60 protein-coding genes, 1 tRNA gene and 1 pseudogene (1 of these 62 running past the window's edge) are annotated in these 55,526 nt (G+C 64.1%); 21 read left to right on the top strand and 41 right to left on the bottom strand.

Annotated features, from left to right (window positions below; all coding sequences use genetic code 11):
* On the top strand, positions 1–183 hold a 183-nt coding region (locus E3O11_RS17925; protein ID WP_206750974.1), incomplete at its 5' end, for a hypothetical protein.
* 84 nt (positions 184–267) lie between these two features.
* On the opposite strand, the gene E3O11_RS03160 is transcribed toward E3O11_RS17925, so the two are convergent.
* Both E3O11_RS03160 and E3O11_RS17995 read right to left on the bottom strand, forming a co-directional pair.
* Positions 268–999: an MFS transporter gene (locus E3O11_RS03160; RefSeq protein ID WP_241994622.1), complete on the bottom strand. Its 732-nt coding sequence runs from the start codon at positions 997–999 to the stop codon at positions 268–270.
* Between the two features lie 17 nt (positions 1,000–1,016).
* The gene (locus E3O11_RS17995; protein WP_241991068.1) at positions 1,017–1,253 is read right to left on the bottom strand and encodes a hypothetical protein; all 237 of its coding nucleotides are present in this window, start codon (positions 1,251–1,253) and stop codon (positions 1,017–1,019) included.
* Between the two features lie 29 nt (positions 1,254–1,282).
* Here E3O11_RS17995 and E3O11_RS03165 point away from each other — a divergent pair, with 29 nt between their 5' ends.
* Positions 1,283–2,143 (top strand): 3-methyladenine DNA glycosylase, encoded by an 861-nt coding sequence (locus tag E3O11_RS03165; RefSeq protein WP_092451539.1) that lies wholly within the window; start codon positions 1,283–1,285, stop codon positions 2,141–2,143.
* A gap of 30 nt (positions 2,144–2,173) precedes the next feature.
* Here E3O11_RS03165 and E3O11_RS03170 read toward each other — a convergent pair whose 3' ends face one another.
* The 3 genes from E3O11_RS03170 to E3O11_RS03180 are packed head-to-tail and all read right to left on the bottom strand — an operon-like array spanning position 2,174 to position 3,572.
* On the bottom strand, positions 2,174–2,365 hold the full coding sequence (locus tag E3O11_RS03170) for a hypothetical protein (protein ID WP_134477934.1): 192 nt from the start codon (positions 2,363–2,365) through the stop codon (positions 2,174–2,176).
* On the bottom strand, positions 2,335–2,892 hold the full coding sequence (locus E3O11_RS03175) for a cupin domain-containing protein (RefSeq protein WP_092451537.1): 558 nt from the start codon (positions 2,890–2,892) through the stop codon (positions 2,335–2,337). Before E3O11_RS03175 ends, E3O11_RS03170 begins: the two co-directional genes overlap by 31 nt.
* Positions 2,889–3,572: a zinc-binding dehydrogenase gene (locus E3O11_RS03180; RefSeq protein WP_241991080.1), complete on the bottom strand. Its 684-nt coding sequence runs from the start codon at positions 3,570–3,572 to the stop codon at positions 2,889–2,891. The genes E3O11_RS03175 and E3O11_RS03180 overlap by 4 nt, the downstream gene beginning before the upstream one ends.
* Between E3O11_RS03180 and E3O11_RS18000 the strand changes: the two genes are divergently transcribed.
* Both E3O11_RS18000 and E3O11_RS03190 read left to right on the top strand, forming a co-directional pair.
* Positions 3,483–4,013, top strand: a complete 531-nt coding sequence (locus tag E3O11_RS18000) for a FadR/GntR family transcriptional regulator (protein ID WP_241991067.1) — start codon at positions 3,483–3,485, stop codon at positions 4,011–4,013. The genes E3O11_RS03180 and E3O11_RS18000 overlap by 90 nt on opposite strands.
* Before the next feature lie 269 nt (positions 4,014–4,282).
* Complete coding sequence (locus E3O11_RS03190) at positions 4,283–4,831, top strand: hypothetical protein (RefSeq protein ID WP_092451531.1); 549 nt, start codon at positions 4,283–4,285, stop codon at positions 4,829–4,831.
* A 55-nt stretch (positions 4,832–4,886) separates the two neighbouring features.
* Here the strand turns inward: E3O11_RS03190 and E3O11_RS03195 are convergent, their stop codons facing one another.
* From E3O11_RS03195 to E3O11_RS03210, 5 genes are all read right to left on the bottom strand, one after another.
* On the bottom strand, positions 4,887–5,288 hold the full coding sequence (locus tag E3O11_RS03195) for an ankyrin repeat domain-containing protein (RefSeq protein ID WP_198415535.1): 402 nt from the start codon (positions 5,286–5,288) through the stop codon (positions 4,887–4,889).
* Between the two features lie 16 nt (positions 5,289–5,304).
* A complete protein-coding gene (locus E3O11_RS18535) occupies positions 5,305–5,541 on the bottom strand; it encodes a hypothetical protein (protein WP_307725699.1) in 237 nt (78 codons plus the stop codon).
* 6 nt (positions 5,542–5,547) lie between these two features.
* Positions 5,548–5,799 carry a phosphoribosyltransferase family protein gene (locus tag E3O11_RS18540; RefSeq protein ID WP_307725698.1) on the bottom strand — a complete coding sequence of 84 codons (252 nt, stop codon included), beginning with the start codon at positions 5,797–5,799 and terminating at the stop codon, positions 5,548–5,550.
* A gap of 6 nt (positions 5,800–5,805) precedes the next feature.
* Complete coding sequence (locus E3O11_RS03205) at positions 5,806–6,180, bottom strand: cupin domain-containing protein (RefSeq protein WP_307725697.1); 375 nt, start codon at positions 6,178–6,180, stop codon at positions 5,806–5,808.
* A 165-nt stretch (positions 6,181–6,345) separates the two neighbouring features.
* Positions 6,346–7,530, bottom strand: coding sequence for an ATP-binding protein (locus E3O11_RS03210; protein ID WP_092451525.1), 1,185 nt, complete (start codon positions 7,528–7,530; stop codon positions 6,346–6,348).
* A 171-nt stretch (positions 7,531–7,701) separates the two neighbouring features.
* On the opposite strand from E3O11_RS03210, the gene E3O11_RS03215 reads away from it, so the two are divergent.
* Positions 7,702–8,478: an alpha/beta fold hydrolase gene (locus E3O11_RS03215; RefSeq protein WP_092451523.1), complete on the top strand. Its 777-nt coding sequence runs from the start codon at positions 7,702–7,704 to the stop codon at positions 8,476–8,478.
* 3 nt (positions 8,479–8,481) lie between these two features.
* Here E3O11_RS03215 and E3O11_RS03220 read toward each other — a convergent pair whose 3' ends face one another.
* Positions 8,482–8,913 (bottom strand): VOC family protein, encoded by a 432-nt coding sequence (locus E3O11_RS03220; protein WP_092451521.1) that lies wholly within the window; start codon positions 8,911–8,913, stop codon positions 8,482–8,484.
* Positions 8,914–9,138: 225 nt separating this feature from the next.
* Here E3O11_RS03220 and E3O11_RS03225 point away from each other — a divergent pair, with 225 nt between their 5' ends.
* Entirely contained in the window at positions 9,139–11,013 is a 1,875-nt protein-coding gene (locus E3O11_RS03225) for a DEAD/DEAH box helicase (RefSeq protein ID WP_092451518.1), read from the top strand.
* 53 nt (positions 11,014–11,066) lie between these two features.
* Here E3O11_RS03225 and E3O11_RS03230 read toward each other — a convergent pair whose 3' ends face one another.
* Positions 11,067–12,098, bottom strand: a complete 1,032-nt coding sequence (locus E3O11_RS03230) for an NADPH:quinone reductase (RefSeq protein WP_092451516.1) — start codon at positions 12,096–12,098, stop codon at positions 11,067–11,069.
* A 35-nt stretch (positions 12,099–12,133) separates the two neighbouring features.
* Positions 12,134–12,514: a nucleoside triphosphate pyrophosphohydrolase family protein gene (locus E3O11_RS03235; RefSeq protein ID WP_241994623.1), complete on the bottom strand. Its 381-nt coding sequence runs from the start codon at positions 12,512–12,514 to the stop codon at positions 12,134–12,136.
* Positions 12,515–13,022: 508 nt separating this feature from the next.
* On the opposite strand from E3O11_RS03235, the gene E3O11_RS03240 reads away from it, so the two are divergent.
* Together E3O11_RS03240 and E3O11_RS03245 are read left to right on the top strand one after the other, a co-directional pair.
* A complete protein-coding gene (locus E3O11_RS03240) occupies positions 13,023–14,300 on the top strand; it encodes a sensor histidine kinase (protein ID WP_092451514.1) in 1,278 nt (425 codons plus the stop codon).
* Positions 14,282–14,947: a response regulator gene (locus E3O11_RS03245; RefSeq protein WP_241994624.1), complete on the top strand. Its 666-nt coding sequence runs from the start codon at positions 14,282–14,284 to the stop codon at positions 14,945–14,947. The genes E3O11_RS03240 and E3O11_RS03245 overlap by 19 nt, the downstream gene beginning before the upstream one ends.
* Positions 14,948–14,987: 40 nt before the next feature.
* Here E3O11_RS03245 and E3O11_RS03250 read toward each other — a convergent pair whose 3' ends face one another.
* Together E3O11_RS03250 and E3O11_RS03255 are read right to left on the bottom strand one after the other, a co-directional pair.
* A complete protein-coding gene (locus tag E3O11_RS03250) occupies positions 14,988–15,641 on the bottom strand; it encodes an IMPACT family protein (protein ID WP_092451512.1) in 654 nt (217 codons plus the stop codon).
* A 67-nt stretch (positions 15,642–15,708) separates the two neighbouring features.
* A complete protein-coding gene (locus tag E3O11_RS03255; protein WP_092451510.1) occupies positions 15,709–16,698 on the bottom strand; it encodes an EamA family transporter in 990 nt (329 codons plus the stop codon).
* 73 nt (positions 16,699–16,771) lie between these two features.
* On the opposite strand from E3O11_RS03255, the gene E3O11_RS03260 reads away from it, so the two are divergent.
* Positions 16,772–17,326, top strand: a complete 555-nt coding sequence (locus E3O11_RS03260) for a CGNR zinc finger domain-containing protein (protein WP_170851583.1) — start codon at positions 16,772–16,774, stop codon at positions 17,324–17,326.
* Positions 17,327–17,377: 51 nt separating this feature from the next.
* On the top strand, positions 17,378–17,875 hold the full coding sequence (locus E3O11_RS03265; protein WP_092451508.1) for a nucleoside deaminase: 498 nt from the start codon (positions 17,378–17,380) through the stop codon (positions 17,873–17,875).
* Positions 17,876–17,935: 60 nt separating this feature from the next.
* On the opposite strand, the gene E3O11_RS18650 is transcribed toward E3O11_RS03265, so the two are convergent.
* Positions 17,936–18,193 carry an alcohol dehydrogenase catalytic domain-containing protein gene (locus E3O11_RS18650; protein WP_422386448.1) on the bottom strand — a complete coding sequence of 86 codons (258 nt, stop codon included), beginning with the start codon at positions 18,191–18,193 and terminating at the stop codon, positions 17,936–17,938.
* Here E3O11_RS18650 and E3O11_RS17490 point away from each other — a divergent pair.
* On the top strand, positions 18,074–18,559 hold the full coding sequence (locus E3O11_RS17490; RefSeq protein WP_166787472.1) for a hypothetical protein: 486 nt from the start codon (positions 18,074–18,076) through the stop codon (positions 18,557–18,559). The two genes, E3O11_RS18650 and E3O11_RS17490, sit on opposite strands and share 120 nt — an antisense overlap.
* Before the next feature lie 78 nt (positions 18,560–18,637).
* Here the strand turns inward: E3O11_RS17490 and E3O11_RS03280 are convergent, their stop codons facing one another.
* Positions 18,638–18,958, bottom strand: coding sequence for a pirin-like C-terminal cupin domain-containing protein (locus E3O11_RS03280; RefSeq protein ID WP_241994625.1), 321 nt, complete (start codon positions 18,956–18,958; stop codon positions 18,638–18,640).
* Between the two features lie 35 nt (positions 18,959–18,993).
* Entirely contained in the window at positions 18,994–20,262 is a 1,269-nt protein-coding gene (locus E3O11_RS03285; protein ID WP_092451500.1) for an MFS transporter, read from the bottom strand.
* A 517-nt stretch (positions 20,263–20,779) separates the two neighbouring features.
* Between E3O11_RS03285 and E3O11_RS03290 the strand changes: the two genes are divergently transcribed.
* A complete protein-coding gene (locus E3O11_RS03290; protein ID WP_092451498.1) occupies positions 20,780–22,651 on the top strand; it encodes an FAD-binding monooxygenase in 1,872 nt (623 codons plus the stop codon).
* Positions 22,652–22,737: 86 nt separating this feature from the next.
* On the opposite strand, the gene arfB is transcribed toward E3O11_RS03290, so the two are convergent.
* From arfB to E3O11_RS03315, 5 genes are all read right to left on the bottom strand, one after another.
* Entirely contained in the window at positions 22,738–23,160 is a 423-nt protein-coding gene (arfB, locus tag E3O11_RS03295) for an alternative ribosome rescue aminoacyl-tRNA hydrolase ArfB (RefSeq protein ID WP_092451496.1), read from the bottom strand.
* A gap of 23 nt (positions 23,161–23,183) precedes the next feature.
* Positions 23,184–23,951, bottom strand: coding sequence for an SCO1664 family protein (locus E3O11_RS03300; protein ID WP_092451494.1), 768 nt, complete (start codon positions 23,949–23,951; stop codon positions 23,184–23,186).
* Complete coding sequence (locus tag E3O11_RS03305; RefSeq protein ID WP_092451492.1) at positions 23,951–24,490, bottom strand: DUF3090 domain-containing protein; 540 nt, start codon at positions 24,488–24,490, stop codon at positions 23,951–23,953. The genes E3O11_RS03300 and E3O11_RS03305 overlap by 1 nt, the downstream gene beginning before the upstream one ends.
* Positions 24,491–24,499: 9 nt before the next feature.
* Positions 24,500–25,207, bottom strand: a complete 708-nt coding sequence (locus E3O11_RS03310; protein ID WP_092451490.1) for a histidine phosphatase family protein — start codon at positions 25,205–25,207, stop codon at positions 24,500–24,502.
* Between the two features lie 136 nt (positions 25,208–25,343).
* Complete coding sequence (locus E3O11_RS03315; protein WP_092451488.1) at positions 25,344–26,264, bottom strand: pseudouridine synthase; 921 nt, start codon at positions 26,262–26,264, stop codon at positions 25,344–25,346.
* 289 nt (positions 26,265–26,553) lie between these two features.
* Here E3O11_RS03315 and E3O11_RS17495 point away from each other — a divergent pair, with 289 nt between their 5' ends.
* Positions 26,554–26,691, top strand: coding sequence for a hypothetical protein (locus E3O11_RS17495; protein ID WP_166787473.1), 138 nt, complete (start codon positions 26,554–26,556; stop codon positions 26,689–26,691).
* Between the two features lie 134 nt (positions 26,692–26,825).
* Here E3O11_RS17495 and E3O11_RS03320 read toward each other — a convergent pair whose 3' ends face one another.
* From E3O11_RS03320 to E3O11_RS03330, 3 genes and pseudogenes are all read right to left on the bottom strand, one after another.
* Complete coding sequence (locus tag E3O11_RS03320) at positions 26,826–27,068, bottom strand: helix-turn-helix domain-containing protein (protein WP_134495398.1); 243 nt, start codon at positions 27,066–27,068, stop codon at positions 26,826–26,828.
* 400 nt (positions 27,069–27,468) lie between these two features.
* On the bottom strand, positions 27,469–28,014 hold the full coding sequence (locus E3O11_RS03325) for a helix-turn-helix domain-containing protein (protein ID WP_092451484.1): 546 nt from the start codon (positions 28,012–28,014) through the stop codon (positions 27,469–27,471).
* A gap of 241 nt (positions 28,015–28,255) precedes the next feature.
* Positions 28,256–29,083, bottom strand: a pseudogene (locus E3O11_RS03330) (DUF3387 domain-containing protein); the annotation flags it as partial.
* A 5-nt stretch (positions 29,084–29,088) separates the two neighbouring features.
* Between E3O11_RS03330 and E3O11_RS03335 the strand changes: the two are divergent.
* On the top strand, positions 29,089–29,553 hold the full coding sequence (locus E3O11_RS03335; protein ID WP_241994626.1) for a TM2 domain-containing protein: 465 nt from the start codon (positions 29,089–29,091) through the stop codon (positions 29,551–29,553).
* Positions 29,554–29,704: 151 nt separating this feature from the next.
* Here the strand turns inward: E3O11_RS03335 and rbsD are convergent, their stop codons facing one another.
* The 7 genes from rbsD to E3O11_RS03370 all read right to left on the bottom strand — a co-directional run bounded on the left by rbsD (position 29,705) and on the right by E3O11_RS03370 (position 35,966).
* Positions 29,705–30,088 carry a D-ribose pyranase gene (gene rbsD, locus E3O11_RS03340; RefSeq protein WP_092451482.1) on the bottom strand — a complete coding sequence of 128 codons (384 nt, stop codon included), beginning with the start codon at positions 30,086–30,088 and terminating at the stop codon, positions 29,705–29,707.
* Entirely contained in the window at positions 30,085–31,059 is a 975-nt protein-coding gene (locus E3O11_RS03345) for a ribokinase (RefSeq protein WP_233195356.1), read from the bottom strand. The genes rbsD and E3O11_RS03345 overlap by 4 nt, the downstream gene beginning before the upstream one ends.
* Positions 31,056–31,997: a substrate-binding domain-containing protein gene (locus tag E3O11_RS03350; RefSeq protein ID WP_092451480.1), complete on the bottom strand. Its 942-nt coding sequence runs from the start codon at positions 31,995–31,997 to the stop codon at positions 31,056–31,058. Before E3O11_RS03350 ends, E3O11_RS03345 begins: the two co-directional genes overlap by 4 nt.
* Positions 31,998–32,068: 71 nt before the next feature.
* Complete coding sequence (locus E3O11_RS03355; protein ID WP_092451478.1) at positions 32,069–33,040, bottom strand: ABC transporter permease; 972 nt, start codon at positions 33,038–33,040, stop codon at positions 32,069–32,071.
* 11 nt (positions 33,041–33,051) lie between these two features.
* Positions 33,052–34,566 carry a sugar ABC transporter ATP-binding protein gene (locus E3O11_RS03360; RefSeq protein ID WP_092451476.1) on the bottom strand — a complete coding sequence of 505 codons (1,515 nt, stop codon included), beginning with the start codon at positions 34,564–34,566 and terminating at the stop codon, positions 33,052–33,054.
* 1 nt (position 34,567) lies between these two features.
* Positions 34,568–35,596 carry a LacI family DNA-binding transcriptional regulator gene (locus tag E3O11_RS03365; protein ID WP_092451474.1) on the bottom strand — a complete coding sequence of 343 codons (1,029 nt, stop codon included), beginning with the start codon at positions 35,594–35,596 and terminating at the stop codon, positions 34,568–34,570.
* A gap of 169 nt (positions 35,597–35,765) precedes the next feature.
* Positions 35,766–35,966 (bottom strand): hypothetical protein, encoded by a 201-nt coding sequence (locus E3O11_RS03370; RefSeq protein WP_092451472.1) that lies wholly within the window; start codon positions 35,964–35,966, stop codon positions 35,766–35,768.
* 121 nt (positions 35,967–36,087) lie between these two features.
* On the opposite strand from E3O11_RS03370, the gene E3O11_RS03375 reads away from it, so the two are divergent.
* The gene (locus E3O11_RS03375) at positions 36,088–37,155 is read left to right on the top strand and encodes an NAD(P)-dependent alcohol dehydrogenase (RefSeq protein ID WP_092451470.1); all 1,068 of its coding nucleotides are present in this window, start codon (positions 36,088–36,090) and stop codon (positions 37,153–37,155) included.
* Between the two features lie 179 nt (positions 37,156–37,334).
* Here E3O11_RS03375 and E3O11_RS03380 read toward each other — a convergent pair whose 3' ends face one another.
* Positions 37,335–38,213 carry a helix-turn-helix transcriptional regulator gene (locus tag E3O11_RS03380; RefSeq protein WP_092451468.1) on the bottom strand — a complete coding sequence of 293 codons (879 nt, stop codon included), beginning with the start codon at positions 38,211–38,213 and terminating at the stop codon, positions 37,335–37,337.
* A gap of 101 nt (positions 38,214–38,314) precedes the next feature.
* Between E3O11_RS03380 and E3O11_RS03385 the strand changes: the two genes are divergently transcribed.
* Entirely contained in the window at positions 38,315–39,334 is a 1,020-nt protein-coding gene (locus tag E3O11_RS03385; RefSeq protein ID WP_233195355.1) for an NYN domain-containing protein, read from the top strand.
* Positions 39,335–39,425: 91 nt separating this feature from the next.
* Here E3O11_RS03385 and E3O11_RS03390 read toward each other — a convergent pair whose 3' ends face one another.
* A complete protein-coding gene (locus tag E3O11_RS03390) occupies positions 39,426–40,187 on the bottom strand; it encodes an MOSC domain-containing protein (RefSeq protein ID WP_092451466.1) in 762 nt (253 codons plus the stop codon).
* A 300-nt stretch (positions 40,188–40,487) separates the two neighbouring features.
* Here E3O11_RS03390 and E3O11_RS03395 point away from each other — a divergent pair.
* Positions 40,488–40,561: transfer RNA gene (locus tag E3O11_RS03395), tRNA-Pro, on the top strand.
* A gap of 238 nt (positions 40,562–40,799) precedes the next feature.
* Here the strand turns inward: E3O11_RS03395 and E3O11_RS03400 are convergent.
* From E3O11_RS03400 to E3O11_RS17500, 4 genes are all read right to left on the bottom strand, one after another.
* On the bottom strand, positions 40,800–42,734 hold the full coding sequence (locus E3O11_RS03400; RefSeq protein ID WP_092451464.1) for a hypothetical protein: 1,935 nt from the start codon (positions 42,732–42,734) through the stop codon (positions 40,800–40,802).
* Positions 42,731–43,732 carry a site-specific integrase gene (locus E3O11_RS03405; protein WP_166787474.1) on the bottom strand — a complete coding sequence of 334 codons (1,002 nt, stop codon included), beginning with the start codon at positions 43,730–43,732 and terminating at the stop codon, positions 42,731–42,733. The genes E3O11_RS03400 and E3O11_RS03405 overlap by 4 nt, the downstream gene beginning before the upstream one ends.
* A gap of 92 nt (positions 43,733–43,824) precedes the next feature.
* On the bottom strand, positions 43,825–44,430 hold the full coding sequence (locus tag E3O11_RS03410; RefSeq protein ID WP_166787475.1) for a tyrosine-type recombinase/integrase: 606 nt from the start codon (positions 44,428–44,430) through the stop codon (positions 43,825–43,827).
* Positions 44,431–45,131: 701 nt separating this feature from the next.
* Positions 45,132–45,422: a hypothetical protein gene (locus E3O11_RS17500; protein WP_146812664.1), complete on the bottom strand. Its 291-nt coding sequence runs from the start codon at positions 45,420–45,422 to the stop codon at positions 45,132–45,134.
* A gap of 188 nt (positions 45,423–45,610) precedes the next feature.
* Between E3O11_RS17500 and E3O11_RS03415 the strand changes: the two genes are divergently transcribed.
* From E3O11_RS03415 to E3O11_RS03430, 4 genes are all read left to right on the top strand, one after another.
* Positions 45,611–46,219 carry a hypothetical protein gene (locus E3O11_RS03415; RefSeq protein WP_092451457.1) on the top strand — a complete coding sequence of 203 codons (609 nt, stop codon included), beginning with the start codon at positions 45,611–45,613 and terminating at the stop codon, positions 46,217–46,219.
* Positions 46,220–46,377: 158 nt separating this feature from the next.
* Positions 46,378–46,737: a hypothetical protein gene (locus E3O11_RS03420; RefSeq protein WP_092451455.1), complete on the top strand. Its 360-nt coding sequence runs from the start codon at positions 46,378–46,380 to the stop codon at positions 46,735–46,737.
* A 135-nt stretch (positions 46,738–46,872) separates the two neighbouring features.
* The gene (locus E3O11_RS03425) at positions 46,873–47,814 is read left to right on the top strand and encodes a metallophosphoesterase (protein ID WP_166787476.1); all 942 of its coding nucleotides are present in this window, start codon (positions 46,873–46,875) and stop codon (positions 47,812–47,814) included.
* 246 nt (positions 47,815–48,060) lie between these two features.
* A complete protein-coding gene (locus E3O11_RS03430; RefSeq protein ID WP_092451450.1) occupies positions 48,061–48,438 on the top strand; it encodes a hypothetical protein in 378 nt (125 codons plus the stop codon).
* A gap of 31 nt (positions 48,439–48,469) precedes the next feature.
* On the opposite strand, the gene E3O11_RS03435 is transcribed toward E3O11_RS03430, so the two are convergent.
* Positions 48,470–50,698: a UvrD-helicase domain-containing protein gene (locus E3O11_RS03435; RefSeq protein ID WP_092451448.1), complete on the bottom strand. Its 2,229-nt coding sequence runs from the start codon at positions 50,696–50,698 to the stop codon at positions 48,470–48,472.
* Positions 50,698–55,526, bottom strand: the 3' portion of a protein-coding gene (locus E3O11_RS03440; RefSeq protein WP_092451446.1) for a DEAD/DEAH box helicase. 1,621 nt of this gene lie beyond the right edge of the window; 4,829 of the gene's 6,450 nt are visible here — the last part of the coding sequence; its start codon lies beyond the right edge, outside the window; it ends in the stop codon at positions 50,698–50,700. Before E3O11_RS03440 ends, E3O11_RS03435 begins: the two co-directional genes overlap by 1 nt.

The raw sequence follows: 55,526 nt of genomic DNA on the forward strand, positions 1-55,526 counted from the left end.
AACGCCGTTCTCATCTGCAACGCCGCGCATGCCAGCATCGAAACATCCGGATGGAACATCGACATGCGACACGGACGCCCCTGGGTCCGCGGACCCCTCATCTTCGACCCCACCCAAACCTGGCGCCCCGCCGGCCAAAACCGCGCCGCCACCCCAGCCGAGAAACCCCACTGGGAAAAGTAAGCCTACCGCTGATCGAGATTCCTGACGTGGGTCTCGATCACTCGTTCTTCGCGCCTCGACAGAGGCATCCGCTTTCTACAAAGGTCAGTGGCGGAGCGAGATGCCGTGCCCGATGCGACGAAACAGCAAGGCCGCGATGATCGCACCGTCCAAGAAGAACCCTGCACCCCACCAGTCAGCCACGGCATAGCCGTCAACAGCAGCCTGGGCGGCAACCGCGGCCGTTGCGGGCAGGTGATCGGCGACGTAGTTGGTGGCCGCAGTGGCGGCGAGGGTATTAGGCAACGCCGTTCCGAGGGAACCGCCGATCTGCTGGCTGGTGTTGACCATCGCCGAGGCGACCCCCGCGAATTGGCCGTCGACGCCGAGCGTCGCGGTCTGCATGGAGGCGGGCATGATCGTTCCCATCGCAAGCCCGATGATCATCAGCGGCGGCAGCACATCGACCGCGTAGACGCTGTTCAAATCGAGGTGTGTGAGATACACCATGCCGATCGCGCCGCGGGCCATGCCGATCGGCACCAGTACCTTGGGCCCGAATCGAGGCACGAAAATGTTCGTCGACAGCTGCGCGGCCAGCACGAGCATGGCGATCATCGGCAGGAACGACAGACCGGTCTGCATCGGCGAATACTGCAGTGAGGTCTGCAGAAAGTAGGTCACGAACAGGAAGACGCCGAATATACCCGCACCAGAGATGAGAATCGAAATGTAGGCGGCCGCGCGGTTGCGTTCCAGCACGATGGCCATTGGCAGAAGAGGATGCGCCGCCTTGCGTTGCCGAAGCACGAACGCGACCAGCAGAATCCCGGCCACCACAAGCGTGCCCCAGGTCAGGATGAAGTCCCACCGTCGGTCTCCGCATTGGAGAATCCGTAGACCAGACCGAATAGGCCTCCGGAGACCAGCAGGGTTCCGGGAATATCGAGCTTCGGTCGCGGGCCCGTGCGCGTGACGTGGCTGACGAAGACCGCCGCGCCGACAATAGCGACCACGGTGATGACGACGTTGATGTAGAAGTTCCAACGCCAGTCGTCCTGCTGCCCGCCGTCGGCCTGGGCAGCCAGCATCTTCAGGGTTGACGGCGTAGTGTCGACGGGTGCGACGTACTGACCAGACCCAGGAGCTCGAGACCGACGAGTGGCGGGGCCGCGAGCAGGTTCACGAGGAACGCGCCGACGCCTTCACTCGCGGCCGCCGAGAGCGCGCGGCAACCGGCCAGACACATCCGGTCGACGATTTTCTGTTCACGTACTATCCATTTCGCCCGGGCCTGCTGCGCCGCTGGCATCCCGGCGCCGGCGTGCTGCTCCAGGGCGCGGCCGATCTGCCCCGCGCAACGTGGAAGTGGTACCGCAGCACGGGCAGCGCCAGCCAGGTGGATGCCGCCGCCTTCTCCGCAAAAAATGAGCGCGTCATCCGCTTCATCGGAACACTCCTCACCGCGACCCGGCAGCGGCCAGCCCACTTCGGCTGTTTCGGACTGCACGAGTGGGCGATGGTCTACCGCCAGGGTGAGCACCGGCACGTCGCGCCGCTGCGCCTCAGCCAGAGCGACACCGACGCCGTCGTCGACGGCAACCGCGTGGCCTGCAGCCACTTCGACGCGTTTCGGTTCTTCACCCCGGCGGCCCTGCCACTTAATCAGCTGCAACCGTCGCGGGAGAACCAGCCGGTGCTGGAGCAGCCGGGCTGCCTGCACGCCGGCATGGACATCTACAAGTGGGTGATCAAGCTCGGCCCCCTGGTTCCCGGCGAGGTCCTGCTGGACGCCTTCGAGCTTGCGCGCGACATCCGCCAGCTCGACATGGAGGCCTCCCCCTACGACCTGAGCGCCTGGGGCTATGAGCCGGTAGCGGTCGAAACTGCCGCGGGCAAGGCCGAGTACGTGCGCCGGCAGCGCAGCTTCACCGAGCGCAGCAACCTGCTGCGCGACCGCGTGGTCGACCTACTCGGCTGACGCCGCCGCTGCTCCTCGGATGAGATCTGATTATCGCGCCTGATCGGGCATCGGCGGATGACACCGCAGCAGCGTCAGCTCACCGGTTATGGTGAGCTCACCGATGTTGTGCGGCGTGAGAATCGTGAGCCCCGGCGCGAGAACGGCGTGGGACCCGTTCGCCGCGGTGAGCTGCCCGCTCCCCGAGAGGATCACGAGAATGCTGACGCCTGCCTCCAGCACGGTCTCCCCGCTACCGACCTGTATTCCGCACGAAAGTAGGATCCGGCCTGCGGCACCAGGGTGTGCGCGCCGGTGCCAGCGTGCACGAGGAGCGTTTCGAGCTCCGCCAACGACCACCCCTGACGGTCGGTCGCCTCCAAAGCTTTCTCGACGCCAATCCCGAGCTGACCGTGCCGCGGCCCATCGAACGCAAAGCCTTTCCACTCCAGCAGCACGGACATGTCTTCGGGCTCCTGCACCTCAACGATAAAGACACCGGCACCGAACTGTGTATGGTGGTCACGGCCCAACCAACCGACCGGGTCACCGAGAACAGCGTCGCGGAGTCGTTCCCCGGTTGGAAGCTCGGTCAGCCCAATGTCCTTTTCACCGAAAATCGTCGTGGTCGATGCAACCCAATCTTCGGGAACATGATCGATGCTTCCTTCCTCGTGCCGGAAGGCGCGAATTTTTGGCCCACCGGCGTAGAACCGGTTCGCTGGCTGGTTGCTCGGCAGGAGCACCGGTCGCTCAGGTGCCGCCGTCATCGCGCGGTCGGGTTGGGGGTCACGATGGATTTCAGAACACCCGGTTGTGTCGTCGAACGTAGGGCGGCGTCAACCTGGTCGAGGTCGAAATGGCCGGTGACGAGGGAATCCAGATCAACGAGGCCTCGACTCACCAAGTCGATGGCCGTCGGCCAGGTGTTGGCGTACCGAAAGATGCCCGTGACGATGAGTTCACGGTTCTGGATGACGGAAATCGGCAGGGCAATTTCCCCCGCGCCCATTCTGACGAGCACGACGATTCCCCCGGCGCGAACGGCTCGCAGGCCCGATTGTACGGCGCTCGCTGCACCCGAGGCATCCACAAATACGTCCACCGCGAGTCCAAGCGTCGCGATGTCTTCGACAAGTGGATCGATTGCTCGGGTCGCACCAACGAGCAGCGCTTGCGCTCGGCGTGCGGGGCTCACATCCGAGATGATGATCTCGCTGGTCCCATAGGCACGAGCGACCTGCGCGGTGATGATGCGGATCGGACCGGCACCGGTGATGAGAACACGGGTACCGATGGTTATGCGGCCCTTTTGGGCGGTGGCGATCGCTACCGACAGGGGCTCGAGAATGGACACACGTTGACCCACCCGTTCCGGGTCGATGGCTCGCCCGACGGCAACAATTCGACCGCCCGATTCGTGTCCGAGGACGAGGGGCTCATCAACGATCCAGTCGCCAAGACGACCATCATGCCAGAAATGAACGTCGGATCCGCAGACGCCGACCGCGCCACCGAACGGATGCCCCCCGCTGCGATCGCGCGTCTGCACGGCCATCTGGAGAAAATGCGACTGTCCGCATCCGACCTCTCGGCGTTCGTCGAGGCTGATCTCCAGTTTCATCTGGAACTGGCGCAGAGCACCGACAACACGGCACTTCTGGATCTGCTGCAGAACATCCGCTCGCTCCTGCGTGTCTGGTCGGACCGGTCTGTTCAAGACAACGAGCACGCAAGATTGGCCATTGTGGAACACACCGCCGTCTATGAGACTATCGCCGCGGGTGATTCCGAAGCGGCCGCCACCGCAATGGTGACGCATATGCGTACCGCAGGTGCTCGCCTGGCTGGACCGACCGAACCGCCTGCCACCGGGCCACTTGGGAGTTGAGCCACCGCAGGTGCTGCCATCCTGCCTGCTGCCGCTTCCGACACTTCCTCTCTTTCAGAGTGCGGCTGCCAGCGTCTTCTCAGGTTTTGCCGCGACGGCGAGTGGATGCCGCTCGTCGCGGCGATCTGCGGTCGCAACATGAGTGTGCCGTACGGTTCACGGCCCCCGTTGTGGGGGAGTCAACCAAACCCGGATCGCCGGGGCTCCGGACCATCTGTGCGGCCCGAAAACAACTCGAGGCTGGAACAGAACAACGATTAGGAGCTCTCATGAACACGATCACGAAGCACACGAACGTTCGCAAGATCACGGCGCTGGGAATCACCGGCGCCGCGGCATCCGCTCTCATCATCGGTGGTTTCGTCGCTCCCGCGCAGGCCTTCACCGGCGACAGCACGAGCACCACGACGAGCACGAGCACCGACAACTCCTCCGAACAGAACCGCCTGGACATCATCGGTGGCCTGTTCAACCTCTCCGGCAACGAGGCAACGGGCAACGGTGTGCTCGGCAACGACACCTCCGTCGGCGGCGTCGGCAACGGTGGCACCTTGAACGGTGGCGTCGTCAACGGCCCGCTCATTGACGACTCGCTCACGAACGACATCGGCGATGTCGCCTCGGGCAACGAGGTCGGCAATGACGCATCCGTCGGGAACGGCACCGACGTGGTAGCACCGATCGAGGCTCCGGTCGACGCCGGTAACGGCACCGACATCGATGGCGTTGATGGCGGCGACATCGACAGCGGTGACATCGACGGCTCGGTCGACTCGATCGTCAACGACGTTCTCGGCGATCTCGGACTCGGCCGCTAACCAAACCGCTTAGCAGCCAGGGCGTCTCCCCTTCGGGAGGCGCCCTTCCTGGCTTTCAGTCGCGCGGGTACGACTCGATGATCTCGCGCATGCGCGGCAGCCCGAACTGGTCGGCGATGGCGACGCCACTGTGTGTGCCGAGGCGAGGGTCGGCATCCGCTTCCAGGAGCAATCGCAGAATCGCCTCATTGTTGCGAAAGACCGCGCACGAGATGGCGGTTTGGCCCATCGCATTAATTGCGGATGCGTCCGCCCCGCGGCGAAGCAGGTCAGCGACGGTCTCGGGGTGCTGCTGATAGGCCGCGACGATCAACAGCGTGTCTCCGCGCGGGTTGACCATATTGATGGGCACCCCGGCGTCGAGCATTTCACCCAGCGGACCGGTCAGGCCGTCGCGGGCGAGGTCGAAAACGCCCTCGATGACCTGCGGGCTGGGCCCGGATGTGTTCTCGTTCACTGAGTGCTCCCGCTCGCTAAAATGTGTCTCCAGCATAACCGGGGGCTGCCACCACCACCCGGAAAGCGCCGAGCCGTCGAGCCACCTGACAGGCGACTCGCGCGGTGGCACCCGTTGCGATGCCGTCATCCACGATGATCACCACCCGACCCTGGAGCGCGACCCGCTCCCGACCGCCACGAAACAGGGTTTCCCTGGCTTCGAGTTGTGCCCGTTCCCGCTGTTCGACCGTGCTCAGGGCTGCCGCCCTCACGCCAACCTACAGGAGGACGTCGTCGTTGAGCACCCGCACACCGTCCTCGCCGATGGCGCCCATGGCCACCTCAGGATCCATCGGGGCGCCGAGCTTGCGCACCACGATGACGTCCAACGGAGCGTGCAGCGCCCCCGCCACTTCGAACGCCACTGGCACTCCCCCGCGCGGCAAGCCGACGACGACGGGGTCGCTGGGTCGCAGGTACTCGAGCCGGGCGGCCAGCTGGCGCCCGGCATCCGCTCGATCGGTGAACACGCTGGGTCAGCTCGTTGGCACGCCAAACACCCCGGCGCACTCAAACTCGATGCCAATGAACGGCTCGTCACCGACTACCCGCGCGTTGTGTCCCGACGGGATCGGATAGGCGTCACCGGCCGTGATGGTGGCCGTGGTGCCGTCATCGAGCACGGTCTCGAGCGTTCCCGAAATGGCATAGCCGACGTGGACCAGCTGGCAGGAATCGGTGTGCACCACGGGTTGGATGCACTCGGACCAACTCCAGCCAGGCTGCATCGTCATGCGGCCGATCGTATACGGCCTGAAGTGGTTCACTCCCAGAACGGTCTTCTCCGGCGCGCGCCGTTCGTCCGGGGTATCGAACGACTTGATTTGCAGCGCATTCATGGTCATAGACATGGGCTTGTCCTTGATGCTGGAGGGCCAGTGGCAGGGCGTTCCGCAGCACGCGACCCACCGGGCGTGGACGGCCTGTTTGTCGCCCAGAATAGTCTTCGCGCACCACTGCGAATAGGGCAGTCCGAGCGAATCCGGGGAATCGGCGCGCCGGCATCAACGAAACGGTTAGTCGCTTTGTCGGACGATGAAACCGGACATGCCGGGCACTGTAAAGGCGACATAACCCCGTTCGGGCGTGTAAATGTGCCCACTTCGGATCAGGTCTCGACGGTTGACGGAAAGATCGGTGGTGCGCTTTTTTTGAAGCCTGGTGACGAGTTCGGCCATGGACGAGGGGGCATCGTCATCGGCTGCCATCGCCGACATAAAGGCACGCTGGGTGGGGGTCGCTCGTCCCCATCTCGATTGGTAGAGCCCCTGTTCAACCTCAATTCGTGCCGCCTCAATGCCGATTCGGGCATCGTCCAGGCTGATAATGTCTGTTGCCCGAACGGACCACACATGACTTCCGCACGCTTGGATGAAATAGGGGTACCCACCGGTGGCTGTCACCGCGGAGTCCAGGGCATCGACATCCCACGCGACTCCGTGAGCGCGTGCGGGGCCAGTGAGCGCGTCCATGGTTGCGGCCGTGTCCAGCAGTCCGATCTGTCGGTAATCGTAGAGCCGCTCCGCGTAGCTCGTCGCATCGGCGAGCACCGCGGGGAGGGAAGGTAGCCCGGCTCCGACAAAGACGACCGGGACGGGAAATACATCCTGCCCGAGGTTGTGCAGGGCAACATTCAGCGCGGCGAGGTCCTCGGTTGATGCTTCTTGAAGTTCATCGACTGCCAAAAGGAGAACCGAGTTTGCTTCACGGGCGGCCAGTCCGACAGTTTCCAACAGCTCCTGCAGGTCAACGGCCAAATCTCCGCTGTCGGCAACACCGCGCTCGGGTTCGATGTCGAATGCGAAGGAGTAGGTGCCAGACGGGTCAACCCGCACTTGGAACGAACGCAGAACACTTGCAGCTCTCGACCACAGCGCCCGAGCACGGTCTGAAGTCAAGAGGAGACGGCGCAGAGCCAAGTACAGTTCCTTGGCCAATGCGGCGGCCAAGGGTTGACTCCTCGAGGCTTCAACCTTAACGAAGATGAGCTTGAGATCGGCCGCATCACGTCCCAGCTGATTGAGCAAAACGGTCTTACCCACTCCGCGGAGCCCGGAGAGAATCCAAGGTCGTTCCCCCTCGCCGGATTCTCGCGCCTGGTAGAGCCGGGTTCGGAATTCGCTTAGGAGGGCGGCCCGACCAGCAAGTACCGGCGGAAATCTTCCAGCACCAGGCCTAAAGGGATTCGCAGAAAGATCCATAACTAAAACAATATATTTTTGAGTAAACGTATTGTTTACTTATCTATATTATTTATTAGAATATGCGTGACGCGCGGGTACGAGTCTGGATCGATGGGACGTCGGCGAGAACTCACTAGTCCGGGCGGCTCTGGGGAACCAGGGCCGCGGCATCCGTGGTGAAATGGGGGAATGTCGCACCGAACCGCCCCCGAGCACCTTTTCGTTCTGTCGCCGGACGGCGTGCAGCTCGCCACCTACGAGCTCGGCGACCCGGAGCACCCGACCGTGTTCGTCGTGCACGGCTTCGCCTCGAGTGCGATCGCCAACTGGCACGCCACGGGATGGACCCGTGACCTGACCCGGGCTGGCTTTCACGTGATCGGCATCGACCAGCGCGGCCACGGCGCCAGCGACAAGCCGCACTCCCCCGACGCGTACACGATGGAGCTGCTCGTCGCCGACGTCGAAGCCGTACTCGACGCGTACCTGCTCACCGAGGTGCGCTACGTCGGCTACTCACTCGGTGCACGGGTCGGCTGGCAGGCCGCCCGCGATCTCGGCGGCCGCATCACGCACGCCGTTCTTGGCGGCATCCCCGACGGTGACCCGCTCAAACGCTTTCAGATAGCGGATGCCCGCGCCCACCTCGAACACGGAGTCGACGTCACCGACCGGCTCACCGGCGCCTACCTCACGATGGCGAAGGCGTTGCCGGGCAACGATCTCGCGGCCCTCGTCGCCCTCGTCGAGGGTATGCGCGGCGGCCCGCAGCCCGGAGCCGCGAACGCCCCAGAGCAGTCACTGCTGTTTGCGACCGGAAGCGAAGACAGCATTCTCGATGCGTCGCGCGCGCTGGCCGAGGTAACGCCGAACGGTGGCTTCTTTGAGATTCCGGGCCGCAATCACTTCAACGCGCCAACGTCACGCGCCTTCCGCGAGGCGGCAATCGCGTTCCTGAAGGCTTAGGCCCTAGCCGAACGAGACGGTTCCATCGTCGTCGACGTGCCAGCCGGGGTTGTGCGCGATCTCCCAGATGACGCCGTTCGGGTCGGCGACGTGGCCGTGGAAGATGCCGCCGAACGCGCCGTCCTGAGCGGGTTTCAGTACGGTACCGCCGGCGGCCGCCATCGCCGCAACCGTTGTGGTGACTTCGTCCCGGCTGTCGAGGTTGTGCGAGAGGGTGACGCCGGTCGCGCCGGTGGTCGTGTGTTCGCGTTGCAGGTCTGCGTCGAATTTCTCGGCATCGAAGAGCCCAAGCATCAGGCCGGGTCCGACCTGGAAGAACACGATCTCACCGGGAACGTCCACGAGCGGCGTCCAGCCGAGGCCGTCGCGATAAAACGTGCGAACGGCCTCGAGGTCGCTCGTGGCCAGGGTAATGAAGTTCACGCGTTGTTCCATGGGTCCAGTCTCACAGAGGCGCCCGTGCTGTGAACTCGCCCCGGGGTGACCGCCGTCGACCGTTTCCAGACCGGTCCGATACCGACCCCGTTGGCCGCGGTCCGGATGGCCCAGACGAGCAGACGTCGGCGGAAGAAAGCGGATGGTGCGGCCCCGGGCATCCGCTTTAGGGGTCGTCGACGAGCCTTTACACCGGGGGCCCTGTCTTCGACTACCGTTGGTAGTATGACCGCACCAGACACCACAGCGCAGAACGAGGCAGAAACTGCCACTGCAACCAAGACATTTGCCGATCTCGGACTCAATGACGCCATGCTCAAGGCGCTCAAAGCCGTCGGCTACGAAACCCCCTCGGCCATTCAGGCCGCCACTATTCCCCCGCTGCTGGAGGGCCGCGACGTTGTCGGACTCGCCCAGACCGGCACCGGTAAGACGGCCGCGTTCGCGCTGCCGATTCTGAACCGGCTCGACCTGTCCCAAAAGAACCCGCAGGCCCTCGTGCTTGCGCCCACGCGTGAGCTCGCGCTGCAGGTCTGTGAGGCGTTCGAGAAGTACGCCGCCCACATGCGCGGCGTGCACGTGCTGCCGGTCTACGGCGGACAGGGCTACGGCCAGCAGCTGTCGGCCCTGCGCCGTGGGGTGCACATCGTCGTCGGTACTCCCGGTCGCATCATGGACCACCTCGCCAAGGGCACCCTCGACCTCTCAGAGCTGAAGTTCTTGGTGCTCGATGAGGCCGACGAGATGCTGAACATGGGCTTCGTCGAGGACATCGAGACGATTCTCGCCGATACCCCCGACGACAAGCAGGTCGCACTGTTCTCGGCCACGATGCCGGCTCAGATTCGCCGCATTTCCAAGAAGTACCTGCACGATCCCGAAGAGATCACGGTCAAGAGCAAGACCACGACCAGCGCGAACACCACCCAGCGCTACCTGATGGTGTCGTACCCGCAGAAGCTCGATGCGCTCACCCGCATTCTCGAGGTTGAGAACTTCGAGGGCATGATCATCTTCGCCCGCACCAAGAACGAGACCGAGTTGCTGGCCGAGAAGCTGCGTGCGCGCGGTTATTCCGCCATGGCGATCAACGGTGACGTGCAGCAGGTGCAGCGCGAACGCACCATCAACCAGCTCAAGAGCGGCAAGCTCGACATTCTCGTCGCAACGGATGTCGCCGCTCGCGGCCTCGACGTCGAGCGCATCAGCCACGTGGTCAACTACGACATTCCGATTGACACCGAGTCGTATGTGCACCGCATCGGCCGTACCGGCCGTGCTGGCCGCTCGGGCGCAGCGATCAGCTTCGTCACGCCGCGCGAACGTCGCCTGCTCTCCGCGATCGAGAAGGCCACCCGCCAGCCGCTGACCCAGATGCAGCTGCCGAGCGTTGAGGACGTCAACGTGACGCGCCTGACGCGCTTCGACGACGCCATCACCGCGGCGCTCGACGAGACCGACCGGATCAGCAAGTTCCGCGACATCATCGCGCACTACGTGTCGCACCACGACGTGCCCGAGGTCGATGTGGCTGCGGCCCTCGCCGTCGTCGGACAGGGCGAGACGCCCCTGCTGCTCTCAGCCGAGGATGTTCGCGCCCAGCAGCGCCTCGAACGCGACGAGCGGGTCGAACGCTCCGAGCAGCGCGGCGATCGTCCCGAGCGTGGCGGTCGGTCGGACCGACCCGACCGCTCAGACCGTTTTGGTCGCGACGACCGTGGCGGCCGGGACGATCGGGGCAGCTACGGCGCCCGCGACGATCGTCCGGTGCGCAGCGAACGCCCGATTCGCTCCAGCGGCAAGCCGATGGCCCAGTACCGCATCGAGGTCGGCAAGCGTCACAAGGTGGAGCCGCGTCAGATCGTCGGCGCCCTCGCCAACGAGGGTGGCCTGAGCCGCGACGACTTCGGCCACATCAAGATTCTGCCGGAGTTCTCCCTGGTCGAGCTTCCCGCTGACCTCGCGGGCGACGTGTTCTCCAAGCTGGAGAACACCCGCATCAGCGGCAAGCTGATCGAGCTGCGTGCCGACAAGGGCGGAGCCTCACGCTCCGCCGAGCAGGGCGACCGCCCGCCGCGCGCTCCGCGCCGCGAGTACTAGAGTCTGAACTCGAAAGCCCCCTCACCGTTCGCGGCGAGGGGGCTTTCGCGCTGTCAGGCCCGCGATACGTCGATGAGCACCTTTCCGGTGACCCCGCTTTCGACGAGGGCGTGGGCATCCGCGGTGTGGGCCAGTTCGAAGCGGTGCAGCGGCAGTCCCGCATCCGATCCGACGGGCAAAGCGCCGTCAACGAGGGCTTCGTTGATGGCGGCAGCGGCCTGCTGCACGACCTCGATGCCCACTGTGTAGAGCAGGACGAACTGGTAGCGCACGTTGAGACTGAAGTGTTTACGCACGTCGAGGGTCATCTGGTCGCCGCCGTTGTTGGCGTAGACGGCGATCGATCCGCGGTTGCGGATGACCGCCAGGTCGAGTTCGGAGTTCTGGGCCGGGGCTACCTCGACGATGAGGTCGACGCCGTCGGGTGCGATGGCTCGGATTTCAGCGGCGACATCGGGGGCGGTGTAGGTAAGCACATGGTGTGCGCCGGCTGCCGCCGCGAGCTCTGCCTTGGGCGGCCCGCTCACCGTCGTGATCACGGTCGCTCCTGCCCAGCGGGCGAGCTGGATGGCGGCATGGCCGACGGCGCCTGCACCACCCGCGACGAGCACGATCCTGCCGTCGAGCGCGCCGGGATGCAGCCGCCGCGGTCCATCCTCGGCGACAGTGAGCGCCCGGTAAGCGGTGATCGCTGGCACACCAAGGCACGCGCCCTGGTCAAAACTCGCCGAGGAGGGCAGCAGAAAGACGCGTTCTGCCGGGAGCACGGCGTACTCCTGGGCGGTTCCGCCGGCGGCCCGCTGGTAGGCGGCGAGGGCGAGCCAGACGCGATCGCCGACGGCCACATTCGAGACACCGGAGCCGACCGCGTCGACGAGCCCGGAACCGTCCTGGTTCGGGACCACGTCAGGGAACGCGAGGGATTCCCCCGGGCGCGCGCCACGGCGCGACTTCCAGTCGGTCGGATTCACCCCGCCCACCGCGATTCGCACGCGCACTTCGCCGGCTCCGGGCTCACTCACCGGCCGATCAACCAAGTGGAGCACGGACGGGTCACCGGTTTCGCTATACACAATCGTCTTCATGTGAAACCCAACGCTTGAGGCGCAGGAATGTTTCCCTAAAGCGCGGTTCGTTCGATCGTGGCTTCCAGGTTGGTGCGAATAGTGCTCATGGTCTCACTGAACGCCTGGTCGATATCAATGTCGAGCTTGCTGGCCGGCACGAAGGTCCACCAGAGCGATTCCGCCAGCTTGTGCGTCAGTTCGGCGGTCGCCTCTCCGTCGATCGGCCAGGTTCCGTCGTGGGCGAGCAGCAGGCGGCCGATGTAGCCGACATCGTTGGTGTATCCGATCGCCATTTCGTTCAGCGACCAGGTCTTGCCGTTGAATCGCTGTTCGAGAATTTCGTACAGGGCGCGCACGCTCAGGGCCTCGGTGCTCGCGGCGCTCAGGCCGGTGTCGGGGGTGTTCGTCGGGCTGTGCGTCGGGCTGTGCGTCATCGTGCGGCTTTCTGGTGGGCTGTCCAACGTTACGCGGCGCGAGGCGAATGTGTACCGTGGTCGAGCTAATTCCAGTATTTCCGCGGTCGGTGGCCCACTCCGCCTCGGCCCCCGACCGAAGATGCACGGCGGTCGTGATGAGGAGCACGAGGTCGATGACGGGAGCCATCGAGAGCAGGGCGAGACCGAAGCACGGAGTTTTAGACGCGCGGTGTTTTAAACCCGCGGTGTTTTAAACGCGCGGTGTTTTCAGGATGTAGCGGGTGAACAATCCGAGCACGATGACAGCCCAGAACCCAATTTCACAGACGACCATAATTCCCAGGATCATGACCTACTCCGTTCCAGGGCTTCGCGAGTTTGTTCTGCGTTGATCATTCCTCCATGGTTGCGGTGGCCCCGCACGGGCGGATCAGCCCCGGGGCCTTCGTCGTCTCTACTTTTAGTTGCAGGCGAAGCAGACCACGGGTGGAGGCCGGGCTGGAAGCACGACCGTACGCTGGGGAGAATGATCCCCCGGCCTCCTCCCACCGAAACCAACGCGATCGACTCCGGACAGGCTCCGCGACTGCGGCCCTGGTCGCGCATCTGGCGGTACCTCGCGACCGCCCTGGCTTCCTTTGTCATCCTGGTTCTGGTGTTCGCCGACTATTCGGGGGCATTCTCCGACGCCCAGGTGTCGGAAAATCTGCTCGGCGGTCTGATCCTTCTGGACTTCGTCCTCGGCGCAGTCGCGCTGTGCCTGCTCCCGCTGCGTCGCCGGCACCCGGTATTGATCGCCGCCGTGACCGCTGCGCTGTCGGCCGTGTCGGCGTCCTCGTTCGCGGCGGCCATCTGGGCTGCAATTTCGATGAGCACCCGGCGCCGCTGGAAAGGCGTCATTGTCGTCGGCGTAATCTGGGGCCTGGCCACCGTCTTCTACGAGGTGATCGTGCGGGCGAGCCTGGCCGATCCCACTCTGTATCCGGTGCCGTGGGCATCCGGTGGTCTGGCGATCGCCATCTACGCCATTTGCGTGGCCACCGGGTTCTACATCGGAGCGCGCCGCGACCTGCTGGCCACCCTCCGCGAGCGTGCCCTAAACGCCGAACGAGAGCAGACACTTCGCGCCGCGTCAGCCCGCGACGCCGAGCGCACTCGCATCGCCCGCGAAATGCACGACGTACTCGCGCACCGCATTTCCCTACTCGCCCTGCACGCTGGCGCATTGACGTATCGAACCGACCTCACCCGGGAGGAGACGGCGCAGGCAGCCGGCATCATCCAGGACAACGCCCACCTCGCCCTGACCGAGCTGCGGCAGGTGCTCGGCGTGTTGCGCGGCGGGCAAGCCACTACTGTGGCGGGGCAACCCGAACCGGCCCAGCCGACGCTGGCTGACCTTCCTGCACTGCTGGCCGAGGCGCGCGAGGCTGGCACAAGGGTGACACTCGATGAAACGGATGCCCCCGGTTTGGCCGGTTCAGACCAGGTAACGCCGGGGCCGTCTCAAACCGTGTCCCGCACCGCCTATCGCTTCGTGCAGGAGGCACTCACAAACTCGCGTAAACACGCGCCGGGTCAGCCGGTCACCCTCCGGCTCGAGCGCATCGAAGACCTGCTGCACCTCGAAGTGCGCAATGAAGTCGCCACCCCCAGCATTCGGTCACGCTGGACCGACGCAACCGGGAGCGGCGTCGGCCTGATCGGTTTGCAGGAACGCGCCGAACTCGCTGGCGGCCGGATAAGGCACGGCATCGAACCGGATGGCTCGTTTCTTCTGCAAGCATGGTTGCCATGGACCTGACCGTGCGTATTGTGCTCGCCGACGACGACGCCTTGGTGCGAACCGGCCTGCGCCTGATCCTCGGCGGAGACCCGGCGATCGAGATCGTCGGGGAGGCCGGTGACGGGCTCGCGGCGCTGGAACTCATCGGCCGAGAGGCGCCCGACGTGGTACTCATGGATATCCGTATGCCACGGATGGATGGTCTTGCGGCCACCCGTGCCCTGCAGGAGCGCGGCGATCCGGCCAGGGTGATCGTGCTGACGACCTTCGACACGGACGATATGGTGCTCACCGCGCTGCGGCACGGTGCAGCGGGTTTTCTTCTGAAGGACACGCCACCGGCCGAGCTCGTCGCCGCCATACGCCGGGTAGCAAACGGGGACCCGATGCTTTCCCCGAGCGTCACTGCACAGCTCATCGCGAGGGTGATTCGTGCGCCGGACGACCGGCAGCAGCGCGCCCAAGCCTTGCTCGGTCGACTCACCGAACGCGAAACCGAGGTGGCGATCGCGATCGGGCGTGGGCTGTCCAACGCCGAGATCGCCGCCGAGCTGTTCATGGGCGTCGCGACGGTTAAGACCCACGTCGGTCATCTGTTCACGAAACTGGACTCGGCCAACCGGGTGCACATCGCCCGTTGCATCCACGACGCCGGCCTCGCCTGACGCCAGCAGTCCCGGCCGCAAGCCGGATCGAATGGCATGGTCATGCCGGGACGTCGACCCATTCGTGGCCGACCGACTCGAGTTCGGCGCTTCCGGCCGTCACCCCCGCCACGACCGCGGCGAGCCGTTCGGGGTCATCATCGGCCAGCCGGAGCACCGCTTCGCGACCGTAGTCTGTGCCGAGCACGAGCACGCCCCGCTGGCGCAGCTCGGCCTCGATACGACCGGCATCCGCATGGGACAGCGCAAGCGTGAACAGTTCGCGGCGATCACGCCCCACGACGAGCCCCCGGGAGTGCGCCGAGTCGATCGTGGTCAGAACGGCTTCGGAGTAGGCGCGCACGAGGCCGCCGGCACCGAGCAGGGTGCCGCCGAAATAGCGCGTGACAACGGCCACACAGTCGACGAAGCCACGCCCCGCCAGCGCCTCGAGAATGGGCCGGCCCGCCGTTCCCGACGGCTCACCGTCATCATTCGAGCGGCGTATCTGGTCGGGAGCACCGCCCGGACCAAGCACCAACGCCGAGCAGTGGTGGCGAGCCTTCCAGTGCTCCGAGCGGGCTTCGTCGACGGCAGCGTGCGCGCCGTCCTCGGTTTCGGTGCGCACCAGACGGCACAGAAACCGGGACCGTTTAACCTCGATCTCGCTGTCAATGCGGCTGCCGACGCCGCCGCGCAGGGTGAGATCGGACATGGGTCCAGTCTCCCGCATGTCCGGTACGGTTCCGAGCGCCACGTCGTCGCGTTCGGCGGCTAACGACTCAGTGAGTGGATGCCGCGGCCGTCGCCTCCCCGGAGGCGGCGGCCGCGGTGTCGTGATGGAGCGGCGCTATTGATGGCAGGGCCTCGGCGCGCTCGGACCGCACCGCAGCGATTCCACCGAGGATCAGCAGCCCGCCGAGTAACTGCAGCGGGCTGAGCTGCTCGCCGAGCAGCAGCCACGCGAACAGCGAGGCGAAGACGACCTCGAGCAGTCCGATGAAGGACGCGAGCCGGGAGCCGAGCACGCCGGCCGCAGTGATTCCGGTGCTATACGCGACGGCGGTGCTGACGAGCACGAGCAGCACCAGCGGCACCCACCACGGCGCCAGCGCGCCGAACAGCGGCAGGTCGCCAAAGGTTGCCGTGATCGGCAGCAAGCCGGTAACCCCGAGCAGACCGAGAATGAAGCCGCCAACGATCAGGCCGAAGGCCGCGAGCGCGACGGCCGGCAGGTCGCGGTCCGGGCGCGCGGCAATGAAGAAGTAGGCGGCGCAGCCAATCGCGGCGAGAAACGCGAAGGTCAGGCCGATCGGATTGACCGTCTGGATCGCTCCGGGCCCGATCACCAGCACAAGGCCGCCGACTGCGAGGGCCGAGCCGAGGAACACGGCCGGGCGGGGCATCCGCTTGGAAACGGCCCAGGCGACGCCGACCAGAATGAGCGGGGCTAGAAATTCGATGAGCAGCGCGGTCGAGACCGGGATGGTCGAAATGGCGGCGAAGTAGGCGAGTTGGGTGCACGCGACGCCGACGATGCCCATGCCGAGTACCCTCCAGCGCCCGAGCCATAGGGCGGCCCAGCGCCCCCGCAAAGCCATGACGGCCAGGGGCAGCAGCACGAGTCCGGCGGTGAAGGCGCGAACCGTGACGGCGGCGGCCGGCGACCATCCGGCCTCGAGCAGGGGCTTGACGAGCGCGCCGGAGGTGCCGAACGAGACGGCCGAGAGCACCGCGACGGCGAGGCCGCCGGGGATCGACGTCAGCTTCACGGAGGCGCCCTTCTGTCATGGTCTAAACTGCTTTACACCACTGACAGTACGACCGAGTGCATTAGGAGTCAACTTGCATTTTGCCCCTGACACCGAGGAGGCTCTCGAGTTCGTGGTCATGCTCTGCGATACCGACGCAGGGGCCTCCCGCAGCGGTCGAGACGAGCTCGAAACGCTCGCCGATCTCGCCGCGCTGCTCGCCCCGATTCCGTTCACCGGGCGCATCGACGGGGATGGCGCCGAACTGCGCAATGTACGGCAGACTCGAGCCCTACTCCGTCGGGTGTGGACCCTGGGCCGCGACGACGCGGTGATCGAGGTCAATCGCATGCTGCGCGAGGCTCGCGCGCTCCCTCAGCTCGCGCGTCACGATGTGTCGGACTGGCATCTGCACGCGACCGTGCCCGAAGCACCGCTCGGCGAGCGCATGCGCGTCGAGGCGGCCCTGGCGTTGATCGATGTGATCCGCAGCGACGAAATGGGTCGCTTGCGCATCTGCGAAGCGGATGCCTGCACCGGCCTGGTTCTCGACCTGTCCCGCAACGGGTCCAAGCGTTTCTGCAGTGTGCGCTGCGGCAACCGCATGAACATGATCGCCTTCCGCGAGCGTCAGTCCGCCGAAAAGTAGCTGCGAGGGTGATTAGGCTTGAATCTTTCCCCCATTGAGAAAGTGACTCTCATGACTGACCTCAGCACGGTATCCAGTTCCGACGAAGCGCATCTGCGCCACGCGATCGAAGTCGCCCGCGCCTCCCGTGAAGTGGGCAACCACCCCTTCGGAGCGATCCTCGTCACGAGCGAAGACATCATCATCGAGGGTCAGAACACCGTCGTGACGCTTGGCGATCCGACCGGGCACGCCGAGATGAACCTGGTACGCATCGCGGCGACGCTGCTCGCCCGGGACGCCCTGCGCTCGAGCACCCTGTATACGAGCACCGAACCGTGCGCCATGTGTTCGGGAGCGATCTATTGGGCTGGCATCGGCCGCGTTGTCTATGCGCTGCCCGAAGAACAGCTCGCGGCGATGGTTCCGCGGCAAGACGGCGAGGCCACCATGGATCTGCCCTGCCGCGAGGTGTTCGCCCGTGGCGGCAACAGCGTGACCGTGGCCGGTCCGACCCTTCTCGCCGAGGCTGCCGAAGTGCACGCTGGTTTCTGGGACGCGCGTAAATAAATCTCGTCCTGCACGTGAATGACGACGTTGCCGATCTTTTTCAGAAACAGCAGGTCTGGTCTACGACGTTGAGGCCGGAATCTCGGCCACGAGACCGCCTTCGGCAATGGTCAGGTACTCAGCGTGGCCGCCGAATTTCACGCCGTTGTAGCCGAAAACCCTTTGGTCGACCGTGAATGATGTGACGCCAACCCCGACTTGCTCGACCAGCCCCGCGAATTCGCAGCCGAGAAACTTGCCGCAGCGCTTCGCGTGTTGCTCGTTGCGGCGCCGGGGATGAACACCGAGCAGGCCTACAAACGGGCCAGGCGCAGGCAGGACGACCTCGACGCGGCGGGCATTCTGGTGCGGGAGAAGCAGGCTCGCGACGACACCACCTGGTCGCTGTGGCGGCGGGCCGACGGCATGGTGACCCTGCATGCGCTGTTTCCGCCGGAGCAGGGGGAAATGTGGATGGCAGCCTACGACGCGCTGACCAGCCCGCGTCGCGGCGGGGTGCGGTTCGTCGACCCAGAACGAGCAGCCTGGGCGCAGAGCGTGAAGGACGACCCGCCGACGCTGTGCCCGCCCGTGGCTGGTCCCGTAGACGGCGGCGAGTCGCGGGATGCCGGTCGCGACCAGCTCGACCACCGCAGAGGGGACGACCCGACACCGGGTCACCCGCACGACGATTATCAAAACTAAGCGTTCCCCTACTCGGCACTCCCGAAGCCAGCACTGTCGACAACCACGAGATGGTGGTCTTGACCAGGGACCATGCCGTTAACTGCGGAAACGGAGGCGCACCGTGGGCAGTGGCGGCGCGGGGATCAGGACGGGCTCGCCGTCAGGAAAGGCGCCAAAGCGCAGCTCGTCCCTGTCGAAGCAGGCGTCATCGTCGGCCGCACCGCTCTCGGTCTGCCACTGGGCTCGGTGGCTGACGATTTCTTCGTCGCTGCGGCCGACGAAGTTCCACCACCTCAGATTTTGTTCACCGAGTGGTTCACCACCGACGAGCAGCAGGCGCACGGGATCGGCCCCTGCGTCCAGGGTGAGCGAGGACCGACCAATCGGCAAATAGGCGAGGTGATCCTGGGCGAGCACGTGCGCAATTTCCTCCAAGACGTGCGCGACGGGAGCTAAGCGCCGGCGGGCGGCGGCGCATCCGCTTGGATGGTGCGGGCGTCAGCTGGATCCTGCTGGCGGCGGCTGGCCAGAAGGAACGGCAGACCGATGAGCTCGACGACGGCGCCGATCACAAGCGAGGTGCCGTAGCCCTGCAGGTCGGCCGCGCGACCGAGGGCCGGCTGGATGAACACGCCACCGAGGCTGCCGAACAGCGAGTCGAACGACAGCACGGTTGCGCGCTGTTTCGACGGGATCATGTCGTTGAGATACGCCTGCCGTACCGGCCCGGCGACGGCGAACACGAAGCCCCAGACGACCAACAGCAAGACGGCCAGCCAGAACAGGCTGTTCAGGCCGAGCGCGACCAGGATACCGACGCTGACGAGCGACGTCACCAACACCATGCTGGTGCGTTTTCTAAACAGTGAGCGGATGCGCGGCGCGAGCAGTCCGCCGGCCACCTGCGCCAGGGACAGCACGGCCGCGGCCAGCCCGGCAATGGAATACGCGGTCGGGTCGCCGTACAGCTCGAGCAGATAGGGCTGCAGCGCGTAGAACGCATAGATTCCGACCCCGCCGGCGAAGGGCGCCGAAAAGATCACGTAGCGCACCGAGCGCTTTTTCAGGCCGTGCTCGATCGATTGGGTCAGCACGTTGCGGGTCGCTTTCAGCGGGCCGGCGGAGCGATCCGGGGTGAAGCCGAGGTCTTTCATGACGATGTACGCGAAGACGAACATCAGCATGAGCACCCCGGCACGCACCAGGAACGGCACCCCGAGGTCAGTGACCTGGGCGATCACCCCGCCGAGCACGGAGCCGGAGAACATGGCGATTCCGGTCACCACGAGGCCGCGGCCGAACACGGCCTCGAGGCTGCCGGTGTAGCCGGTCGCGGCGAGGGCATCGACCAGCCAGGCTTCGACGGCGCCGGAGAAGAAGGTGAAGCCGAGTCCGAGCAGCACCGACACGATCGCCCACCAGACGAATGGCGCGTGCCAGAGCCAGAGTATCCAGTACAGCCCGGTCGTGACCACCAGCGTGATGGTGCCGAGCAGATAGGACGCCTTACGCCCGACGGTGTCGGCGACAACCCCGGTCGGAATCTCGAAGATCACCATGCCCACGGTGAAGAACGCGTTGGCGGCGAAGGCCTCGAAGTTCGACAGTCCAGCGTCGAGCAGAAACAGGGTGTTGATGCCCCAGATGAACGACGCCGCGAGCGTGTTCCCAAGCATCAGGGTCAGGTAGACGCGCTGCACCCGCCGGGCCGCCGGGTTCACAACCCGAACCCCGCTGACTCCGCATCTTCCATCACAGACTAATCATCAACCTACGAAGAGCGGATGGCTAGCCAGCTATTCGTGCCAGGCCCCTGGTCACGATATCGGGCGCGCGATCTGGCTTGGACGCGTCCACCATGGCAGGCGTGCACTAGCCCGTGTGTCCTTTTTACGGCGAGCCAGCACCAGTACTTCCCATCTGCCGCAACCAATTATTTGGCGGATGCCCGGAAGCTCGAGTTTGACGTCGGTTTAGCGCCGCGGCACCGAGTCGCGAATGATGAGTAGCGCCCACCACTCGCGCCTGGCTCAAGGTCGGTTGACCGCGGTGGCGGGCGTTCCACCAGACTCAGGCGCTCATGGGATGCTCGGCCGGATACGCCGCCGGCCCCTGTAGATCACCCAATGTCGTATATGATTCAGAAAACGATAATAGAACACAGTGTTCTATTATCGAACGGTGACTGATCGCCGTGCGAGACCACACCGAGGAACCACACAGAGAAGTGAGGAAGCCGTGCAGTTTCACCACCACGGATACGTGTCCACCGATCCCCGCGTTCAGGACGCCGCCGGGGTCGGCATCGATCGCCCGGACGAACTTCCCGACACCGTCGACGTTCTCATCGTCGGCACGGGCCCGGCCGGCATGATCACGGCCGCTCAGGTCTCCCAGTTTCCGAACATCACGACCCGCATCGTCGAACGCCGCGGCGACCGCCTGGCGATCGGGCAGGCCGACGGCATCCAGGCCCGCAGCGTCGAAACCTTTCAGGCCTTCGGTTTCGCCGAGCGCATCATCGCCGAGGCCTACCGCATCACCGAGATGGCGTTCTGGAAGCCCGACCCCACCAACCCGGCCAACATCATCCGCACCGCCCGCGCCATCGACGACCCGACCGGCATCAGCGAGTTTCCGCACCTCATCGTCAATCAGGCCCGCGTACTGGATTATTTCGCCGAGGTGATGGCCAATGCGCCCACCCGCATGACCCCGGATTTCGGTTTCGAATTTCACAGCCTCGTGAACACGAATGAGGGCGAGTACCCCGTCACGGTGACGCTCGTGCACACCACCGGCGCCCACAAGGGCCAGGAACGCATCGTGCACGCCAAATACGTCGTCGGCGCCGACGGTGCCCGCAGCGCTGTGCGCGACTCGATCGGCTGCACCCTCGCCGGTGACGCGGCCTTCCACGCCTGGGGCGTCATGGACGTACTCGCCGTCACCGATTTTCCCGACATTCGCACCAAGTGCGCCATCCAGTCCGGAACCGGCGGAAGCATCCTGCTCATTCCGCGCGAGGGCGGCTACCTGTTTCGCATGTACGTTGACCTCGGCGAAGTCGCTCCCGACGACAATGGCGCGGTGCGCCAGACCTCGATGGAGCAGATCATCGCGAAGGCGAACGCCATTCTGCACCCGTACACCCTCGACGTGAAAAACGTCGCCTGGCACAGCGTGTACGAGGTTGCCCACCGCCTCACCGACCGCTTCGACGATGTGCTGCCGGCGGAGATCGGCATCCGCTCGCCGCGTGTTTTCATTCTCGGTGACGCCTGCCATACGCACAGCGCCAAGGCCGGCCAGGGCATGAACGTCTCGATGCAGGACGGCTTCAACCTGGGCTGGAAGCTCGGTTACGTGCTCGACGGGCGCAGCCCCGACAGCCTGCTCGGCACCTATTCGGCCGAACGTCAGGTCATCGCCAAGAACCTGATCGACTTCGACAAGGAGTGGTCGTCACTGATGGCCGCCAAGCCGGAAGACCTCAAGGTTCCGCTGGAGGAGTTCTACACGCAGACGGCGGAGTTTCCGGCCGGCTTCATGACCCAGTATCCGCCGTCGATGCTGATCGGCGAGGCGACCCACCAGTCGCTCGCGACCGGGTTCCCGATCGGTAAGCGCTTCAAGTCGGCCCCGGTGGTGCGGGTCGGTGACGCCAACCCGGTCGAACTCGGCCACCACCACCGCGCCGACGGCCGCTGGCGCGTCTACGCGTTTGCCGACGCCGCATCCGTTGAACTGGCCGCCTGGGCAGAGTGGATGCGCACCTCCGGCGACTCGCCGCTGCTCGCCCACACCCCGGCCGGGAGCGACATCGACAGCATCTTCGACGTCAAGGTGGTCTACCAGCAGGCCCACGCCGAGGTCGATATCAGCCGGGTCGACGACGTGTTTCTGCCCAAAACCGGCCCGTTCGGGTTGATCGACTACGAAAAGCTCTATGCCACCGACCCGGAACGCGACATTTTCTCCCTGCGCGGAATCAGCCGCGACGGTGCCATCGTGGTCGTGCGACCCGACCAGTACGTCGCGAACGTGCTGCCGCTGACGGCGACCGACGAGCTCGCGGCGTATTTTCGGCAGATGCTGCTCGTGCGGTAGCCGCTTCAAGCGGATGCCGACCGGTCAAGTGGCACCGTCCCGGGAGGCCGTTGCTTTCTCGGCGAGCGGATACCGGTGGGCCGCCCCTAATCGGCCGCGGGACGCTGGCGGTTCTGTTTGGTGGCCGAACGCTGCTGTTTGGCGGCGAGGTGCCGCCGCCCCGAGCCCTTCGTGGGTTTGGTCGCGCGGCGGGCGGGCGGCTCAGCCGCCAGCCCGGCGATCACCAGATCGGCGAGCTTCCGCAGGGCGATCTCTCGATTGCGCAGCTGGGAGCGCTGCTCGCTCGCGGCGATGGTGACCACCCCGGAAACGAGACGGTGACTCAGGCGGGTGAGCAGCAGCATCCGCTCATCATCGGAAAGCACCGTCGAGTCGGCGACGTTCCAGGACAGCTCGACCCGACTGTCTGAGGTGTTGACGTGCTGGCCGCCGGGCCCGGACGAACGCGAAAACCGCCAGCCGAGTTCGCGCTCGGGAATGGTTAGCGCCGGCGATACCTCAAGATCCATGCATCAAGGGTGGCACAGATGGCTCAGAACAGGGGCCAGGGCACGGCGGGCATGTCGCCGCTCGGGGCGGGGAACTCCCCCTCTGACCGCAACCGACCGCAGCGTTCCGCGAGCGCAGCAACTTCTTCGGCGCTCAGAAGGCCAGCAAGGGTCGCGCCCAGCGCACCATTCAGGTCGGCCTGCACCCGGTCTATGCCCTCGAGTTCCTCGTCGGTGAGCGCATCGCCGAGCCAGCCCCACAGCACGGTGCGCAGCTTGTGCTCGATATGAAAGGTGAGCCCATGGTCGACGCCGTGCCGGTGACCGTCGGGCATGGCGAGAATGTGGTCGCCCTTGCGATCGGCATTGTTCACGACGATGTCGAACACGGCCATGCGGCGTAGCGCCGCGCTGTCTTCGTGGATGAGGGTGACCATCCGTTCGTGCTCGTCTCGCCCATCGAGAACGTGTCGCCACCCGGTATCCGGCACGGCATCGGAGGCCACGAGGTCGACGGCGGCCTGCGCGGGGTCAGACTCCTGCCACAGCTGCACCATGCCTTCGCCCATCGGGCCCTCGCGCAGCCAGGTGTGCGGCACGACGTTCCAGCCGAAGACCTGCGACACCAAGTAGGCCGCCACCTCGCGATTGGCCAGGTGGCCGCCCGGAAAATCCCACAGCGGATGCTCCCCCGCAACCGGTTTGTAGACGACCACCGCGCCGTCGATGCTCCCCAGGAACGTTGCATTCGAGGCCGTCGTGATGCGGCCGGTGAGCTTCAGCTCACCGTTGATCAGGTCGGGAATCGGCATCAGGCTTCGGGCAGGGTGCAGGTGTGCCCATCGGCGTCGACAGGGTAACCGCAGAGGGGGCACATGGGCCTGCCGGCGCCGACGACCTCGCGCGTGCGTTTCGCGAATGCTCGCGCCGTGCCGACGGGGATGCGCACCAGCATCATTTCAGCCACGTCTGCCGGATCGAGCAATTCCTCATCATCGTCGGTGATCGGGTAGGCCTCGATCACGACCTGCACCGTCGACGGGTCCCAGCCCAGGCTCATCGCCCCGGTGCGAAATTCCTCGGCGACGGGCTGTTCGAGCGGGTCGTTGTCGACGAGCTCGATGGGGGTCGTGATCGGAATGCTGAAGGGATTGCCCTCTAAGGTGATCAACTGGTCGAGAATCTCGTCGATCTTTTCGCCGAGAAGCGCCGACTGCTGTTTCTCCAGCGCGATACTCACGATGCGGGTGCCGCTGCGCACCTGCAAGTAAAATGTGCGCGACCCGGGCAGGCCGACGGTACCGACGACTACCCGGTCGGGCCAGTCGAACTCATGGACGATTGTGGGCATGTGAATATTTTACGCGGTCGAGGTGCGCGCTGGCTGATGACCGGCCCCACCGCCGACCGGCGCATCCGCTGAGTGGATGCTGCCAGCCAGCCAGGACAGATCGCCGCCGTCGGTGTTGGTCGCGTGCACGCTCGGCCTTTTGGGGCCGTATTGCACGATCGATACCGACGCGGGCCCGACGTTGATACGTTGGAACAGGTCGAGGTGCATGCCGAGCGCGTCAGCCAAAATGGACTTGATGACGTCGCCGTGGCTGACCGCGACCCACACGGCACCGGGCCCGTGCTGCGCCTCGAAGGCGGCGTCGTGGCGTCGAATCGCGGCCACCGACCGCGCCTGCATCGCCGCCATCGACTCGCCGCCGGGAAAGACCACGGCTGAGGGTTGCGTCTGCACCACCGACCAGAGGTCTTCTGTGGCCAGGTCGCTGATGGCCCGGCCCTGCCACTGGCCGTAATCACACTCGGTGAGATCGTCGTCAATCGGCATGACCGGGGAACCACTCTGGTGGTCGAGAATGAGCTGCGCGGTCTGCTGGCAGCGTTCCAGGGGGCTGGAGACCACGGCGACCAGGGGCACCACCGCGAGGCGTTTTCCGGTCAGCGCCGCCTGGTCCTGCCCGATCTGGTCGAGTCGCACGCCGGCGGCCCGCCCGGCGAGTATTCCGGCGGTGTTTGCGGTGGTGCGGCCGTGCCGCACGAGAATGACTGTGGCCATGGGTCTAGCCTAGGCATCCGTTTGGCGAGCTTTGGACGCGCACCATCAAGGCTCGCGGCATGTGTTTGAGAAGTTCGCCCTGGTTTGAACACCTGTCAGCTTCTCAACCGCGTGTCGCGATGCGCGACACCCAGGCTCAGCCGACCTCACTGCGCAACGGGAGCGTGCGCACGCTGGCAAACTGCCGCGGGCGACCGTCGATCGGGTCGGTGAAGCGCACCTCGTTTGCCAGCAACTGCAGGGGGCGGGTGAAATCGTCGATCGCGATCTCTCGCACGACCGGATAGATCGGGTCCTCACTGATCGGAATCCCGAGGCCGAGCATGTGCATGCGCAATTGGTGGGTGCGGCCGGTGCGCGGCGTCAGTCTGTAGACACCCAGGCCGTCGATCACCGAGTCGAGTTCGATCAACGACTCAGCGTTGGCCGGCGCGTCCGGCAGTACCTCGGCCTGCCACTGACCACGGCGGGTCGTGAGGTGGTTGCGCACCGTCACAGGCAGGTCGAGGCTCGGCAGCAGCGGTGCCAGCGCCCGATAGGTCTTGGCGACCTCCTGCCGTTGGAACATCGACTGATATGCCCCGCGCCACCGCCGCTCGGTTGCCAGCACCACCAGCCCCGACGTCACCCGATCCAGCCGATGCAGCGGCGAGAGCTCCGGAAGCCCGAGTTCGGCGCGCAGCCGCACCACCACGCTCTGCACGACGTGGCGCCCACGGGGAATGGTCGAGAGGAAGGCGGGCTTGTCGATCACCACGAGGCGATCGTCGCGATAGATCAGGTGGATGGGCCCCGGAACAACTGTCTCCGCGGCCAGGTCGCGGTGGAACCAGACAAAGGTGTTCGGTCGGTACGGGTCGAGACCGGCCACCGCGGTGCCGCTCTCGTAGACGAAGCGCCCGTCGGCCAGAAATCCAGTGGCGTCAACGAACTCCGACAAACGCTCATCCAGCCAGGCGCCCATCGTGTCCCAAAGCGGATGCTGCGCCCGTTCCGGCGTGCAGACCCACGCGGCCTCGAGGCCGTGACGTTGCGGAAGTGGCGAGCGCGGCGGCATCCACTGATCGTACGTCTCGTCACCCTGTCACCGCGCGACGTACCTTCGGGATTTTTCGTTGACATCATCGCGAGAGTCCAATAGCGTTCCTCGTGAATCCTCCGAAAAAATCCCCGTAGCGGATCTCGGAAGGGCGACCGGCTCTCTGCCTCGCCCTACTCTCGACCAGTTTCCTCAGACTCCCCGCTCCTGACGGCCTGATCGATTCCCTCGCCCCGTCGCACTCGCGGCCGCGGCGCCCTCGCCTCCAGAAGATTGGATTGCCATGACTCATGAGATCACTGCCCCCATGACCGCCACGGAACTCCCCGCGCAACTCGACCGGGACACGACGACCAGCGCCGGAACCGACTTTCGGCGCCGCCAGCTCGCCATCTTCAGAGAACGCCAGCACGAGGCCGAGCCCGAGCCCGCGGAGTCGCGTTAGGCCTAGATTGCCCTCGATCGCTTTGCGCTACGACGAGATCTAAGCCTGCGGGACGACCGCCGCGTTAAGCGCGAGGTGGTCGTCCCGTCAGCTTCTGCGGCAATGAAGTGGATGCCTGCGGCCTCGACCGCTCGTCATCGAACACCTGGTGCGGGGATAGCCGAGGGTTCGATGTGCAGAGCGCGCAGGACTCGGCGAATCGCAGCGATGCTCGTGACAAGTCTGCCGCGCTCGATGGCTGACAGAACAGTCAGGTCCACGTCGGCGGCCGCGGCGAGGTCGGCTCGGCTCAGGCCGCGAATAGCGCGTTCATCACTGACCCGCTGGGCCAGGTCGACTCGTTCGCGGAGGTACGCGGCATGTCTGCGTTGGAGCATCTGCCGCACCCTGGCATCATTGCCGGCCACCGCATGGGCAATGAGATTGGACCCCGCATTCAAGCCGGCAGGCGGCTAGCCATTGAACCAATCCGCGAGCACCGCAGCTGGCGCATCGCTGCCACGCAGAAAGCGGATGCGCTGTGCGTTCCCTGGTCCTCGAGTTGAGCCCTTCAAGGGAGTTGGTGCGAAAGAAATGAATAAAGGCATCCTGTGAACGCGGCGCGAGCGGGCGGCGCGACGGCGTGTGTCGAGTCGCCGACGAGTCTTAAACGACCCACGCCTTGCTCCCCGGCTTCCTGTTCGCGGGGATGCGCCCTCGTTCGATGAGCTTGCGCACACCACGCTCGCTAATACGTCGAGCCACGCAGCTGTGTCCAACAGGGCAGTAAACACTCGCCTAGCCTGCCAGCGCCCCCGCCCTGGCCCGCCGCTGGGCACCGAGAGCTCGGCGAGTCTGGCGCGCCTTCGTTAGGATCTCGTCAACAGTTGTCTCGTCATCAAGAGTCGACCGCATCGCCTCGAGAGCGTCGTATTGTTCTTGGCGCCGTCGATCCCGAAAAGCCATCACATCGACAAGGAGCACGCGCCGATGGGTACCGACTCGTTCAAAGGGAAGCTTCTGCTCGTCAAGGAGTTTCACCAGCGTTGGCCTGCTGATACCGAGGAGGTCCGCTGCCTGCTGAGTGGTGAGCGTCTTCGACTGCGGCAAGATACTGACAGCGAGCCCTCGCTGCATGGATTCAATTACTTGCAGGAGAACCCTATGGATCTCCTCTGGAATTTCCACTTGGTCACCCGTTGCGGCGCCGGCGAGGAAGTAATGCGGAAGTGGGGCCTCTCGATCGGCCGCTTCATGTGCCGCAAGAAAATCGTGCACGCGGGCGACACCAGCCAGATCGTTGCAGACGTATGTCTGTTGACTCAATGCCACCGCGTTGCTCATCACTTCTCCCTATCCGAAAGAAACGTAACATATTTGTGTAGATTTCGACTGAGAATTTAATGGCTGCCCCGTCACCGAGTTATTCGAGCGACGACAAGCCCCGCGAGGCATTCGACATTTGTGGCCAGGGCGATGGGACCCCAAGCCGCGGTTTCCCGCGGCAACACTTCCCCGGAGCGGCCGTGAACGGCGTCATCATGCGGCCGACCACGCCTTCAGCATGGCCTCAGGCCGACCTTCGTCATGTCCGGTCCGCGGCAAACCGCAGTGCCATCGACTCCATTTGCTCCATCACGAGCTTGATGGCGGCGGGCTGCTGGTCGGGCGGGTAGCCGTTCACCACGAGCAACCGCTTGATCGACGAGCGCAGCTTGGCACGCACATCGTCGCGCACGGTCCAGTCGGTGCGCACGTCGCGGCGCATCACCTGCACGAGCCCGCGCGCGATGTCGGCCAGCTTGCCCTCGCCCTGCAGATCCACGGCGGACTCGTTCTGCGCCACCGCGTCATAGAACGCCAGTTCATCACTGGTCAGCGCCGGCTTGAAGTGCAAACCGCGCTGCGACTCGGCCGCGACCTCCCGCGACATCTCCACGAGCGCGGCAATAACCTCGGCCGAGGTCAGCTGCTGGTTGGTGTACTTGTTCATCAGCTCGGTGATGCGCTCCGAGAACGCCCGCTGCCGCACCATATTGTTGCGAGTGGATGCCACGGCCTCCTCGGTCAGCAACTTGCGCAACGCTTCAATCGCCAGATGCGGGTTGCGCGCCTGCTGCGTCTTAGCGACGAACTCTGGCGTCAGATCGCTCAGCGACGGCTTCGGCATGCCGGCCGCCTCGTAGATGTCCAGCACCTCACCCGACGACGTCGCGGACGCGATCAGCTCCCCCAACAACCGCTGGATCTCCTCGGGGATCGGCTCGCCGCGGGACTGCCGGTCGAGGGCATCCGCTTTGGCCATCCACACTCTGATCTCCTCGTAGATCTGCTCTTCTGGTCGCAAAAAAGCCAGGTTCTGCGATCCCGAGCACAGCGCCCAGGCCCGCGAGAGCTGCCCCGAGTAAGGGCGTCAGAATGACTACCAGCCAGCGCCCCGCTCCGACCGGCGTACCGACCACCCAGCAGGAACAATTTCTGCTTCCCGCTCCCCCGATTCAGGCGGTCACCATGCACAACCCGCCGATCTCGCAGAAATCGTTCGTGGCCACCTGGCTGCTTTCTTGGCTGCTCGGCATCTTCGCCGTTGACCGTTTCTACCTCGGCAAGATCGGTACCGGCCTCTTGAAGCTGGTGACCTTCGGCGGGTTGGGGATCTGGTGGCTCGTCGACCTCATCCTCGTGCTGGTCGGTGCCCAGCGCGACAAGCACGGCCTCACACTCGCCGGCTACGGCCAGTTCAAGAAGGTCGCCTGGATTGTCACCGGCGCGGTGACCGTGATGTCGATGATCGTGTCCGGTATCAACGCGGGTAATAGGCCGAGTGAGAGTCCGGCCGCTGTGGCGCCGGCCGCCGCTGGCTGCCTCGTGGCACGTGTTTGATCCCCTGGCACTGGTTCGAACCGGTGCCGGCTTCTCGAACACGTACCACGAGGCGCGACCACTTCTCCTGATCGGCGTGGCAGAACCGTGCGACGACGTTTTTGTAGTTAAACGGCGTGACTGCCTGGGAACGCGCCAGCGGCTGACTTGCTTAAAACGACACTCCGCACACCAGCGCCGCGTTGGCGAACGGCGTCGCCTCGCCCGTGCGTATGAAGAGCTTGGCCGTCGCGGAGAAGGACTTCAACTCCGCGTGGTTGATGTACTCGATGTCTTTGAAGCGTTCGGCCAGCCAGGCCCCCGCGGGGGCGGTCTTGGCCTCCTCCGCCGCCACGCAGCCCTGAAACACCATCTCGTCGAGCAGGGCGTCGAGAACCTGTTCGAACCGCGGGATACCGTGCACCAGAGCGAGGTCGATCACGGGAACCCCGGGCGGAATCGGCATGCCGCAGTCCGCGAGCAGAATGATATCCGTGTGACCCAGCCGGGCGAGTGCTCCCGACAGCTCGGCGTTCAAAATTCCCCGCTTCTTCATGCGTGAACCTGGGCTTTCACCGTCGGCAGCTCGTCGGCCAGGGTCGGATAGGAGGGCTGGGTTCCCCGGCTCTGCACCGCGAACGCGCCCACCCGCACGGCCAGGCGAACGGCCTCAAGCAGACTCGTCCCGGCGGCAAGCTGCGCGCTCAGCGCGCCGACGAAGGCATCACCGGCTCCCGAGCTGTCCACGGCGACGACCGTCGGCGAAGCCACGGAATGGGTGCCCTCGCGGTCGCCGCAGATCGCCCCGCTGGCACCACGGGTCAGTACAACGGATGCGACGCCCCACTCCAGCAGTCGGGCAACCAAGTCGGCGTCCTCGGCCGGAACGGAGCGCTGCGGAGCCAGTTGAGCGAGCACGAGGGCAGCCTCGTGCTCGTTGACGACCAGCGGGTCGGCGCGCCGGATAGCGGCGGGATCCAATTCGATCACGGGCGCCAGATTCAACACCACGCGTCCCGTTGCCAGCCGCGCCGCCAAGGCGATTCCCGCCGCGGGGATCTCGCCCTGGAGCACCACGACGGCTGCGGCCGCGATGATGTCGGCGCAGGCCTGAACGACCTCTGCACCCATCAGGGCATTGGCACCGGGGACGACCACGATGGTGTTCTCGCCATCGTCGGCCACGCTGACCAACGCCAGCCCGGTGGGGGCGTCGACCGTACGCACGGCCGACTGGTCGACACCGGCGCGAGTCAGAATCGCGGTGGCGACGTGGGCCTGTGCATCCCGGCCCACGGCGCCGACCAGAAGTACGCTCGCACCGAGTTGGGCCGCGGCCACCGCCTGGTTGGCCCCCTTACCGCCCGGCAGAAACTCCATCGACGTTCCGATGAGGGTCTCCCCCGGCTGCGGGTGGCGGTGCACACGGATCAGCTGGTCGACGTTGATGGAACCGACGACAACAACCGAACCGCGCTCGACGATGCCGATCGGTGGAACGAGCGCACTACTGGCCAGATGAATCACTTGGTGAAATCGCCGACATTCGTCTTGGTGACGGAGACGACCTCGACCGGCACGGTCGTCTCGATCGCTTCGCCCTTGATGGCCTTGACGGCGAATTCGATGGCGAGCTTGCCGAGTTCGGCCGGCTGCTGGGCAATGGTAGCCACCAGGGTGCCCGCTTCAATTGCGGCGAGTCCATCAGCGGTGCCGTCAAAGCCGACGACGAAGACCTCGGTGCCGGCCTTGGCGCCGAGCGCCTGAATGGCGCCGAGCGCCATCTCGTCGTTCTCCGCGAAGAGACCAGTGACACCCGGGTTGGACTGCAACAGGTTGGTCGTCACATCGAGCGCGGCGGCGCGGTCGAAGTTGGCGGTCTGCGTGGCGACCACGGTGATGCCGGGGTAGGCCAACATGCCTTCCTCGAAGCCGGCACCGCGCTCGCGGCTGGCCGACGTTCCGGCCACACCCTGCAGGTGAATGACGGTGCCCGCTTCGCCCATGGCCTTGGCGAGTTCGTCGGCCGCCTGGCGCCCGCCGGCTACGTTGTCGCTGGCGACGAGTGAGGCGAGGTCGACTCCGGTGACGGTGCGGTCAACGCCGATAACCGGAATACCGGCCGTGATCAAATCGCCAACGGCTGAGGCCGCGGCATCCGAGTCGACCGGGTTGATGATGACGGCCTGGGCACCGCTGGACGCAGCGGTGGCGAGCTGATTGGCCTGGGTGGCGGAGTCGTTCTGGGCATCGACGATGCTCAGTTCCACTCCGGCCTCGGCGGCGGCAGCTTCTGCTCCGTCGCGCAGTTCCACGAAGAACGGGTTGTTCAGGGTGGAAATCGCGAGCACGATTTTATCGCCGGACGCCTCAGCGCCGCCTCGGCCACAGGCGGTGGTGCCCGCGAGGATCAAGGCCGCTGTCGCGGTCAGTGCCGCGATTTTGAGGAACGAGGATGACTTCATTGTTTTTCCTTTGGGTGGGGATGGAACGAACGGGGAGCGGTGAAAGATTGGTGGATGCTGGCAGCGTCGAGTCAGCTGCTGCGCGTTTTGCGGCGCAGCACGTCGATGCCCACGGCCAGGGCGATCACGAGGCCGATGACGACCTGTTGCCAGAACGACGTGACATTGAGCAGGTTCAAGCCGTTGCGAATGACGACCAAAACCAGGGCTCCAACCAGGGTGCCGGAGATCCTGCCGAGTCCGCCGGCCAGGGAGGCGCCGCCGATCACGACGGCCGCAATGGCGTCGAGTTCGTAGCCGGCAGCTGCCTGAGGCTGCGCGGAGTCAAGCCGGCCGGCGAGCAGCAGCCCGGCGAGGGCCGCGAACAGGCCGGCCAGCGTGAAGACGGTGACCAGGATGCGCTTGACCGGCAGTCCCGATAGCCGCGCCGCTTCGGCGTTGCCGCCGACGGCATACATCGAACGGCCGATCACGGTGCGGTTGAGGATGAACGAGGCGACCAGGGCGGCGATGACGAGAATGACGATCGGCATCGGAACCGGTCCCAGATTACCGCCGAGAAAGGAAACCTCGGGCGCGGTCTTGATCGGGCGGCCGTCGGAGATGACCAGGGTCAGTCCCCGGGCCACGCTGAGCATGGCGAGGGTGGCGATGAAGGAGGGAAGCTTTCCGTAGGCGTTCGCCATACCGTTGATGGCACCGGCCAGGGCTCCGACGAGCAGGCCTCCCACTAGGGCGAGCCACCCCGGAAGCCCGGCGCTGGCGAACATCCAGCCCGAGGACATGGCCGACAGTGCAGCCACGCTGCCGACCGACAGGTCGATCCCCCCGGCAACGATTACGAAGGTCATACCGAAGGCCAACACGGCCACGGTGGAGACCTGGATGCCGATGTTCAGCAGGTTCGGCCCGGTCAGAAAGTCGGGGGTGGCGATGAACAGGGCGAGGCAGAGCGCGACGAGGCCGACCAGGGCACCGTTGTTGGCGAGGAACTTCTTGTAGTCGAGGCCGCGGCGCGGCGTCGGCAGGGTGGTGGTGGACATGAGGTTCTTCCCTATCTCTGTTCGTGCTTCTCGTCGACATCGCGGGCGGCGAGTGTCATGACTGCGTCTTGAGTGGCCTCCGCGGCCGTGAGCTCACCGGCGAGTCGGCCGTCACGCATCACCAGAATGCGGTCGCTCATGCCGAGCACCTCGGGCAGTTCGCTGGAGACCATGAGGATCGCTCCCCCGGCCGCCGTGATTGTGTTCATCAATTCGTAGATTTCGACCTTGGCACCCACGTCAACACCGCGGGTGGGTTCATCGAGCAGCAAGACCGTGGAGGCAGCGATGATCCAGCGGCCGAACACGGCTTTCTGCTGGTTGCCGCCGGAGAGGGCACCGATCGGTTGATCGATGGTGTGCATGCGGATGCGCAGTTTTTTCGCAACGGCGGCGGCCCGACGGCGCTGGCCGGCGAAGTCCACCAGCCCCAGTTTCGCGGTGGAGGCGAGGGTTGCGTAGCCCAGGTTGTTATTGACGGAGGCGTCGAGCACCAGTCCCTGCGCCTTGCGGTCCTCCGGAACATGCCCGATACCAGCAGCGATGGCAGCCTTGATATTTCCGTTGGGCAGGCTTTGTCCGCGAACGGTGACTGTGCCGGAGGTGTACCGGTCGGCGCCCGCGATCGCCCGGATCAGTTCGGTGCGACCGGCACCGACCAGACCCGCGATTCCGAGCACCTCGCCGGCTTTGACGGTGAAGCTGATGTCGCTAAACCGCCCTGTTGACGTGAGCTTCTCCACGGTGAGGATTTCTGCGGCCTGGCTCAGGTCTGCGGAGTCCCGGGGAAACTGGTCGTCGATGCCGCGGCCGACCATCAGCTTCACGAGCTCGTCTTCGGGTGTCGAAGCGGGAACCTCCGCGATGTATTCCCCGTCGCGTAGCACCGTGACGGTGTCGCCCACCTCGGCGATCTCGTCGAGGTGATGGCTGATGAACAGCATGCCCACGCCCTGCCGTCGCAGATCGGCCATGACGGCAAACAGGCTTTCGGTTTCGTGTCGGGTAAGCGCCGCGGTGGGTTCGTCCAGGATGAGGATACGGGCGTCGACGCTCAAGGCCTTGGCGATTTCGACCAGTTGCTGCCGGGCGATGCCCAAGTCCCCCACCAGGGTGTCCACGTCGATATCGAGTCCGATCAGGTCGAGCGCGGCACGGGCCTGCCGTCGCATGGCGCGACGGTCCACGAGACCGTGCCGGGTCGGCATCCGCCCGAGCATGACGTTCTCGGCAATACTCATGGTGGCAACCAGGTTCAGTTCTTGATGGATCGTGGCGATGCCCAGCGCCTCGGCCGCTCGGGTGTTTGGCAGGGTGACCGTTGTACCATCCACCACGATGTGGCCGGAATCTGGCTGGTAAACCCCGGCCATCATCTTAATCAGGGTGGACTTGCCGGCACCGTTCTCCCCGAGCAGCACCTGCACCTGGCCCGGGTAGACGCTGACCGTGACATCGTCGATGACCGTGACCGGGCCGAAGACCTTCCCCACGTTTTGCAGGGTGAGCAGCGGTTGTTGTGTCATGTCAGTTCTTCCTTCGGCTGGCTGCAGGCAGGATGGGCGACATCGACGACGCCCGGATGACGAGTTCACTGGGCAGAACCACCGATTGCGGGCTTTCCCCGGCGATGACCTGAAGGAGCAGGTCGACAGCGATTCGGCCCATGTCCTCGACGCTGTGGGAGATGACGCTGAGGGCCGGGTTGAGCAGGGCGAACCACTCGATATCGTCGAAGGCGACCAGCGCGATGTCTGTGCCGATGCCCAGTCCCAGCTTGTGCAGAATCGCGATCGCACCGACGGCCATCAGGCTGTCGGCGGCGAGCAGGGCCGTGGGCGGGTCATCCAGTTGCAGCAGGGCGTGCACACCAGCCGAGCCACTCCCCGCTTGGAAGTCACCGAAGTAGACCAAATCGGAGTCCTGGCTGAGACCGGCGTCGGCCACGGCGGCCGTGAAGGCGGCGAATCGGTCGCGGCCCGTTGAGGTTGCCTGGGGGCCGGAGATGTAGCCAATCCGGGTATGACCGAGGGCGGCGAGGTGTTTGACGGTCTGGCGAATGCCGACTTTGCTGTCGGTGGTCACGCTCGGAACGTCGATACCGTCAACCGTGCGGTCCACGAACACGGTGGGAATCTCGCGCTCGATCAAGGCGTGGATGCTGCCACCGCCGTCACCGAGTGGCGCCACGATGATGCCATCCACGCGCCGAGAAATCAGGGTGTCGAGGTACCTGTCCTGCTGCACCTTCTTCTCATTGGCGTTGCCGAGCAGCGTGACGTAGCCCTGCGAGAGCGCCGCTTGTTCGACGGTGTGGGCGAGGTCGGCGAAGAACGGGTTACGCACGTCCGGCACCAGCAGTCCGATCGAGTCACTGCGGGTCGACCGCAGGGCCCTGGCCTGGGCATTGGGCCGATAGTCCAGCTCCTTGACTGCCGCGGCGACCTTGACGCGCGCCTGCGAGGAGGTGGCCGGGTTGCCGGAGAGCACGCGGGACGTCGTCGCCGCAGAAACGCCGGCGAGCGCTGCCACGTCTTTGATTGTGACCTCGGCCATCTGTTTACCTCATCGTGTTCGTGGAATCGATTCCATGGAATCGATTCCATTTTAGGTCGTGGGACGAACGAATGTCAACGCGATCAGCCGATTGGACTCGCTCGTCAAGCGGGCTTCTCAAACACGTGCCGCGACGTGCTCGCGGTCGCTCAAGTCAATTTGACGGCGGTCAGTCGGCGCTGATCTGTAGGCGGAACTGGTCGCGCTTGGTGTGCAGGTTCCAGAGGTGTTCGGTCAGTTTTGCCGGGACCTTCTCGGGGTGGCCAGCATTGATTCCACCGCCGAACCCGTCGATGGCGAGATATTCCCGGCCGATGCACTGTGAAGGCGTCGCGAAAGCGGATGCCCTGGGTAGGTCAGACAGTGCCATGCTGCGGCCTCGACGGTGTCGGTGGAGCGGCGTAATGTTGCACGAGCGGATGTCACCGCCGACACGTGCCACGGCACGGGGTTCCCCCGCATTCCACCACCGGTACCGAAAGACGTTTTTTATGACGACCACCGTTCCTGCCCTCGCCGCCCCCGCGGCCAACCAGCCCCTCGCTCGCACCACCATCGAGTTGCGCACCCCCGGCGCTCACGACGTCGCGATCGACATCAAGTTCGCCGGCATCTGCCACTCCGATATCCACCAGGCACGCGACGAGTGGGATACCGGACTGTTCCCGATGGTTCCCGGCCACGAGATCGCCGGCATCGTCTCAGCCATCGGCAGCGGCGTCACCCGATACCAGGTGGGCGACCGCGTCGGCGTTGGCTGCTTCGTTGACTCCTGCCGCGAGTGTGCCAACTGCCTCGCCGGCGAAGAGCAGTACTGCCTGAAGGGCGAGGTCGGCACGTACAACGACCGCAATCACGACGGCACTCCCACCAACGGCGGCTACAGCACCGCGATCGTCGTCGACGAGAACTACGTGCTCGGCATCCCAGACGGCATCGAGCTCTCCGAGGCCGCTCCCCTGCTCTGCGCCGGCATCACGCTCTTCTCCCCCCTCACGAACTGGAAGGCCGGCCCCGGCAAGAAGGTTGCCATCCTCGGCATGGGCGGCCTCGGACACATGGGTGTGAAGATCGCCCACGCGCTCGGCGCCGAGGTCACCGTGCTCAGCCAGACCCTGAGCAAGAAGGAAGACGGCCTGCGTTTCGGCGCAGACCACTACTACGCCACGAGCGACCCGACCACCTTCACCGAGCTCGAGAACCACTTCGACCTCATCGTGAACACCGTGGCCGCAAACCTCGACCTGGAGGGCTACCTCAAGCTGCTCGCCCTCAACGGCACGCTCGTGCACGTCGGAATCCCCACCGAGCCTGACAGCGTGAAGATGGTTTGGCTCGCCGCCCAGCGTCGCTCCATCGCCGCCTCCAAGATCGGTGGCATCCGCCAGACCCAGGAAATGCTCGACTTCTGTGCCGCCCACGGAATCGGCGCCGACATTGAGATCATCTCGGTCGATCAGGTGAACGAAGCATACGAGCGCGTTATCCGCAGCGACGTGCGCTACCGTTTCGTTATCGACGTTGCCACGTTTGCGGACGAGACCCGCGTCGACGCGTAGGCGCCCCGACGGGCGCGGCATAAGCCTCGCAGGTCGATAGAAAACCCAGGCACGAACCGCCCCGGGCCACAGATTTCAACGCGGCCCGGGGCATCCGTCATTAAAGGACTTAGCGCCAAGGAGCGCACCCGTCTCGAGGCACCGTACCTGCCGCGAACGCCCGGAGGGTTCTAAAAGCGTCAGCGAAGGGACTTGAGCGCGGCGGCATCCGTTTGATCGGTGCGCCACGAGGCCAAAATGCGCAGGGCGTCGTTCGAGGCGGACCTGGGTTGCGTGCTGTATACGAAGAGTTGTTGGTCGGGTTCGCCCGGAACCGGGAAGGTTTCGTAGTCCACGTCGACCCGACCAACGATCGGGTGTATGAAACGCTTGACTCCGAACGTGCACTCCCACACCCGGTGTTGACTCCACCAGGCGCGAAATTCGTCGCTCTTGACGGTCAACTCGCCGATCAGCTCGTTGAGTGCCCGGTCGTTCGGGTGAGATCGCGCGTCGTGGCGGAGCATGGCCGCCACGTCGCGGGCCACAATGTCCCAGTCCAGGTACAGGGTGCGTGCCGCCGGGTCGAGGAATGTCCATCTTGCCATGCTGCGCCCGAGTCCCACGCCCTGCGTGAAGTCCTTCAGCAACAGCTTGGCGAGGTCGTTCATGGCCAGCACGTCCATGCCAACGCCGAGCACGAACGCCGGCTGCGCGGGGAACGAGTCCATGATGGTGCGCACTGACGGCCGAATCGTGTTGGAGCGCCGCCGTTGCTGTGTGCGTCCACCGGTCGACGCCGACAACAGCGAGAACAGATAGGTGCGCTCCGCCTCATTCAGGTGCAGTACCTCGCCGAGCGCATTGACAACCGCATCGGATGCCTGCGTCACCCGGCCCTGTTCCATGCGCGCGTAGTAGTCAACGCTCACGCCGGCGAGCTCAGCCACTTCATCACGGCGCAGTCCGGGCACTCGCCGGGCCGCCGCAAGCGGGTTAATAGGAAGCCCGACATCGGCGGGCGTTAGCCGAGCTCTGGCTGAGCGCAAAAAATCAGCGAGGGTATCTTTGTCGTCCATCCCTCCAGTATCTCGCGACTGCTTGACCGCGCACCGAGTTGCCCTCTACCCGCAGCGCAGCGCAGACTATACCTACCGGATCGCAACTGAGTCTTCCGCCTGTGGCTAAGGAGCTCACCATCACTGAACCGAACGACGCCCGCGTCGGCCTTTATATCGACTTCGACAACATCGTCATCTCGCGCTATCAGCAGTTGCACGGGCGCAATGCCTTTCAGCGCGACGGCATCCGCGATTTCAACAAGTCTTCAGCGGATGCCGACCCCGAGATCGCCGCACGGCTCGCCGCCGCGACCGTTGACTTCAACGCCATCATCGACTTTGCGGCGTCTTTCGGAACTTTAGTCGTCAATCGTGCCTACGCCGACTGGTCGGTTCCGGTCAATGCAAGCTACCAGCGCCAGCTCATGTCCCGAGCGGTGGACCTGACCCAGCTGTTCACCACGACCACCCGCGGAACCAAGAACGGTGCAGACATCCGTTTAGCCGTGGATGTGGTTGAAGACCTCTTTCGGCTGCCCGATCTGACCCATGTGATCATCATCGCCGGCGATTCCGACTACATCGCGCTCGCCCAGAAGTCGAAGCGGCTGGGTCGCTTCGTGGTGGGCATCGGCGTCGCGGGCTCGACGAGCACCTCGCTGGCGGCGGCGTGCGACGAGTTTGAAGACTACGACTCGCTGCCCGGAATCGGCAAAGCCACCGCGACAGCTGTGGAGAGGCCTAAGTCCAGCAGGCGGGCGCCCGAACCCGCCGAAATTGCACCCGACCCGGCCCCCACCGAGGCCCGCAAGTTCACCACGATTCCCATGTTCTCGCACACCGATGACGCACAATTCGACGAGCCCGAAGCCGAAGACATCGACCCGCAGACCCTGGCCACCGAGCTCCTCGTGCGTGCGCTGCAGATCGGTCACGCCAAGGGCGACGACGACGAATGGCTCAACACGGGCACCGTCAAGAACCAGATGCGCCGCATGGACCCGTCTTTCAACGAGAAGCCGCTCGGTTTTCGTTCCTTCACCGATTTTCTCTCGTCGCGCAGCGACCTGGCCGAGCTGAAAGAGGATGGCCCGCAGCGGCTAATCCGGCTGCGTCCCGACGCAGAAATCCAACGCTGAGCCACGCCCTCCCCGACCAGCCTCCGGAAGTCAACCGGAGGCTGGGGCCGGCAGTCTCCCGGCGTCGCAAGGACCTGACCAGCGGGTCTGCTCAGTGGGGTGGCACGACCCGCACGTGGTCGCCGACCGACACGGTTCCCGGACGGATCACCTCGGCATAAACGCCAAACATGATGTCGCTCGCCTGCAGCCGGTAGTTGGCGAGTGTTTTCAACAGGTGGGTGCCGCGAGCGCCGGTGTCGGGGTCGATGTCGATGACCGCGCACCGGGGAATGCCGCCTTTCACGAGGAGCAGGGCTCGCCCGAGCTCGAGTTCGTGGCCAGCCCAGGAGTCTTCGACGTGCGCGTCGGCGTCGCCGGTGTCAATCGTGAAAGTGCCGCGGAATCGGCGCGTATCGACCGCTGTTTGCGATTCGCCGGCCAACCGGGCCAGGGAACTCGACGTGGTGATCGTGACGGAGTCGCCGTACACCACGGATCCCGTGACAGTGCTCCGCGCGAGGGTGACGCTGCGCCCCAGCAGCCGGGAGAATTCAGTGGCCCACGGCCCCTCGATCACCTGCATGGCGGTGAATCGACCCCAGTAGTCCAGGTCGAGATACTCGTCCGTCATTTCGGGTTCCGCCGCAACTCGGCGACTCTCGAACGCGACGGCTAGCACGCCGTCAGCCCAGCGAGCCTCGCACCTCACCAGAAGCGGATGCTCAACCGTCTTTAGAATGGTGCCGGTGTTTCGATCGACGACGGCGAATTCGCGGTCACCGATGGGACCGTCGACCGCGAGCGAAACGGTCTCACGTGGCTGGTGGCGACCACCTTTGAGGGGCGACAGCCCGATCTCTCGAATGTGCATGATGCCGTTCAGCCTAGCGAGCAGCTTGGTTGTGCACGAGGTGAACCCGCATCCGTCATGACTACATTTTCGTAGCAAGGCCGCCTACTCCAAGGCCGCACCCAGCGCGAACTGGATGCCGATTTGAGAACCAGCCAGCGGTACGTCTACGAAATAAAAACCGGCAAGCCGACAAACCGCGACGGCACCACGTGCTTGCCAGCCGTCGCCCCATGTGTTCTTGGGCGCTCTCAGAAAGCGGTAAGCTCTTACAGTTGTCTTCCGCAGGTTTTGATCGTTGAAATCGCGTTGTGGAAGCGGCGGGCTGTGGCGCAGCTTGGTAGCGCACTTGACTGGGGGTCAAGGGGTCGCAGGTTCGAATCCTGTCAGCCCGACAAAAGGGCCGTTCGCGAAACTGTTCACGAAACGGCCCGGTTGGAACAAAAAGAAATCGCTCCTGAGGATTCTCAGGAGCGATTTCTGCGTTAAGCGGATGTTGCGTGAGTCTTTACCGGCGATTCGAGGCGTTTGACTGCCGGACTGGTGATTCTCGGCGTTTCAGGGCGCGTCGGATTGTACAGAACGCTGGGGGTTTGCCCTCTCGGGCGGTACGGGTGGCCTCGCTGGACCGGTTTAGGTTCTCCGGGGAGGCCCACCGGTTTCATCGGATGCTGGTGACGCGGTAGCTGTACTTGGCGGCGTCACCCCGGGCGGGTAGGTCCCGGTGTAGGGGTTGTGCCATTCGCGGTCGCGGCGCCGCACGAGGGCGACGCTAGGTTCGCCGAACGTCTGCATTTTCGCGTCGGCCTTGATCTTGTCGCTGATGAACGCGGCGATTTTGCGGAGGTTGAAGTTGGTGAGCAGGATCGTCACGATGATTTGGGCGGCGCCGAATCCGCGAACGCGGCGACGGCTGGCCGATTCGATATCTTCGGTTCCGCCACTTTTCACTTGATTATTGAGGGACTCGATGGAGTTGCGGGCATGGGTATGAAATTCATCCCATTCCTTCGTTCCGTATTCGAAAGCCTGGGCATTGCGACGGTTCTTGGCGGTATCGAAGGACACAGAGTGCTGGCTGCAGATCTTGTCGGCGAAGTCCGGCAGGTCGTCGCCGTCGACGGCTGGTCGAATCTTGTTGGTCTTGGTCTTGGTCTTGAGGAGCTCCCGGAGCGGGCACGTTACGGTCGGGCTCGGGCCGAGCGCCGGGCACCGCAACACGGCCCGACCCTTGGCATCTGGTTTCTCCTTCTGGTGCAGCTGAAATGCGGTGCGGCTCTTGATTCGTTCACGATATGTGGCCGTATCGATCACGGCCCCGAGAAGATCCTTCGTCGCGTCCTGCAGTGGCGCGGGAGTTGCTGGGCAGTAGGTGCCGCCCTCAATGTAAAGGGCCCCATGGTCCCCGCCTTGGTGGCCGAGGCGGTCGACGCGGTAGTCCGTGGACGCAGTAAAGCCTTCGTTGAATGCGGGGTCATGCAGGCGCTCGGTGAGCGAGTTTGCCCAGTATTGCTTGTCCGCGTCGCCAACTCCCGGTTCCAGACCAAGAGATTTGGATGCTCGCATGAGAGAAACGGCCTCCTCGGCAACCCGGACGTTCGGGAGGCTCATCGTTGCGGCGACGGCCAGGCCGGGAAAGCGGCGTTGCCCCGGGGCTTCGGAGTCGACACGCACGGCGATATTGATTTCCCAGCCCCACCGATACTGGGCAGAACTGGGCTTCTTTCCGGGATCGGTGAGGTCGACCTGGCCCGCGCTTGCGTCCGTGCGTTCTCCCGTGCTGACGTGCCATCCGGCGAAGGCGTCGACGGGCCCGGGGTTCAGGGTCTTCTTCTCCTCAGTTCTGGCCTCGTCGGCAACGCGCTTGGCGAGGTTCTTGCGGGAGTACCCCTTCACTGTTGGGGTTTCAACGAAGGTCTGGTCAAAGGAAATATCAATTTTGTTGGAGGCACGGCGAATGCTGCGTGATTGTTCGTTGAACGTCATCACCAGGAATAGCTTTGTGAACTCGTCAAGTCGGGCCTTTCGCTTTTCTGCCAGGTCAGGATCGTGCGCGCGGAGGATTTCTTGGATCTCGGTATACGTTTTTGAATGGCGGCGCTCCTGCGGGAATGGGTCCATGAGATCGTTCATGCGATGGAAGGCTCGGCTGGTGTTGGCGTACCAACGGTTCTTTTCGCCGACGTGACCCACGAACGCTGCGAGGGACCTTTCGATTCCCAAAAGTTCGCGGGAGGTATCGCTGAGGCGGAACATGAGTAGGTCGCGCACGCTGGTGAGGAACATCGCTGATCCCTCCTTAGCAAGCAGCAGCATTCCGGTGAGAATCGCCCGTTCCGGTATCAGAGAGGGGCGGCCGCCGATGCTGAACGGGACTGCGTCTTCGTCGCGCCATTCCTGCAACCGTTCGAGCACTCCGGTTTTGCGTACCCGTCCTTCCATGAGCGCCACCGTTTCATCATCTATGAGCGCGTGGATCCGTCCACGGCCCATGACCTCGGCCTTCGTTATTCCACCCAGGTCAGGCTCGAGGGTGTTGAATCCGTAGTCGACGTCGCCGGCGCTCATCGCGACACCTCTTCGCCGATGATGAGGCCGAGATAGTCGTCGATGTTCACGGCTTTGGCGTGAACCAGATGCTTCTCAAGGCTGAGGGCCGACACGAAGCCCGCGATGGCCTTGAGCACGGGCAGTGGGAGACCGTTGTCGATCTGTGTGACTATCCACGTCGAACGCAGCCGGGATACTGTCGCTCGGACCCGCCCTGGGTGGTCGGTGAGGAAAGTCTGGATTGCACGTGGTCGGTACTCTTCGAGACGGTAGCCGCGGAACGCATACTCGTCGGGGTTGGTGCGGTTGTTGATGCTGCGCAGAAGGGTTCGGTTCCACGGATGCAAGACTGGAACTCGCCGTGGTCGCGTGCCGGTGACGTGCACGAAGAGCCGGTCGCCTTGTACTTCGATGTCGCGGAGGCGCACGTCCACGATCTCCTCGGAGCGGAGTCCGGCGCCGCCGGCGAGGCCGAGGATGGCCCAGGCGTTCTGTCGCTTGAGCGTGGTTGTGAGGCTGGCCGCCCAACTGTGCATGGACGCGACGTCCGACAGGGTAAACGGGCGGCGGCGGCCAGCGGTCTGAGGTGCGGCGAGTCGTTTGATGTCCGTGTCTGCGAGAGCGTCCGCAATGGCGCCAAGCTGCCGCACGAAGCCCCATCGGTGTCCCTCCGAGTGTTTGGGAAGGCGCTCCTGCAGGTACCGGTATACGTTGCTTTCGGTGTAAACGCGTTCCGCGGTCAGCGTGGTGCCGGTCGTAGTCCACACCCAGGCGCCAAATCGGGCCGACATGCACATCAGGCGCCGCACGGATTCGAACGTGCGTGGCCTCATCAGGATGGCGTTGGTAATGGTGAATTCCCGGACGGCATCCCACTGAACAGAGGACAACTGAGGGCGGTACCGGATGATGACGTGCCACACGTGGTCCGGAAGCTCGGGATCCAGAGCCCGCAGGTGGGCGTAGGTGTGGGAATCGGCAAGGAAGATGTCGTTGAGTCGGTCTTTTCTGTTCACGAACGTCTTGTGTGCGGCGGAATTTCGTTTTCCGCACCAACACCGCTGGATCCCGAACATTGCGCGTCACCACCGCAGAATCAAAACCCTGATCAGGCCCGTTTGTGGAAATTCTGCGGTGACAGCTTGTGCCCTGTTTTGGGGTCAAAACAAGCGATCTTGTCGAGCGCCGCGAGGTTTCTCAGTCCGGATATGCGAAGGAGCTCCCGCGGTGGGGTGCCTGCAGTGAGATGAGAGAGCAGCCAGGTGGCACGCATCCGGCTCGGACGCACGTCAAGTTCAGTTCGGGCGCGGAGCAGGAAATCCGTGATTTGCCCGGAGGCGGCACTTGCCCTGCCGGGGCGGAACAGCCACTCGGTCGGATCCCGGTTTTCGAGGATGCGGTGAAGGGGTCGCTGCCAGCCGTCCAGAACGGGGACGACACGCGACCGGCCCTCCCTCACGATTACCTGCATGTCATCCATGCGGGCATCGACATCGCTCGTGCGCACACCGAGAATTTCCCGCGTGGCGAGACCGGTGCCGAGACCGAGCGTCAGGAGAGCGATGGAGTCGAGTTGCCGTCTGGGGGTGCCTTGTGACATTGCCCAGCTGGCCAGCGCCGCTATCTCCGGATCCGCATACGGCCTCGTCGGTTCCGATCGAGGGAGCGAAAAATGATTCCGAGTCACCTCCGCCGGGTTGAGCGCTTCGACCATGAGTAGGAGCGTTGACCGGTGTGTGGCCCTGCTCCCCGCGGCGTACCTCGTCATGCCCAGATGGACGAATTCCTCGACAGTCACTAGCCGGAAGATGCGCCTGCGTTCAAGAGGAGTACCCCGACTCTGCCAGCACCACAGCACGAACGCCACCGCAGCTGGGTAGAGCGACCGCTCCGAGCGGCCAGACGGCGCTGCTGTGTCCGCCACTGAGGCGGCGACGAACTCGCCGATCATCTCCCAGTAGGGAAGGGCGTTGATGGGTCGGTAATCGTGCGGTTGGGAGCACCCCGCGTTCATGGTCGGATCAGCGGCTTGTGCAGACGTTCTATTCGTACGACCGGTGTGGATTCTCGCGTGGTCAACCACACACCAGGCAGGTTGAGGTTGATCAAAAGGATCAACGGGTGACCGACCCGGCAGTCGACTACCTCGACCAAGTCGAGTTCCTCTCCGTCCCTGCGGAGGCGCAACGTCCCAGCGAACGCGGCACTGGTCTCACGCCGAAGGAGTCGCCGATCAAGGTCCAACCAATACCGACTCGACGATTCAGTCGTCGCCAGATAACAGCCCGCCTCGTCATCGCGGAGCGAGTCCATGGCTTACTCCCTTCTCGGTGCTTCCTTTGCACTTACGTGCTTGCGCGATGCTGGGCGCCACCGCATCCCGACGCCTAAGTGTTCGTCGGCCGGTCATCGGTCTCAGTCTTCATCGGGGATCGGACGGATGCTGACGATCGGCGTCGTTCGCTGCCAGTAGTTCTCGAATAGTTCAGAGTCGCGGCCTTCGGTCTTCATCAGCCAATAGCCGCTTTGACCGACTGCGCACCTTTTGATTTCGAGGATCGACCGCGTTCGATCGTGCATCGACCGATGGGCACCGGGGCCAGGCAAGCGCCTGACAGTCATCGCTTCCAGGTCAAACCAATACTGCGAACTCGCCGTCGTGACAATCCAGCGTCCGCCTTCCGACCCATCCAAAGTGTTCGTCACGGTGCGTCTCGCTTCCCGAAGCGTCGAAATCCGCCGGTCTGACTAACCCGCCGCTCACGCAGAACGCTACGCACATCAGGGTCTTCAAACCTCCGACTCCACGACAAACCTCACCGAGCACCGACGGCGGAAAGTGCCGCGCATAGACCGTCCGAGGCCGCATCCCTTGCGGCCCGGAAGGGCAGGACATGCACGAGGACACCATCCCGGAGCGGTTGCACGCCAAGGCGCGCAGACTCGCGGAGCACGAACATGAGCTGGACGAACTCTCCCAGCTCTACGCGCAGTCAGACGAGGAGGTGGCGAAGGGTGGTGACCCTTCGACTGGTGCGCGCACCAAGCGGGCGGCAAATTGGGCGACGGCTCTGCGCCGGTATGAGAACTTCTGGACGGAGCGTGGACACAGCCCCCGGGAACACACTCGCAACCGCGCCACCCTCCCCGATGAAGAACGGCGCATGGGGGAATGGGCGCGGTACCAGCGCCGCTTCGAAGAGAATCTCTGTCGATACCAGATCATCCGACTCGACGTTTCGCCGGCATTTAAATGGGACCCCCACGATCATGTCTGGCAGGAGAATCTAAACGCGTGCATCCACCATTTTCGATCCACAGGACGATTGCCGTACCTCAATGGATCCGACCTGCTCGAATTCGCTCTTGCACGATGGCTCGGCCGCCAACTCCGGCAGCTGCAGATGGGCGCCCTTGAACAGTGCCGGGACGTGCGCCTCACCGCGCTTCTGGACATGCGCGGTGACGAACGAGCCGATGCCATAACCGACCGCTTCTCATGACCCGGAGAGAAAACCGACTCATCGACAAACCCACCGCGAAGTGCCGTCCAAGTCCTTAAACTGGGGCCGCAGAAGAGGCCGCAGTCGCCCAATCACACATGCTGGGACAAGCCAATATCTGTTGGGCGGACCCTCGCTCGCGAAGCAAAGGAGACCATATGAATGCGAGCGAACCGCTCTCCACAGATGAGCTTTGGATGCTTAAACAGTCCGGAATCGATGTCACGGATCCTGGCCTGGACGGACTTTACGAACAAGTCGTGGCTCGCTCAAACATTGCATTCGCAGCCCACAAACAGATGCCGCTCGACGATATTGCCGTTCTGCTCGGCGTGCCCACACAGGAACTCATCGATCTGCTCGGTGAGCAAAGCGCATGGGACGCCTCGTGGATAATGTCGACACCCCAACGGCAGTTTGCGACGGACGGGTCGGACCGCACGCCCATGGAATATCTGGAAGATGGCGGAGACCGGCAGGACGTCCTCGACTTGTTAGCTGATTCCTGCGGTTGGTGACCGCACAAGGGGTAGCGAGTTAGGCTGCATCACTCCCCCATGCGCTACCTGATGCCATCGACGGAAACACCGACCCAGCAACAGAAGTTCCTATCGATCTGTCAATCACCTTCCGCGAGACGTAGATTCGGACGCATGGCGTCGATCATCAATTCCGGCAGCGCGAGGGCATGGGACTCGAGGGCACCGCAGAACTCTCCGTTGTCTTCGGCGCGGCGCATTGGCCTCCTCGGCGATACCCACGGCGACCTGGAACACGTACTTATCGTCTCCCGCACCCTGCACGCGCGCGGCATCCGCACCCTCGTGGTGTTGGGAGATTTCGGTTTCATCTGGCCCGGCTACAACTGGGACAACGGCCTCGACAAACTCAGCCGACGCCTCGCCGTCAAAACACAGACACTCTACTTCGTCGACGGCAACCACGAAGACTTCACCCGTCTCTACCAATTTCCGCTCGCCAAGGACGGATTGCGCTGGCTGCGGCCGAACATCGCCCACATTCCCCGCGGCTGGCGAACCACCCTCGCTTCCGGCAAGACACTGGCAGCCCTGGGCGGCGCCAACTCTGTCGACGTAGCGCACCGGAGCGAAGGTTCCTCATGGTGGCCGGACGAATCCGTCACCGAGGCCGACCTGGCCTCGGTCGGACACCAACACGCCGACGTCCTCATCGGACATGACGCCCCATTGAACGTGCCATCCCTGGATACCTGGCTCGCAGAAACCAACCGTTGGTGGCCAGAAGCCGGAATCCAATATTCGGCGTCGGGCCGGGCCATGTTCCATCGAGGATTTCTGCAAGTACGACCCGAGCTCTACGTCGGCGGCCACTACCACCGCCATTTCGACGACACCATCGACTACGACGGTGACATCCCGTTCACCTCACGGGTCGTTCTCCTCGACAAGAACGGTTCGGAACATGCCATCAGCCAAGCCATACTCGACACCGAAACCCTTCACCTCGAGTATTTCGACCGCAATGACCAGACCGTCAGCGGAGAGAACAAAATTCGCAACGGCCCTCAGTTGGACGGCACAGCGGATGATGCGGCTTTTCTTGGTGAGACATGATCCTGGCTGTGTTTGGCGAGACGTTGACTCGGCTGGCGGGCTCTACACGGCCGCCGAAGTTCTCGAGGATATGACCGTGCGCGCTGGAAACCACACGTTACTTCCTCGCCTGCGGCTAGGCGTCCGTCTTCTCACAGTCAAGCGCGGATCCGCACAATGTGGCAGTTCGGCGGAACCATCAGACCGCAGCGCCTGCCGCCCGTGCCAAAGCCTACGAATGTCCGCCGACCTCGGTAGGTTGTGGCCATGACCGACCCATTCGAGGTGCCATCCACCACCATTACGCGCGGAGACCTTGCCTTTCCTGCCCGCGGTGCAAACCCAGATCTACTGCCCGCGTTCGCCGTGATCCCAAAGGAATACCGGAGCCCCGAGTCCTCTGGCGATCTGGAGGCCTTGAAATGGGCGAACTTTCAAGGCAGGTGGTTCTCCGAAGGCCTGCCGGCCACCCTACAGCTCTACCCCCGACCTGGAATCAACGCGCAGCAGGCCTTCGACCATCTAACGGTCCTGCAGGGCTGCTACGGATCCAAGCACGAACACAAGGCAGCGGCCGTCGCTTGGCTGGCCTCCCGCTGGTTCACCGGTTATGACTTCAAAGGCGTAGCCACCACACGCGAATAGCGCTGAAGTGTCCGCCCGTTCCAGCGCGCCCTCACCGTGGCGGTGTCGTCCCCAGCAGCGCCGACGGCTCACCACTCCACGACACGACCAGCTCGTCGCGTGCCCGCGTTGCAGCAACGTAGAGCAGCGACCGCTCGCGAAGTAGAGCATCCGGGCGTTCCGCCTCGGCGAGTTGCTTCAGTAGGTGGATGTTGGGCAGCGTTTTATCGCCGAGGCCGAAGAGTAAGACACGAGCGAACTCCATACCTTTGGCTCGGTGCATGGTGAGGGCCTGCGGGTATCCGGTTGTGGCCTTGCCGGAATCAAGGGCCCGCACTGTGACACCGCGTTCAGCGAGGCCAGAGACGACACGATCTCGCTGACCACGATCGCGAACGAGTATCCCGATGGACTCGGGTTCACCGCCGGTCTCGAGCCATCCCGCCACGATTGTGGCAGCGCCATCGAGCTCTTCGGCGAGACTCGTGTACGGTCGCAACGTTGGCTCCGGGCCGCTCCTCGCGGAGCGATAGTCCGATGCTTTCTCCTGCCCTTCCTCGAGGTCCACGAAGTGAATTCCGCTGAGCAAACTGATCGCATAGGCCAGGTTCTGCGCTGTCGTTCGATAGTTCAGCGTGAGACGTTGGGAGCGCCCGACAATCTTGATCCCGAACTTGCTCAGGGCAACGCGCTGGCCGTAAATGCGCTGGTGCGAATCCTCGGCGATGAAGAGGTCATTTGCGCCTTCACCGACGAGAGCACGTAGTAGCAGCCAGTGGGCTGCGGTCAGGTCTTGGCCCTCGTCGATAAGCACGTGGTCTGCCTGAAACTGTCCCGTGGCCGCGGATGCCGCGCGCAGGTGATCCGCGGCGATTACGTTGGCCTCGTGGTAGTCGATGGAGGCGTTCATCCGGGCAATGCGCCGGTACGCCTCGATCACTGCCCAGACGTGGCCGCGCTTGCCGCGGTCCAGGGCGACGCCACGTCCGGCCCGACGCACTGAGAAGTAGCCGTCCTTGTCGGTGATGCCGTTGGCCAAAACAATGGCCACGTACTCGCCCTCGAAGAACGCTTTGTTCTTCAGGTCCTGGGGTAGCTCACGTCCCGCTACGTCGATGGCTTCTGTCCAGAGTTCACCACTGCTCCGGCTGCCAATGTCCGTGGTGCGAACGCCGAGAATCCGCTCGACAGAGTCAGCGATGGTCGCTCCGGCGTCCTTCAAGACTGCGCTGGCCACGGCATCCACTGTCGAGATCCAAACGCCGGAGGTACCGAGTGTGGGTGCGAGCGGGGTCGCCGGGTCGAGCCGAAGAATGTCCGTTCGGAGTGCATCGGCCAGGTTCGTCGTGAACGTCGTGATAATCGTGCGTGACTCAGGCTCGCTCGTAGTGAGGTGGTGCGCGCGGTGGAGCACAACGACGGTCTTGCCAGTTCCGGCACCGCCGGAAAGTCGAAAAGCGCCATTGAAATGCTTTGTGGCATACTTGCGTTGTTCTGGGTGCAGGAAGGTGCGCCAGGCGCCGAAGTCGCCGCCCTCGATGACTTGGCGCAGCTCGTCGTTGTCCTCGATGAAGGCGAATTCCATTTGTGCGGCGGGGTGCTTGAGCGCACGGAGCAGTTCGTCGTCGGCGGTAGCGGCCGTATCAGGCGTGTATTCACCCAAGCCGAGCTTCGCTTTGACCTCATGGATGGGGGTACCCACGGCTAGGTCGAGAAGGGCCAGCCCTTGCCATTTCACGGCCGCGTCAATGAGGGCGTTCAGCTCGGTGTCGTTGGCCGCCACGGCATCGGTCGCGAGGCTCAGTTCGATGCCGAGCGATTCAACGAGTTCTTGAACATTGTGGCCTTCGAGCGGACCGGGCTGAATAACGGGCGCAACTGGCCCAGAGGGTTCGGCGATGAACGGTGGTGCAAGATGACGCGGAGCCTTACCTGCATCGCTGCCAGTTGGAGTGCTGGCAATGACGAGCTCAGCGACGCCGTTGACCGGGTTGATCGTCAGAATCCGGGTTCGCGCCACTTCGATGGCTTCGTCGTGCAGCCAGGTACCGATGTAAACGTAGTGTGCGTCGTCGCCGCCCTTCACTTTGAAAATCACTGCACGGTTGGCCAGGTCGACGCGACCGGTTCGCGCCCGCGCATCAGCGGCGTTGTGCATCTTTTCGATGTGCAGCCCGGCGGTGGTGTCATCCTTGCCGAGCTTTTCGAGAAACGCGTACGCCTTCGTCCTCAGCGCAGGTTCCATCTTCTTGGTGTCGGGTTTGAGGATGATGGTGGGCATTACTTTGCTCCTACCTGCGCGAGCGCATGTTGAACTGCATCAATCGACGCTTCAATAACCAGCCATCCAGACAAGGTCAAGTCAGCGCGGTCTTCGTCACTAAGGTTCACATCGGCGGCGATGCGTTGATCAATCCAAGCCACGGGAACGGGTATCCCGTCCCCGGTCTCGAACCCGACCTGTGGCACGGGGATCCCCGGCGTGGCAGCCAGCGATCGGACGAATTCTTGCTCGAGGGGTGAATACGCCAGTGTGATCGCGGCGGTCCACTCGGAGGTGAAGTCTGTGGCGCCTAGGCGCGGCGAAGTCGCGGCTGGGACGGCCTTTGCGCCAACGTCCACCTGGGTCAGCGCACGGATGGTCGTCGGTGCGGTTCGCAGACCGGTCAGGTTCGCCAGACGCAGCCAGGCGCGCCAGCCGCCGTTGTCTTCCTTGGCCAGCGCACTTCCCCGGTTGTCGAGGATGATCCCCATCTCGACGCCGGAATTCATTCCCAGGCTGGGGTCCATGATCCGGCAGACCACAGAGAGGAATCCGTCCCGGTGCAGCCACGCTGGGTTCCCGGAGGTCGCGGCCGCTTCTTGAGCCGGGGTCGTCAGGTCGATGGCTGCCCGCTGGGCCGCGGACGTGTGCTCGTCAAATACGACGCTTGTCGAGCTGGAGGCGAGCAACCAGGGCAACGCGTCCGCGAGTCGAGCCCATTCGTCGGGTTGCGGATTGTGCACCCATTCGATCAGCTGCGAAACCGGGTCGAGACTGATCAGGTTGAGAACGGCAGGCCGCAGTGAAAACTTTGTCATCACGCGGGCCGAGGTACCTGCGTCGATCCAGGAGGGCACCATGCTGGCGCCAGCGGTCGGTTCGAGATCTTCCCACGTAATAGCCATCACGTGGTATCCGGCATCACGGAGTCCTTCGCGCTTTGTGGCATCGTCGGCAAGCCGGTTGTGGTTGGCGCTGGCATGAAAAGTCCAACCATCGGTAAATATGGCGATCCGCGGCACGTTGACGTCCTGGGTCGTGAGCACGAAGTCAGGTTTACAGTTTGCGAGCTGCTCCTGAGGAACCAGCGTCCACGTTTGGTGAGTGGTAGGCATCGTAAATCGCACCCGGTTGCCGGTCGGGCCCGGAATCTCCTTCACGGTGGCGCCGGCTGCGGTCAAGCGCTCGATGAACTTCACTCGGAACAGTTGCTCGAGCAGCGATTCGTCGCTAGGAACGCTCGTATCCACCTTGGAGACCGCCCAATCGTCGAATAGCGGGACCACGTCAATGGGCGCCTCTGCCGTCGTACCGCTCGACAAGAGCTGAAAGAGATAGCGTTCCGCGGTCGCTCGTGAGACAGAATCGATCTGCCAGGGCGTGGCAAATGGCAGCAAGCACTTGTGACAGGCCAGGCGCGGTTCATCGCGACAGGGGCAGGTCCGAACTTTCTGCCAGGCGCTATGGATGATCTCCCAGACACGCTGAGGGTCTGCGAACTCGGCGAGGTAGCCGGTGCCGCCGGGTACCACGTCGTGAATCAGTAGAGCATCATGATTGACACCATCAGAATCGGTGGTGGGATCGACGACTTGTGCAATCTGAATGTGGTCCGGCGCGCCGCCTAACTGTTCTCGCAGTCCGAGTAGAAGTGCAGCGGTCAGGCTGGGGCCGGCGAACTTATCGCCGAGGGTCATCGCGGCCGGCAGCCGGATGAGAGCACCCTGGGTCGTCAGGGTATGCGACAGCGCGATTTCGCGCGGATTCTCTTTGTCTGACTTGCGATATCGGCACCATGCACGGTGTTCTTCGGGTCGGTTCGACTTCGCCGCGGTGTCAAGTTTGCCGCAATGCCCACAGACACGAAATAGCGGTGCTGTACGCTCTTCGCCTGCCACCATCCGGGTCGCGCCGAAGCCTCCGGAGCGGCCCATATTGAGCCATTTAATGTCGACTTTGTGCAGATACTTCACGCCGAAGTCGTAGCCGTCCAGGAACCATTGGTCGGTGACGAAGGCGGGGTTGACGTCGGCGGCCACGACGATGTTGAAATTCTCCCGCTTGCGTTCCTCGCGACTGTCGTTGATTGAGGACTCGTCGCGGCGCACCTCAGCCGACACGCGCTTGATTTCGACGACATCGATGTGCTGCGTCATGTCAGCGATTGATTTGCTGTTGCAGCGTGGGCAGACCTCCACGGCCACGATTTCACCCGTGGTTTGCGTGTCCTGGCCAAAGCCGCACTCGGGGCAGAATACCCATGGGCGTACCTCTGCGGCGTTCGCTCCCAGATCAACAGCGTCGATCAGCACTTCGAGGCCCTGCGCGTAGAACGTGGCACCCGGTGCGAGCTCGCTCAGAGCGACGGATGCGCCGCGCTTGTACGCAATGGCATCGCTCTCGTACCCGCCGGTATCTGGGTCGAACCAGCTCAGAGACACGTCGAGGCTGACCGAGTCGTCGAGGAGCGTGTAGTTCGGGAGGATGCCGTACTCCTCGAGAACACTGATCCAGTGCACTCCGCGCAGATCGAACAGCTGGCCTCCGGTGAGTTTGAGCGTTGCCCGTGCTGAGCGTTCCGCCCTCTTCTCATCGTCGGTCGCGGCCGGTGATTCAGCCTTGAGCTTCAGCTCAGGCAGGACCGCCTGAATGGCCGTTCGGCGGAATTCCAGCTCTTCCACTGTCTTCGCCCAACGGTGCGAGGCGTCGAACAGATGGGCAGCGAGCCCGCTGGTCCCGTGGTCGTCGCCAGGAATGACCCAACTGGTGAGAGCAGAAACGGCCGTCATCGCGAGACCGTCAAACGTGCCCAAGAACCGGTCGAGGTGACCCTGTGCATCCGCTTCAGAGAATGCGATGAGGTCACCGAGGAACGTGTCTCGCGCCGCACTGCCAATGGCGGCCTGGGCCTTTCGTGGGTGGCGTCGACTGTCGTCGCGAGCAAAGACGTCCATGAGGTGGGCCACGAACTGGCGCTGCAAAATCTCCTCGGCATTTAGATACGTTGCCGGCGGCCGAACCTCTCCGTTGATGACTGAGAGTGGGTCCCCGAGCTTGGGAAGGTGCTCCCCGCGTCCACGCACGAATACAAGCGACAAAGAATTTCCGGTTAGGCGACCGGCGCGACCCACGCGCTGCAGATAGGAGGCGACGGAGCGCGGGAGCGACGAGAGGATGACGGTAGACAGATCCCCGATATCGATACCCATCTCCAGCGTGGGCGTAGCGACCAACACGTTTGGGGCCTGCGGGTTATCGGCGCTGCTTTTGAACTGGCTTTCGTAGCGAAGGCGAGTTTCATCGTCGAGCAGTCCGGTGTGTTCGCGGGCGACGACTCGCCGCATGCGTGACGAGCTATAGAGGCTGCGGTAGTAGTTGTCGTCCCGGCTGTGTCGGGCGAGCGTGCCGGGACACCGCACGAACAGGCAGGGCGCACCTTCGAGCTCGGTAATGACGGTTAGGGATCCGGGGTTCTGAGCGTGACAAATTTCGCACTCCAAGAAGTGGCGTCCCGCCGTGAGGTCAGCGAGTTGCACTGCCGACACAACGACTGCTTGAGGGGACAGTGAATACACCTGGGCGCCGGAATCCGCATTCCCCACGTTGAGCAGGCTCGCATCAACGAGACGCTGCATCAGCGCCTTCGCAAAGCGCGCACCCTCGTGAGGCGTGACGTTCAGACATTTACCCGCCCAGCGCGAATACCAGCTCTGGGCAGATGTCACCGGGTCGAGATTGCCGGCATACTTTGCCCCGCCGACGGTGCCGCCGATCCGGGCAAAGGCCGGAGCCTTGCGACCCTTCGGGAAGGCTGGCATTCCTTGAGAGCGTGGCCGGCCACCCCAGACGGGATAACGATCACCGTCGCTCTGGATGTACTTATCCAGCCACGGGTGCTGAATGCCGCCGCTCTCTCGCAGATGCTCCAGAACACCCCGAACCCAGGCCGCGAGCTGGGCATCCGTGGGTTTGCTGTGGCCGAGCTCGGTCTGCACCTCAACGGTGTCGAGCAGCGATCGGGCCACGGTGACAAGCTTTTGGGTACTCCCCACCTCGACTTCGGCAACCACGCTGCCAGTCATCCCGAGGGTGCGACCCACACGCGAACTGAGCCCAAACTCAAGAAGAGCATCGAAAAGTAGACGACGACTGACACGCGTGCGGGTGCTGGGTTTCGACTGGGACAGCTTCTCGCTCTGCCAGAAGTCGACGAACTCGTCCCTGTCCGCGTAGTCGGGGGCGATGAGCTGGTACCGCCGTGACTTGTCGTCGCCAGCAAGCCGAATCGTCTCAGCGACGAGCTCATCGAGGTTTAGCCGCCCTGAACCGACGGCGTCGCGAAATATGGAACGTAGAGAAAGCGCGTGGGAACGACTCTGAACAAACCCGGCGCGGTGCGCGGCGTCCTGAACACTGTCGGTGAAAACCAACGCCTTCTTCTCAACCTCATCGAGCGTGGCCGAGCCAAACAGATTCGACAGGGTTACAGAGAGCAACGTGGCAATGGCGCTACCCATGAATCGGATGCCGTCACTCTGCTGACACGACGGGCAATCGTCGTTGCTGGACTCATCGCCGGCGTCGGGGCCCGTGTGAGTAAGCACTGGGATGATGTAGCCGTCAATGAAGTCAGCGTCGTCGTCCGCGGGTCGGGCCTGTTCCAAGACACGGTCTTTCGTGTGGAACCAGCGCAACCCCTCAACCTCGGGCACCTTGCCGGGGACCGTCATCGCTAGGTGCAGAGCTGGGTCAGCTTCCCTTGGCGCGAACAGGAGCGCTCGGAAGCGTTCGCCGTGCTGCAGGTGATTGCGCCGAATATTCGTGTCGTCCATATCGAGGTTGGAGC

It is taken from the genome of Cryobacterium levicorallinum, assembly GCF_004402405.1.
Classification (GTDB): domain Bacteria; phylum Actinomycetota; class Actinomycetes; order Actinomycetales; family Microbacteriaceae; genus Cryobacterium; species Cryobacterium levicorallinum.

Coding starts and splice junctions, on each gene's coding strand:
- E3O11_RS17995 (WP_241991068.1), bottom strand. CDS start 1,253: ATGCTGGCTGCCCAGGCCGACGGCGGGCAGCAGGACGACTGGCGTTGG.
- E3O11_RS03175 (WP_092451537.1), bottom strand. CDS start 2,892: ATGACGGCGGCACCTGAGCGACCGGTGCTCCTGCCGAGCAACCAGCCA.
- E3O11_RS03190 (WP_092451531.1), top strand. CDS start 4,283: ATGAACACGATCACGAAGCACACGAACGTTCGCAAGATCACGGCGCTG.
- E3O11_RS03205 (WP_307725697.1), bottom strand. CDS start 6,180: ATGTCTATGACCATGAATGCGCTGCAAATCAAGTCGTTCGATACCCCG.
- E3O11_RS03210 (WP_092451525.1), bottom strand. CDS start 7,530: ATGGATCTTTCTGCGAATCCCTTTAGGCCTGGTGCTGGAAGATTTCCG.
- E3O11_RS03215 (WP_092451523.1), top strand. CDS start 7,702: ATGTCGCACCGAACCGCCCCCGAGCACCTTTTCGTTCTGTCGCCGGAC.
- E3O11_RS03220 (WP_092451521.1), bottom strand. CDS start 8,913: ATGGAACAACGCGTGAACTTCATTACCCTGGCCACGAGCGACCTCGAG.
- E3O11_RS03225 (WP_092451518.1), top strand. CDS start 9,139: ATGACCGCACCAGACACCACAGCGCAGAACGAGGCAGAAACTGCCACT.
- E3O11_RS03230 (WP_092451516.1), bottom strand. CDS start 12,098: ATGAAGACGATTGTGTATAGCGAAACCGGTGACCCGTCCGTGCTCCAC.
- E3O11_RS03235 (WP_241994623.1), bottom strand. CDS start 12,514: ATGACGCACAGCCCGACGCACAGCCCGACGAACACCCCCGACACCGGC.
- E3O11_RS03240 (WP_092451514.1), top strand. CDS start 13,023: ATGATCCCCCGGCCTCCTCCCACCGAAACCAACGCGATCGACTCCGGA.
- E3O11_RS03245 (WP_241994624.1), top strand. CDS start 14,282: ATGGTTGCCATGGACCTGACCGTGCGTATTGTGCTCGCCGACGACGAC.
- E3O11_RS03250 (WP_092451512.1), bottom strand. CDS start 15,641: ATGTCCGATCTCACCCTGCGCGGCGGCGTCGGCAGCCGCATTGACAGC.
- E3O11_RS03265 (WP_092451508.1), top strand. CDS start 17,378: ATGACTGACCTCAGCACGGTATCCAGTTCCGACGAAGCGCATCTGCGC.
- arfB (WP_092451496.1), bottom strand. CDS start 23,160: ATGGATCTTGAGGTATCGCCGGCGCTAACCATTCCCGAGCGCGAACTC.
- E3O11_RS03300 (WP_092451494.1), bottom strand. CDS start 23,951: ATGCCGATTCCCGACCTGATCAACGGTGAGCTGAAGCTCACCGGCCGC.
- E3O11_RS03305 (WP_092451492.1), bottom strand. CDS start 24,490: ATGCCCACAATCGTCCATGAGTTCGACTGGCCCGACCGGGTAGTCGTC.
- E3O11_RS03310 (WP_092451490.1), bottom strand. CDS start 25,207: ATGGCCACAGTCATTCTCGTGCGGCACGGCCGCACCACCGCAAACACC.
- E3O11_RS03315 (WP_092451488.1), bottom strand. CDS start 26,264: ATGCCGCCGCGCTCGCCACTTCCGCAACGTCACGGCCTCGAGGCCGCG.
- E3O11_RS17495 (WP_166787473.1), top strand. CDS start 26,554: ATGACCGCCACGGAACTCCCCGCGCAACTCGACCGGGACACGACGACC.
- E3O11_RS03320 (WP_134495398.1), bottom strand. CDS start 27,068: ATGCTCCAACGCAGACATGCCGCGTACCTCCGCGAACGAGTCGACCTG.
- E3O11_RS03325 (WP_092451484.1), bottom strand. CDS start 28,014: ATGAGCAACGCGGTGGCATTGAGTCAACAGACATACGTCTGCAACGAT.
- E3O11_RS03335 (WP_241994626.1), top strand. CDS start 29,089: ATGACTACCAGCCAGCGCCCCGCTCCGACCGGCGTACCGACCACCCAG.
- rbsD (WP_092451482.1), bottom strand. CDS start 30,088: ATGAAGAAGCGGGGAATTTTGAACGCCGAGCTGTCGGGAGCACTCGCC.
- E3O11_RS03350 (WP_092451480.1), bottom strand. CDS start 31,997: ATGAAGTCATCCTCGTTCCTCAAAATCGCGGCACTGACCGCGACAGCG.
- E3O11_RS03355 (WP_092451478.1), bottom strand. CDS start 33,040: ATGTCCACCACCACCCTGCCGACGCCGCGCCGCGGCCTCGACTACAAG.
- E3O11_RS03360 (WP_092451476.1), bottom strand. CDS start 34,566: ATGACACAACAACCGCTGCTCACCCTGCAAAACGTGGGGAAGGTCTTC.
- E3O11_RS03365 (WP_092451474.1), bottom strand. CDS start 35,596: ATGGCCGAGGTCACAATCAAAGACGTGGCAGCGCTCGCCGGCGTTTCT.
- E3O11_RS03370 (WP_092451472.1), bottom strand. CDS start 35,966: ATGGCACTGTCTGACCTACCCAGGGCATCCGCTTTCGCGACGCCTTCA.
- E3O11_RS03375 (WP_092451470.1), top strand. CDS start 36,088: ATGACGACCACCGTTCCTGCCCTCGCCGCCCCCGCGGCCAACCAGCCC.
- E3O11_RS03380 (WP_092451468.1), bottom strand. CDS start 38,213: ATGGACGACAAAGATACCCTCGCTGATTTTTTGCGCTCAGCCAGAGCT.
- E3O11_RS03390 (WP_092451466.1), bottom strand. CDS start 40,187: ATGCACATTCGAGAGATCGGGCTGTCGCCCCTCAAAGGTGGTCGCCAC.
- E3O11_RS03400 (WP_092451464.1), bottom strand. CDS start 42,734: ATGAGCGCCGGCGACGTCGACTACGGATTCAACACCCTCGAGCCTGAC.
- E3O11_RS03410 (WP_166787475.1), bottom strand. CDS start 44,430: ATGGTCGAAGCGCTCAACCCGGCGGAGGTGACTCGGAATCATTTTTCG.
- E3O11_RS03415 (WP_092451457.1), top strand. CDS start 45,611: ATGCACGAGGACACCATCCCGGAGCGGTTGCACGCCAAGGCGCGCAGA.
- E3O11_RS03420 (WP_092451455.1), top strand. CDS start 46,378: ATGAATGCGAGCGAACCGCTCTCCACAGATGAGCTTTGGATGCTTAAA.
- E3O11_RS03425 (WP_166787476.1), top strand. CDS start 46,873: ATGGCGTCGATCATCAATTCCGGCAGCGCGAGGGCATGGGACTCGAGG.
- E3O11_RS03430 (WP_092451450.1), top strand. CDS start 48,061: ATGACCGACCCATTCGAGGTGCCATCCACCACCATTACGCGCGGAGAC.
- E3O11_RS03435 (WP_092451448.1), bottom strand. CDS start 50,698: ATGCCCACCATCATCCTCAAACCCGACACCAAGAAGATGGAACCTGCG.